The sequence below is a fragment of the Halobacillus locisalis genome, assembly GCF_013694105.1.
Classification (GTDB): Bacteria; Bacillota; Bacilli; order Bacillales; family Halobacillaceae; genus Halobacillus; species Halobacillus locisalis.
The window spans coordinates 173014-230226 of record NZ_JACEFG010000004.1 but is presented as its reverse complement, the minus strand read 5'-3'; the positions used below and the strand labels follow the sequence as shown (position 1 = coordinate 230226).

Sequence of the window (57213 nt, the reverse complement as noted above, 5' to 3'; positions counted from 1 at the left end):
TGTACGTCCGAAGACGATTGCTAGTGCAGGGTCATGAATATCAAGAAGACGAGTCAGTGTATCGAATTTATGCTTCTCCGGGATTTCCACGTAGAATTGTTCGATGTTTTCGACTGTCATTTCTTTTGCTTTCACTTTAACTTCTTCAGGACTGTTCATCAACGTTGTCGCGATGTCGCGGATCGCTTTAGGCATCGTTGCTGAGAAAAGCAATGTTTGACGCTCTTCAGGTAGAGCCTTCAGGATGTCACGAATATCTTCGATGAATCCCATATTCAGCATTTCATCAGCTTCGTCTAATACAGCTGTATGAACATGGCTTAATTTAATCGTTTTACGACGAATGTGGTCTAAAAGACGTCCTGGAGTCGCAACGACGATTTGGTTGGTTTTTAGTGAACGGATTTGACGTTCCATGTTCGAACCACCATAAATCGGAAGCGCGCGAACGCCTTTCCCTTTACCTAGACGGTTCATTTCTTCCGCTACTTGGATCGCTAGCTCACGCGTTGGAGCTACGATCAGTCCTTGAACGGATTTCGTACCTTTGTGGATTTTCTCGAGCATCGGGATACCGAATGCCGCTGTTTTCCCTGTACCTGTCTGCGCTTGGCCAATTACATCTTTACCTGCTAAACCAAGTGGAATCGTTTGTTCTTGAATCGGTGTGGTTTCTTCAAATCCCATAGTGTCTAATGATTTTAGAATTGGGTCTGATAAACCGAGTGAATTAAATGTTGTCACTAATTTCATGCTCCTTTAAATATAAGTTCTTCTACCTTTTTGTATTCCTATATACATGTAAAAAAAGCCTTCTGCCACAGGACACGGGAGAGGCTTCTCTGGTATCTTCCTGATAGATTCATTCATCATAACACATATAACATAGTTAATTCTACACAATTTCGCTATGCTTTTCAAACCGAACAATGATAAAATGATGGCAAAACTGTTGTTAACCAGAGGGAGGGCTCCCATGGATAAGCCTCCAATTCATCCATATATAATTTTGTTAGTCGGCGTATTGTCGATTTCGACAGCAGCCATATTCGTTAAGTTGGCAGGAGATGCTCCTGCATCGATCATCGCTTTTTATCGACTACTCCTTGCGGTTTTAATTATGTCTCCTTATGTATTATGGAGACATTTGGACGAAATCAAACAAGTTCCGAAAAAAGATTGGCTTCTTGCGATTTTCTCTGGAGTCTTTCTCGCGTTCCACTTTATTTTTTGGTTTCAGTCTCTACAATATACGTCGGTCGCAAGTTCTGTTGTTTTGGTCGCTTTGCAGCCTATCTTCGCTTTTATCGGGACATACTTGTTCTTTAAAGAGCGATTCACCGTCGGAGCTGTATTAAGTCTTGCGATCACCATAACCGGTAGTGCGATCATCGGATGGGGAGATTTTCAAGTCAGCGGCATGGCATTGATTGGTGACCTATTAGCGCTTCTTGGAGCTGCTATGGTGACAGGGTACTTTTTATTAGGTCAAAATTTGCGCAAACGACTTTCGTTGATGACCTACACCTTTATCGCCTACGGTATAGCTTCCATAACGTTACTTGTCTACAATTTGGCCCTCCAATACCCCTTGACCGGTTATGACGGAAACCAGTGGCTCATCTTCCTTTGTTTAGCGATCATCCCGACCTTCTTCGGTCATTCGCTGTTCAACTGGACATTGAGATGGGTGAGTACGTCGACGATTTCCATGGCTGTTCTACTTGAACCCATCGGAGCATCGCTGCTTGCCTACTGGATCTTAAGTGAAGCCATTACGTGGTCACAGTGGCTGGGAGGAGCCATTGTCCTATTTGGATTAATGATGTTCATTTTCAGTACAACGAAGAAAGTGAAGCCCAAAATTACACACGAAATACTCAAGGAGTAGCTTGTACTCTGTTATAATGATGATAAGTAAAACGACTTATATTGAGAGCAGGTGGATAAAATGACGATACATGTATTCGTTGACGGCGGTGCAGACCTTGAAGAAGGAATGATTGAACGTCATCAGCTGAAGGTTGTACCATTGAACCTCCATTTTGGAGAAGAAGAATACAAGACCGGAGAAACCATTGATTTGCCTACATTTTATCGTAAATTGAAGGAATCAGACGAACTGCCCAGGTCGTCGTCTCCGAGCCCGAATGATTTTTACGAGAAGTATAAGCAGATCAGTGCGGATGACCAAATTCTAGTACTCGCTTTAAGCGAAGGCTTGAGCAGTACATATGAAAGTGCCGTGATTGGACGGGACATGCTTCTTGAGGAAGAACCTGACCGTACCATCACTGTTTTGAACACAAAAACCGCTTCCTGTGGAGTTGCGCTTCTCGTTGATGAAGCCACCAAGAAAATTGACGAAGGCCTTCTGTTCGATGAGATTGTGACTCATATGGAGGAACGTATCGAGAAAACGACGACACTATTCGTTTTAAAGACACTCGAGAACGTCATTAAAGGCGGACGCCTGGATCGTGTGAAAGGAACGATTGCCAAGACATTGAACATTAAGTTGCTTATGCGCGCAAGTGACGATGGGATGCTTGATGTTGTAGAGAAAGTACGAGGCAACAAGAAGTCATTGCGCCGTTTCGTCGATCAAATCGGTGAATACGCGACAAACTTCGAAGACCGGGTGATTGCCCTCTCTCACAGCAATGACGAAGAACGAGGACGCACCGTCTTACAGTCCATTAGAGAACGCTATAATTTTAAAGAGAGTTTATTCATGGATACAGGACCACTTATTTCCACTTATGCCGGTGAAGGCGGCATCGTAATCGCCTTTTTCAGAGATTAAAAGAAACGTCAGAGGATACACATCCCTCTGACGTTTTTTTTGTGTGCCGTGATAGCCACTTCCGGTTCTTCCAAGATGAGCAGGGGCCGGTGGCGTCGAAACGACTCCCTTTCCGCAGGAGGCGGTGAGCTTCCTCGCTCGCTTCGCGATCTGCGGGATTTCACTCAAGCCTCAGAATCCTGCAGGAGTGTCGCCGTTTCCACGCCACCTCAACACAGGAAGGCTGAACCTTTAGAGATTCAACTACAATGAGGACCTTTACTAACGACCGCACCACTCTTGGCAAGGTTCTGTTCCTACTGTTTATCGCATAGTGGGATGGAAAACGGTGAGACTCCCGCGGGAGAAGGACCTAGGCGAGACCCCACAGAGAGTGTCAACGAACGAGGAGGCTCGGCGGCTCCACCGCAGGAAAGCGAATCGTTTTCCATCCCACGGCATTCTTATATGATCTAACAGAACCTTCTTCAACAGCCTGGAAACGTCTTCCCTCTGACGTTTTTTATGACCCATGATATTCTTCGTATTTCGGTTGTGGTGAAGATAAAGCCAAAATCGTTGCGGTAATCGGGAAAAGCATTGTCAGCAGAATCACTTCTTGATACCCCCCGAGCCAATCAAAGAAAATTCCGAACGGCAAAGGCCCAAGCGCAGATCCAATCACCATTACAGTCTGCGCCAATCCTTTGATACTGCCCAAATGCTCCCGTCCAAAGTAGTTCGGCCAAACGATGCTGAGCACAATTCGCTCAAATCCGTTTACAATCCCCCAAAAGACTCCGAATGCGATGGCTAGCCACCAAGAACTCGTAAAGAATAAAATGACGAGGGTCAGAATGTGGCCAAAGAAGGTAATCGCCAATATGTAATGAACAGAGAAACGATCGACTAAATAGCCAGATACGAAGGTGATCGGAAAACCGATGACAGCCATCAGTGTCAGCACTAGGGCAGCTACACCAGTCCCCAGCCCCTTCAAGTCCATGATCGAGACGATATGGAAGGTGATCGCTGTATTCACAAGCGCCGGCACGGTCACACAAAACAAGATGAACCAGAAAGCTCTTGTTGCCATCGCTTCCTTCAACGTCCAGCTGGTTTCATTGACGTCTGCAATGGTGGTCGGGTTTGTTTTCCCTTTAACGGGCTTCGGTGTCCCATCCGGAATTTCACCGATCGCTTCCGGTTTATTTCGTACAAATAGATAAGCGAGAGGGACAAATACAAGTAATAGTGCTCCTCCCCAAAGCCCCCAAGTCATCCTCCACCCGAACGATTCGATCAACCACGTGTTGAGTGGTGGCAAAAGGGCGGAACTGGCGAATCCTCCGATTGCCATGATACTTAGCGCCCGTCCTCGTTTTTTTACAAACCATTGAGGCACGAGTGTATTCGGAATTAAGGTCATAGACCCTTGCCCGAACAACCTGATCATGAAGAAACCGAAGAACATCATGACCGAACCTAACAAGAATGCATTCCATAACAAGGCGAAGGAAAGCAAGATCCCAACGGTAACCATCATTATCCGTTGACCGAAATGATCAATGAGCCGCCCCATCATGAATAAAGCTAACCCAGCACATAACGTTGCCCCGGAGTAAATGCCCGATACGAGCGAGCGTGAGTATCCAAAATCTTCAATATAGTAATCTATGAAAATCGAAACGGAATACGTTTGGCCAGGGCCTGAGAAAAACACACCAAGCCCGGCAATCATGACGACGACCCATCCGTAATAAAACGGTGTTTGAACCGGCGCCTTATCTGTCTGTTTGTTCATCTTCTCCCTCCCCGACTCCTACTAAAAAGCTGAGTACATGGTCAAATAGCTCGTCCCGGTCTTCCCCGTGACATACGAGATGCTTCGATTGCTTAAGGAACACGACTTCTTTTTCTTCTGCAGAGTCAAGCTCTTCGTTCAAAAACTCTGCTGCACTGCGAGGAACCATGCCGTCTAATTCCCCTTGAATAATAAGCACAGGACATGTCACCGAAGCTAAATAAGGCTTCGTGAATTGAACGCACTTCATAAATTCCAAGGTCGAAAACCAGTACGTATCCCTCATCTTCTTCTGGTACCGCTTAAATAAGTCATTGGAGTCGAGCATCCCTTTCCAAGCATCGACCGCCATCTCCACGATATCCTTATACATTTGCGGGAGACTGACATATTTTCCTGCTGCAGACAAAAGGACGAGACGAGTAATGTTATACTTAGCGGCTAAATAAGAAGCAATCATGCCGCCCATCGAGAATCCGATGATGACGATCGTATCATGTCTTTTCAGCAGATCCATCAGAGCGAGTTCTGCCGTCGCAATCCACTCTTGGTAATAGTGACCCTCTAGGTCCAAGTCCTCGCCGTGTCCAGGAAGGGTTGGGTTCACCATTTCCCAATCGGTACGTACCTTCAAATAATCCACCAGCGGCTGCACTTCTTCCGGACTTCCTGTGTACCCATGAATACATAAACATCCCACACTCATGATCGAACCTCCGACTCTATGTACTACCAAGCAACACGCGGCATGTGCGCGTTACTTGATTCCTTTCACAAACGCCCCGATTCCTTTTACAATCGGACTCACTTCTTTCACTGTCTTCATGACTTGACCTGTCGTTGACATCATTTTATCAAAATCCAATTGTCCTTGCTCATCCTGAAAATAGTTCATCATGGTTTTCGGAATCGCTCCCGCCTGGAACCCCTTTGCTTGTGGGTTCTGTTTCCCATAATCGATAGGCTCAGTATAACCCGGGTAAGCATAACTATACGGATAAGGCTGCTGTTGATAGCCGTAACCTTGTGGGGCATACCCATACATTTGCGGGTTTACTTGCGGATGGTAACCGTTATTCTGGTAACGATTCGGATAAGCACTTCTCCCTTGCACATAAGCCGCCTGATATCGTGTCCAGTCTTGCCACTGGTTATAGTAGTTCGGGTACATCGGTGGACCACCTTTTGACCATATTTACTGATAGCCTATGTAGCTTTTCTAAAAAAGTGTAAAAAAAAACAAGTGATAAAAATATCACTTGAACTCTCAAGAAAAGTTGATTTCACCTTGGTTCTCCTGAAATTCGTAAGATACACCAAGCTTTCTTCTCAATTTCCCTTCTTGGAATCCTAGAATTTTCTCACCATCTATAAAGGTTGCCGGTGTGCCATATACTTTGTTTCGTTGTAGTTCTTTAAAGTATTCGCGGTTATCAGAAATGTTACGTTCTTCGAAATCTATATTCCAATCAGAGAATTTCGAAATGAGTAAATCACATTTGTTACAATCCCGACTAGTGTACACGACAACGTTAGAATCACTCATAGCTGTCCCTCCCCTTTTTCACCATTCTCTCTTTATTTATTTTTATTATACCCACTACAAAAGTAGTAAAAACCCTTTTTTTATAATAGATTGGTCCTACTGAATTGTAAAGCGGCTTTCTCATTTTTTAATGAGAAAGCACGTCTTCTAACGACTGATCGCCACTGATCAGATCGAATCCTCTGTTCTCTGCATTGTCCCAGGACAGGAGTTGCACCAACACGTCAGCGACATCTTCTCTCGGAATTTCACCGAAATCATTGATATGGTCCTGCAGCTTCACTTTCCCCGTTCCTTTCTCATCTGTCAATCCTCCCGGGCGAAGAATGGTGTAATTCACGCCTGACGTTTTCAGATACTCATCAGCACGGTGTTTAGCGTAAAGGTAAAATTTAAAGTCGTCCGGTCCTATTTCAGGTCGATCGGCCCCCATCGTGCTTAACAGGATGAATCGCTGCACCCCAAAGTGTTTGGCTCGGTCGATGGCTTTAATCGCACCTTCTTGGTCAATCAAAATCGTCTTATCTGCTCCGGTATGCGGTCCAGATCCCGCAGCAAAAATAACAGCATCAATACCAAGATAGGCATTTTCAAAGTCCTTCTCCAGATCCCCCAGTACAGTTTTTACACCTAGGTCCTCAAATTGCGGAATTTGATCTGTTTTCCGAACCATGGCCACAGGTTCGTGTTCTGAGTCCTTCAATTTATGAATAATATGTTTCCCAACTTGTCCATTTGCTCCGATGACTAATACGTTCATATTCATCGCCTCCTTCAACTCTTATTTGTTTAGAATTTCCCCAGCAGCAGATTTTATAAACAGTTCCCAGCCGGTTTAGCAGGTATGCGAGCATCTCCTGGCGAATATTTATGTAAATAAAAGGGTTCCCAACTATTCGAAAGTGAATTGTTTCAATGACACCCCTGATCTTTAATAGGCAACGAACCAGCTCAGTTAAAGAGGAGATGAATGGATATGTCTTTTACGTATTTCTTCACAGGATTCCCCGGTTTTCTCACGACTCATTTAATTCAGGAGCTATTCAAGGAAAAACACACCATCGATCACGTCTATCTCCTTCATGAACCTTCCACAAAGAGACAGGCAGAGAGGCAATGTCTTTTATTATCACACACAACGGATGTGGAGCCCGAAAAAATCAGTCTTGTCGAAGGAGATATCACAAAGACGGACCTCGGAATAGATGAGCACATTTCAAGACAAGTCCAATCAGAAGTCACGCACTTCTTCCATCTTGCTGCTCTATATGATTTAGCGGTTCCCTTGTCACTCGCTTGGAAGGTGAATGTAGACGGGACAAGGAATGTGACAAACTGGCTGGAACGATGTGAAGGTCTGATGAGGTATATTTACTTCAGCACCGCTTACGTATCAGGAAGACGAGAAGGACGGATTCTGGAAACGGAGCTTGAACACTCGAGCGGATTCAAGAACCATTATGAGTACACGAAATATGAAGCAGAAAAAATAGTCGACCAGCATAAGGACCACCTTCCGACAACGATCATACGTCCCGGCATCGTTGTCGGACATTCGCAGTCTGGAGAGACAGCTAAATTCGATGGTCCCTACTTCATCTTGAACATGATGGACAGATTGCGTCATAGTCCTGTCCTCCCGTTTTTCGGTAAAGGGGCGGCCTATGTCAATCTTGTACCCTTGGATTTTTTGCTTAAGGCGACGATCACAGCTGCTCATTCAAATATAGCCGAAGGGAAAACCTATCACGTTACGGACCCCTCACCGCTTCGAGCAAAAGAAATATATGAGCGTTTCTCACATTATTATTTGCAGAAAAAACCGGCAGGCACGCTCCCTATCAGTATTGCCCACCAGGCCTTACGCGTACCATTCACAAGGCGGTGGTTAGGTATCCAGCGACAAGCGCTGGATTACTTCCTGTGCAACAGCCAATTCGACTCTTCTCAAGCACGCAATGACCTGCAATTGGATTGTCCTTCTTTCGATCAGTATTGTCCATCGATCGTCGATTATTATCATGACCACAAAGACGACCAAAGCAAGCATGTTTCTATGTTGTAACCACCCATTTCAGAGCCTCGCTAGAAAACTGATTTCGGTTCCTCCAAAATGAGAAGACCCGGTGGCGTGGAAACGACTCCCTTTCCGCAGGAGGCGGTGAGCTTCCTCGACCGCTTCGCGCTCTGCGGGATCTCACCCAAGCCTCAGTATCCTGCAGGAGTGTCGCCGTTGCCACGCCACCTTGCATTAGAAAGGCTGAACCTTTTGAGATTCACCTGCAAGAATGGGCGCCAACGATGACAGCTCAATGTTGGCTGGGTTCTGGGGAAAAAGAGGAGACTGCTGCCTTAAAATGTGGAAGCACCTTGCTCAGTGGCGTCTGGACTGAATCGAGCTGTAGGAGAGAAAGTGAAACTTCTCCCGTAGTTTAGTTGAACCAATCGGATCCTTACAGCCCGTTAGTCGTTTTTCTTAATCACAATAGAATGCGGCTACGGCCTGTTATTTGTGGGGAAAATACTCCATAAAAACTTCTGCAGGCAAACTAAAAGAAGGCAGCGGAAATCCGCTGCCTTCTTTTCTTAACTAAGCTCGAGCCATTGTTCGTATAAGGCTTCAAGCTGCTCATCCAGTTGTTCTTTCTCCTGCTGCAACGTAGCTAATTGATCCCAATCATTTTCATTGTCCATCTGCGCTTCTACCGCTTTCTTCTGGTCCTCAAGCGCCTCGATTTGTTCTTCAACAGAAGAATCTTTTGTATTAGAGGGTTTCGGTTCTCTTTTCTTGGATGACGGTTGTTTTTTGGGCTTGTTCGCTTCTGCTTCTGCTCTCCATTCTTCTTCAAGCGCCTTCCAGTGCTTACGTGTTTCATCATAGGTTCCAATGAAGCGGTGGAGCTTTCCATTCACCATGAAGGCTGTATCTGTGAAACATTGATTAAGGAAATAACGATCGTGCGAAACACCGATGACCGTCCCTTCAAATTGCTTCACGGCATCTTCAAGTACTTGTTGAGACTCGACATCTAAATGGTTCGTCGGTTCATCTAAGATCAACACATTGATCCCTTGATGCATGAAGACCGCCAGCTTCAACCGCATTTGCTCCCCACCACTCAGATGACGGATTTTTTGGAATACATCGTAGCCGTAGAACATGAACCCAGCAAGGATGTGACGCGCATTGCCTTCTGTTACACGGATGATACTCCTGAAGTAGTCGATCATGCGCATATCGCGGTCTGCATCTTGAAGAGGGTTTTGCGGAAGATATCCGACCTCCACGGAGGGGCCACGTTTAATAGAGCCTTGATCAGGGGTCTCTTGATCAAGAAGCAACCTCAGAAGTGTCGATTTTCCACTTCCATTCCCACCGACGATCGCGACTCGCTCCTTACTTCGCACATGCAAGTCGACACCACGCAGTATCGGGCGGCCATCATACGATTTATGGACATTCTCCGTAACTACGATATCTTTTCCGGTCCGCCCTTCTGACTCGAGAGATAGGTTCATCGTCTTCGGATCTATGACCGGACGATCGACCTTCTCCATTCGCTCTAAAGCGCGCTCCATGCTTTTTGCTTTTTTGAAAAGTTTCGGGTTGGGTGGGTTCGCCTCGTTCGCCCACTGCCGCAACCGGCGAATCGCTTCTTTCATTTTCTTGATTTTCTTCTGTTGTTCTTGATATTGATGAAATTCAGCAAGCAACTTCTCTTCTTTCTGTTTTTCAAACGACGAGTAGTTTCCTTTATACGTGTCGATTTCTCCAGATTCAAGGTCCATAATATCGGTGACAATGTTGTCTAAAAAGAATCGATCATGTGAAATCATACAAATGGCTCCGTCATAGCCTTGCAAATAAGTTTCCAGCCATTCGATTGCCGGTAAATCCAAATGGTTCGTCGGTTCATCTAAAAGCAGCACATCCGGATTTTCTAATAATAGTTTCCCTAAACCGAGCTTTGTTTTCTCGCCACCGCTCAATTTATCAAACGGTTGGTGCAACAAATGGGAAATACCCAACCCATTGGCGACTTGATCAATGGAAGACTCCATCTCATATCCGCCCGCCTGACCGAATTGTTCCGGCAGCTCGCCATAAGCTTTAAGCGCCCGCTCCATACGATCAGGGTCAACCATATCCTCTTCCAACTGCTTCATTTTCGTCATCATTTCAAGCAAGGACTGGAAGGCAGAGGTCAAATACTCTTTCCCCGTACCTTGCCATTCTTCGGGGATTTGTTTCAGATACCCGATGGTGATATCTTTCTTTATGAATAAGTCGCCACCATCAAGCGGTTCCTCTTTTGTCATGACACGGAATAACGTCGATTTTCCACTTCCATTACGACCCACGAGACCAACGCGTTGGCCTTCCTTCAATTCGAACTGAAGAGATTCAAATAACTCACGACCACCAACAATTTTATATAAATCTTTGATTGTAATTAACATGTTTGTGTTCCTCCTAAAGACTTTTGGGCACAAAAAAAGCCAGAGGTCCCGTTCCCTCTGACTTAAAAGCGTGCAACTAATCAGATATGAGACGTTACATTTTTCCACTATTCACCTGTAAAATTGGACAGACGTGTCCCGTTAACAGCTGAATCATGGATAATTGCACGGCAAAAATAATTCAGTTGAGTAAGATTTGCGTGCACCTGTAACATCACCATACCTCCTTTAGTCCTTAAGATTTGTCATTAGTATACAGCATTTTCTGAAAATAATCTAGTCCTGCTGGTCGGCATACTTCCCTAGTTTTTTCAATAACTCAATGGCTTGTTCCTTTTCTTCTTCTGACAGGCCATTCGTAATTTGTTTGATCTGTTCCCAATGGTCAGGGAAGATACCATGAAGAAGATCCTTGCCTTTTTCCGTAATGCTTGCATACGTGATCCGACGGTCTTTCGGACAAGGGACACGTTCCAAGTACTCTTTCTTCTCCAACTTATCGACCACATACGTGATGCTTCCGCTTGCTAGTAGAATTTTCTCACCGATCTTTTGGAGCGGTTGTGACCCTTGATGATAGAGTAATTCAAGCACACCGAATTCCGTTGGGTTCAATTCATATCGTTTAATGTCGTCTTTGACTAGATCCGCAATAGCCCGTTGTGCTTTGGTCAGCACAACAAAGAGCTTCAAAGAGGGGTCTTGTTTTTTCTCGTTGTATTGTTCGTGTTCACTCATAAATTTCGCCCTTTCATTAATTCTCACGTTATCGTTAGTATAAGTTCAATGAACAGAGCTGGTCAAATGTTCTCGCACAATTTTTGGATTCTACTACCATGTGTGGGATAATGAAACCATTATTTTTGAAAGCGGTGAACACATGTGGTTGAAGATACAGGAGAACGAGTGATTCCAGAATTCATGGATCCCATGAACCAATTATTGCTAGAACATGTCGCCCGTTATCAATTCGCCCTCTCCTATGTGGAAGGTAGAGTATTAGACTTATCTTGCGGAGCAGGTTACGGTACCCACATGGTTGCGAAACATAGGAAAGATCAGGTAGACGAAGTCATCGGCGCCGACCTCGACAAAGAAATCATCGATTATGCTAAAGGAGCGTATTATCACCCGAACTCTTCCTTTATAGTGGAAGATGCCACGAACCGTACGTTAAAAGATAAAATAGGTACATTCGACGTTGTGTTAAGCTTCGAAACCTATGAGCATATCGAAGACGAAGAAAAGCTGCTTGCCAATTACTATGACCTATTGAAGCCAGGCGGCTCCCTTATTGTCTCCACCCCATTCGGTAAAGGACGAGGAATCGAGTGCGGTTCACCATTTCACGTTCATCAAATCACCCCAGAGGAGTTCAAAGGGCTATTCCCTGACTATTCCAGCACTCAATTTTTCTATCAACACGGCGTGCTCATCGAGCCGCCACGTGAAAATGTATATTATCCTCTAGGCATAGCTGTCTGCAAAAAATAAAGCGCCGTTCTACGGCGCTTTTGTTATGACACAATGGTTCCACAAATCATAACGGTGTTCCCGTCAGGATCTTCAACGTTAAACCAACCGAAGTCCCCGTGCTGTTCGATTTCTCTTATCACCTTCACACCTTCAGACTGCATTCGCTCATAACTTCCCTTCAGGTCATCTGATAAAAAGTTGAATACCGGCGTTTCAACAGGACGGAACGTATGATCAGGGTCGAATGAATGATCATCTATCGTCAAATACACACCTTCGGACACGGGAAGGTTATAGACCGGAGACTCCACTTTTGAATGTTCAAAAGGCAAACCAAGCAGCCAGCTATACCATTCCGCAGAACGCTTCAAATCTTTCGTATGAACAAAAACGCCATGTACTCCTTTTTTTAACAATGTCACTCTATCCACTCCTTCATTCACCCTTGGTGGGATGGATCAAATCGCTTCGTCTTTCCATTTAAAAAAGTGAAATGGTTCGGTAAGACTTCGATATGTGCTGGGGTACTTCCTTTGATTTCCCCATCCATATCGACTTCTTGGAGTGAGTCGACTTCAATGGAAATCTTGCTCCCTTGGTGGTGATGCAATTCCTGGAAGCGACGATCATCAGCGCCTGGCTGGCTCATCGTCAACAACTCTTTGAATAACGTCAAGTTCGAGTTTTTGACCACCAATACATCAAATTTTCCGTCATTCGCATCAATAGCAGCAACAGGTAATGGACGTGTTCCGATAAAGCGCCCGTTCATCACCAAAATCATCACTGCCTCTCCTTCAATCGTTTCATCATCTACTTTGATCGTAAATTCAAACGGACTCGCTTGGTTCATCGTTTTCAAGGCACTGATAAAATAACTGAGGACCCCGAATCGTTCCTTCTGGTTTTCATCAATATTGAAAGACGTTTGCGTCACTAATCCGATGCCCCAAAAATTCAGGAAATACTCTCGCTCCGTTTGTCCAGCATCCACCATTTGCTCTTCCCCTTGAACTAAAGCATGAGCCGCCTGATTTAAGTTCTGTGGTATTTCAAGCATACGGCTGAAGTCATTACAAGTACCTCCAGGCAGTATTCCAATCACTGGACGCTGGTCAAGCTCCGCCAGACTATTGATACATTCATGAACCGTGCCATCTCCCCCCAAAATCACGAGAAGATCGACTTTCGGTCCGTACTCTTTACAAACACGATTCAACTCATCAATCGATTCGGTTTGAATGACATTCAACTCTTTCACTGATTGAGAGATAACCGGAAGTGTTTGGTTTAGTTGGGGTTCTATTTCTTCTTTTCCAGCATTGCCATTGAAAAGAAACAACCCTTTATCATAGCGCGGCATCATTCATCCCTCCTTTAAACGATTCGAGATTCTACTCCTTGAGCCTGCAGTGTGTCCAAAAACGATTCTGGATCATCAACCTTGATATAAATCGTTTTGACAGATCGCTTCAACCCAAAGATCAGATAGGCTGTTTGCGCGGTCTTCAAGGTCAATTTATAGTCAGGGGTTGATGGTTCAAACCCTGCTAACCCCAATGATAGAGACTGTTTATCTCTTACACCTTCCACTCCCTTTTCAACGGATAAAATAGATTCTAGAGGAAGGGTGAGATGGAATCGCAGTCCTTTTTGAATATGTAGCGATTTACGATCGACAATAATCGGTGATTTGCGAATGGCCTGGTAGTCACCAATCAGAAACAACAAAGCATACACGTCTAGAATGGTCGCGACCCAAGCAACAGTATGACTGTACTGAGCAAGTGCGGCGTGCACCGCGATGATTTCAATGACCATGGCGTGTACAAGCATCAAGAACACGCCGACATACTCCGTTTTCTTATGATACGAAAAAGCATTTTCCCCTGTCTGCGCCCGATCCAAATGAGGAAAACAAACATAGCGGATCGCCGCTGCATCCGTCGCAATGACCGATATCACCTTTTGAAAAGGAAAAGCCCAAGCCTGCCTAAGCAGCGTTTCACGATTTGCTTGATGCATACGGGCAAGTACGTGATGATGCGTATCCTTAGCTTGACGAAATGCTTTTTTCCAAAGCGGAAAACTCCTTAGGAACATGACAAACGCTACGACCTCTATAAGGACAATAATGGCTTCACCAATCAGTATTGTGGTAGTTAAAAAAGACACGTATTCTTTTGCATAGGTCGGTAGGATAAGATGGATGAACAGGAGCCCAAGCAGGAAAAAAGGGGCGAGAAGAGACAAAGTAGGTTTTCTTCTCAACACAAACATAAAGAAGATGAGCGGAATGACAACAAAGATATCCACCAACGTCCCGATAACTACCGGTAAAGGTATTTCGCCTAGCCACTCAGTTTGATAAAGAAGGATATTCGTAACAAGGGTCGCCACAATAAATGCTGATCCTATGTAGAACCTTTTCTTACACGGATTCCCTATTTGCACCTTCATCGCCCCACGTCTTTTGTTTTTCCTTTATTTTACTACAAAAGGGAAAGAAGAACTACACACAGGGACCAGACCGTTTCTCTTTAAGATTCCCCTCCTCCCATGTCTCATAAACGTAAGCGGCAATCAAATTCATTTACTTCTTCCTATATATCCACTATACTTACATTTGTTTAGGGGGCTAAGTAAATGAAAGAGAAAGAGTTTCATAATGCATTAGGGTACAACATTCATGTGTTATCCCACTTTCTTCAAAATATATATAATGAAAAATTAGGCGAACATGGATTGACCCATTCCCAGTCGCGTGTCATCTATTTTCTAGCTACTTGCGGCAGCCAATCACAAACAGAGTTGCAACAACGTCTTTATATCCGCCCGTCTTCGATGAACGGAATCATCGACTCTCTTTTGAAACATGGGAGAATTACAAAAGAGTCGAGCGTCCGAGATAAACGGACGAAAATGATTGCGTTAACCCCATCGGGACAGAACTTGCATGCGTCGATCATTCAAATCGTACGTGACATCGAGAATCAACTCACTACAGGAATGTCTGACGATGAAAAATCGACAGCCGTTTCATTGTTGAAAAAAATGCAGGACAATATTCGCCCTGAAGAGTTAAGGAGGGACCGCGAATGAAACAGCAAAGCCAACGGTTAGGTACACAACCTATCCCCAGACTTCTAGCTAACTTATCGATTCCTGCCATGATCGGGATGTTCGTTATGGCGTTATATAACGTCATCGACACCCTCTTTATTGCAAGAGGTGTCGGTATTCTAGGTGTTTCTGGAGTAAGTATCGGATTCCCGGTAATGATGATCATGATGGCCATCTCTGCTGCTGTCGGAATCGGTGGTGCTTCAGTCATTTCCCGTCGACTGGGCGAAAACAAAGCCGACGAAGCAGATCAAGTATTCGGAAATATCATCTTCTCCATACTGATCGTCAGTTTGTTCGGGGTGATTGGGGCTTTCACGTTTCTGGAACCTTTGTTGAGAACGTTCGGCGCGACCGACAACATCATGCCTTATGCGAAAGATTATTTGTTTCCGATCATGCTCGGATCCATCTTCTTTTCCTTCGCCTTTACAACGAATAGCATCATCCGTTCAGAAGGAAATTCGCGCTTTGCCATGATTACGATGATCATCCCCGCTGTCCTGAACATCATACTCGATCCGATTTTCATCTTCGGGCTCGACATGGGTGTGCAAGGGGCATCGGTAGCGACCGTTATTTCGCAGGCAACGGTATCGGTGGTCGTACTCTTCTATTTCTTAAATGGTAAATCGTCATTGAATTTGCAACTTGCTGCACTAAGACCACAATGGTTAGTCATCAAAGAGGTGCTGACGATCGGTATGCCAGCGTTCATCCGTCAAGTCTCAGGAAGCGCTATGATGATCGCGATCAACTTGATGTTAATCAAATTCGGAGGCGAATTCGAAGTCGGTGTATTCGGGATTGTTCAAAAGCTCGCCATGTTTACGATTATGCCGATGATTGGTGTTCTTCAGGGAATGCAACCGATTATCGGGTACAATTATGGCGCTAAAAACTACCTTCGCTTAAAAGAAACCGTAAGTTTAGGGTTGAAAGTCGTCACCTTCATTTCATTTGGAATATTCCTCTTGATGATGACTTTCCCAGAAGGGTTGATGATGATATTCTCTGGCGATACCGCCACCATCGAGACAGGCGCACAAGCCATCCGCATCATGTTCGCTCTCGCGATGTTGATTGGAGCGCAAGTCGTCAGTGGCGGCTTGTACCAAGCCTTGGGTATGGCGAGACCCGCTCTCATTTTATCTATGGCAAGGCAAGTTCTTTTCCTTATCCCATTAGTGCTTATTCTGCCTTATTTCTTCGGTGTCATAGGGGTATGGCTCGCCTTTCCGATTTCCGATTTACTTGCGTTTGTGCTATCCATGGTGTTCTTATGGAAGGATAAAGATCTATTCTTCAAATCAAAATCAGATACTAAGAAATACGAACCCGCTACAACCTCTTAACTTGCAGCACGACGTCCTTATGGCGTCGTGCTATTTTCATACTCGTCATTATAAGTCATGGTCATTGTTGAAGGTCACGTTAAAAATTCCAGCATCTTCTAAGAAAAAACGAAACATAACGCAGTCTCCATTCGTCATATAAATACAACTTTTTTCAAAAAATAAGTGATTTTTCAAGTCGTCCAGGGAATATGCAGGGAGGATGGGTAGCTTGCTGTATTAATCATACATATTTCCCTTCTTATTTCTTCCGATGAATCGAATCTCATATAGCACGAGGTGACAAATTCAGTTAAAATAGGGAGGGTATAGACAAAAATCGAAAAAGCATACGTTCATATGTAAATTGACAAAGGATGAAAGCATGATGTATTCAGTAAATTTAATTAAATTGTTTATTCGGCGCGACGATCATCTCTTCCGTTTGAATCGCGCAGAAAAGATAAAAAATGTATGGAACCTCCTTTTCGTCCTACTTGGGTTAACGCTTGCTACATACATATGGATGGCTTGGTTAGGCTTAGGTACAGACGCGATTTCGGCCAATATGTCCGACTTCAACCGCGTTGAGTATGAATTTCGGAAAGCATGGTTCCTCATTGGGAGAATCGGTTATGCGTTAGTGTTCTTCCTGTTCACTTTATTCGTCTCTTCCTTCTTTTTCTGGTTATTTAACGATGTCTCTTATAAGAAGTTGATCATCTTACAAATGAATGTCCTCCTGATTTTGCTATTGGAACGCATCACTTGGATTCCGCTCATGGTGTATGCAGGAATTGATTGGTACGTATCACCTTTCACATTAGGGGTGATTACCTCCTATTTCACGGACATTCCGTGGTTGATTTATTTCTTCGGGGCGATTTCGCTCTTTCAATTAGTGATCATGTGGTACCAAATCAAGTGGTTAACAAGCATGTCGAAAACGAAAAAGGTGTGGATCTGGATCGGTGTGATCTTTTGGCACCTATTGTTGTGGGCAGGAACCGCTGCCTTATCCTACTACGACCTGTTTCTACTTTATTTAATCAGGTAAGAAAGCAGAAGGTGTAATTATTCATGAAGACAAAAAATTATAAAGGCAGAGTCATCGGGTTGTTAGTGATTGCATTTATTGCGACCAACGCCTTCCTCATTTTCTTTGATGAAGAAGACCGCGTTGAACGCAAGTCCTATGTAGAGAAATGGTCTAAATCCACGACTTATAATTTATTCGAACGTTTGAATGTGAACGGTGTCTTTGCCTCAGAAGAAGCGAATTCCGTCTATTTTAACGATGACATCGGATCTTTCCAAGAGTTCCTAGTCGAAGAAGGTCAATCTGTCAGTGATGGAGACGACTTGTACACGTATGAGGTCGTCGATTACGAAAAGCAGGAAGCTCAACTCGAAAGTGAAATCGATCGTTTGGAAGAAGAAGAAGACGCCATCGATGATTACATAGACGAACTTGAGGATTATGATGTTCCGGAACCTGAAAGTGATGATGACGAAGATGATTCCAGCGATCCTCCATCTTATGTACAAACGGAGTATCTTGTTGAAGAACGCATTGCTGAGCAAGAAGCAGAGCTTGCTAAAGTAGAAGCTATGCTTGAGATGGTAGAAGATCAACTCGACCAACTTGAGGATGATGGTCAGGAAATCACCGTTACGAGCGCTTACGACGGAACAGTCACCCATATATCTGAGAGTTTGGAAGCTCCTATCCTTACGTTGAAATCAACCAATTTGATTGTCAAAGGTGAATTCAGCGAAGAGGAACGAAGACTTGTTGAAGAAGACATGGCAGCCCAAGTATTCATTGAGGACTTAGAAGTTCAAACTCCTGGAACATTGACCTCCGTTCATGAGTTTCCAGAAGAAGTCGAAGTGCAACGCGCGAGCCGCTACCCTTACGAAATCGAACTCGAGAATGCTGATGAGACGCTCCTTCCCGGCTACCACGCAGATGTAGACATTATTACAGACTCTGCGCTGGAAGCTGTTACCGTTTTAGATAGCGTTCTTGTAACTGAGGAAAATCTCTACGCATGGGTGATGACAGAAGAAGGCGTGCTTGAGCGAAGAACGATTGAAACCGGAATTGAAGAAAACGGATTGGTTCAAATTATCGAAGGACTAGAAGACGGTGAATGGCTTGCCGATCAACCGGAAGATGAATTCCGCCGACAAGCCACGTTCATTACCCCGATCAATATCCGGGATTTGTCTGTTCAAAAGCTGTTTGACTCGGAAATGGGCAATCAGCCGACTTATGGTCTGCTCGGACTTTTATCAAGGTAAACTCATCAAAACGTGAGGACATCGTTCCTCACGTTTTTTCTAATCAAATAGAGTCAGTGTATAAACTGAACTCGATGGTTAGTCGCCCAGGTCCTCTACGGAAGTACGAAAAGGGTGTGGTGGGAAATGACTCGCTTTTCTGCGGGGGAGCCGCCAAGCCTCCTCGGTCGTTGCACTCCCTGTGAGGTCTCGCCTGAGTCCTTCTCCCGCGGGAGTCTCGCCATTTCCCACCACACACATCTACATGTACAGAACGGACCTTTTTAATGAGAGAATTGCAGCCTGACCGCTAATGAAAAGCTTGTCAGGGAAGCTTTTCATCTGTCCGAATAGTTCGGGGAAATGTCCGATTAAGGAATGAATGTCCTGAAAACCACAACCTTTGTCCGAAATACCGCGCCTCTTGTCCGAATGGATCGAGCGGGTGTCGAGTCTAGTCCCAACAACTCTACTACATGCGGCCCTACACTGGTGCGTTTTCTGATCAAAAGCTTTGCATCTATCAATCGCACATGTAACGATAGAAATAACAAATAGTCGAAAGAAAAGAGGGTCTGTCTCATGAAACTTAGCATTTTAGATCAATCACCCATTTTAAAAGGAATGACCCCTCATGAAGCGTTACAACAAACTACCGAATTAGCCAAATTAACCGACGAACTTGGGTATCATCGTTTCTGGGTTTCCGAACACCATAGCACCTCAAGTCTGGCAGGCTCAGCACCTGAAGTATTAGTCGCCCACTTAGCTGCCAACACCCATCAGATCCGTGTGGGAACAGGAGGTGTCCTACTCCCTCACTACAGTTCCTACAAGGTAGCCGAAGCGTTTCGTGTACTTGAAACGTTACACCCCGGTCGTATCGATCTAGGGGTTGGAAGAGCTCCTGGTGGGATGCCGAATGTGAACTTGGCTTTGAACAGGGGGAAACTACCGAATATTGAGGGGTATCCTGCTCAAGTCGAAGAACTGATGGCTTACCTTCACGGTCAGGACCCTCACGGGATGAACATCTATGCGACACCGAAAGGAGAGACGTCCCCTATGGTTTGGATGCTTGGTTCTAGTGGCACAAGTGCCCGATTAGCCGCTGACTTAGGGGCATCTTATTCGTTTGCTCACTTTATCAATGGACACGGTGGAATCAGAGCCATGGATCGTTATAAGAATTATTTCTCTCCATCGATGCAACAAAGCCAACCGAACGGAAATGTATCGGTCTTCGTAGTCTGTGCCGAAACGGATGAGGAAGCAGAATATTTAGCGTCGAGCCTTGACCTCGCTTTACTCAAAATTGAACAAGGTGAAACTCGCCCTCACTTCCCTTCCCCGGATGAAGCGATTCACCACCCTTATTCGATGTATGAACTAGACCGAGTGCAGGAAAACCGCAATCGTATGATTGTCGGCACGCCAAAACACGTGAAAGAGTCAATCGAGGGGATTGCGGAGAAATACCAGGTTGATGAAGTCATCATCAATACGATCATTTCCCCTTTCGAGAAACGGTTGCAGTCTTATCGACTGATTGCCGAGGCATTTGAATTGACTCCATCTTCTGTATGACATTCATCCACAATGATCAAGGCAATACTTTGACCTTCTCATAATCCAACGCCCCATCCATCACAATTGGATGGGGTTTTTTTATGAACTGAAACAAAAGTCCTGTTTAAAACGTCCGATATAGTTCCGATAATTAGGTTGTCAGACATCATATATAAGGAGTGAATGTTGTGAAATATACATACTGGTTTTTCTTGTTGTGTCTCACCCCTTTCCTATTGATCGGGTGTGCTCAACAAGCAGAGACTTCACAAGCAGAAGACCGGATCAGTGCAGGCCTTCTCGTAACAGAAAGCGGGCTCGGTGATGACTCTTTTAGTGATTCAGCCTTTCAAGGATTAGAACTTGCACGAGATGAGTTAGGGATTACATTCGATTACCGTGAGCCTTTTGATAAAAATTACGACAAGCAACTTAAAGAACTAGTGAAGCAGGACCATGATGTCATCATCGGTCTAGGCTACAATGCTCTCCCTTCCGTTGAAAGACTAGCTTCGGAATATCCAAACCAGCCATTCGTACTGATTGACGCCGTTTCGGAAAAAGAGAATGTAACTTCCATCACCTTCAAAGAAGATGAAGGAAGCTATTTAATCGGATTGATTGCCGGTATGAAAACGACGAGCCAAACAGTAGGATTCATTGGTGGTGAACAGATCCCTGTCGTTGAACGGTTTGAGGAAGGTTTCACTCGTGGAGTTAAAGAGGCGAACCCTGAAGCAGAGGTACTCGTTTCGTATGCCAATACATTCGATGATGATAAAAAAGGCGAACAACTCACGAAAGACATGGTCGAACAAGGAGCCGATTACATATTCCCTGCGGCTGGATTTACTGGAATAGGGGCGTTGAAGGAAGCACAAAAACAAGACATTTTTGCCTTTGGAGTCGATAGTGATCAGTTTTTCGTTGCAGAGGAAGCCGTTGTCACATCGATGCTAAAAAACGTCAATGTCGCTCTCTACGATGTGATGGAGCAATTAGCGAATGGCGAATCATTAGATGGCACGCATAAAACATTAGGGATTGAAGAAAACGGAGTAGGTCTAGCTCCTATTCGCCTGATCAACCTTACATCTGAGGAAGAACAAAACCTGAATGAAGCAAGAAACTAATAGAAAGGAGTGCTAACTATGAATATAGGAAAACGTCTTTATATCATGACATTGATTCCTTTGATGTTGAGTTTAGTTTTGATCGGTTACATCGTTGTTCAAATGATTCAACTCCAGCAGTCCTCTAATCAGGACGTACAAGTTCTGTTGGAAGGAAAAGAACTGCATGGACAGCTCGTTACGGTTGAACAATCCCTGAACGGCTATGGATATAATCCGTCAGAAGCGACGAGGACCGAAGCCGTGAACCAAGTCGAACAAACGAAAAATATATTCTCAAACATCGCCCCTCTTCTCGAGACAGAAGAACAAACCCGTTGGTATAAGCAAGCGGAAGCGAAATATGAGCGTTGGAACCAAATCGTCACCGAAGCGTTGAATGATTCGGATGTCAATGAAGTCCAGCGTCAAGCTGCACGTACAGCGGGAATACTGAATGATGCCTATATGCTTCAACAAGAATCGAGAGAATGGTATGACCGGACAATAACGAACCAGAAACAACAAATTCAAACGATGATTACATTTACGATCATCGCAGCCGCTATCCTTATGATTACATCCATCATGTCAACGACTCGATTGACCAAACACATTGCCAAACCATTACGGTACTTGTCCGAGCAGGCCTCCAAAGTAGCAGACGGTCACTTGAATGCAACGATTGATGTAAAAGATCGTGAGAAGGATGAGATCGGTCAATTGAAGCGTTCCTTCCAAGTGATGATCACGAACTTACGTGAAACGGTTCAATCCGTGAATCATATCGGAGAGAATGTTGGAGACTTCAGTTCCAAACTGAAATCTGAAATGGACGGATTGACGGAGGTCACCAACCAAGTAGCCAGCTCAACAGATGAACTCGCTCAAGGCAGTCAATCCATCTCTAATGATATACAGGATGTATCGACCTTGATGGAGAATTTGCATCAATCCTTTGAATCCAACACAGAACAAAGCTTGGAATCACGTGAAATGAGTAAGCAGGCCCTCGGCTACGTCAAACAAGGACAAGAAGCGATTGGTGAACAGCGTTCGCTTATGAACCAAAGTACAACGGCCATTTCAGGTGTGAACGACTCAGTCAACGACTTTGTGCGTTACACGGATCAAATTGAACAAACGATCAATCTTGTGAATGACATTTCAGAGCAAACCAACCTCCTTGCCCTTAACGCAGCTATTGAAGCCGCCCGCGCAGGGGAACATGGTAAAGGATTCGCCGTCGTTGCTGATGAAGTCCGCAAACTAGCAGATCAATCAACCGAGGCTACTGGAAACATTTCAGAAATGGTCCAGCACATTAAATCTGGTGTTCAAGAGATTGCGAAAGAGATGGAAAATACTATGCTCCTTTCAGAAAAACAAGACACTTCTGTGGATCAATCGAAACAGGCCTTTGAGAAAATCAGTGCTCAAGTCTCCCTGATCGATGAGCGTTTAGAAACATTGGCGCAGAATATGGAACAATCGAAAGAACGCAGCTCGCAGGTTAGTACATCGATTGAAAATGTCAGTGCCATTACGGAAGAAACAGCAGCCGGTACAGAAGAAATTTCTGCCTCAACAGAAGAACAACAAAACGCCTTCGGGCAGATGATACAAGAAACGAGCAAACTGGACGGGATGATTGGAGATATGAACGAACAGCTTCAACAGTTCACATGGGACGAAGAGGTGACAACAGGTTTTTCTGATGTTGAATCTACACCAACCATGGATGCAGACGGTGATGATCAAACTGATCAGATGAAATCAGCCTAAATTTAAAAACTCCGCTTCTGGCAAACTTGCCGGGAGCGGAGTTTTTTCAGAAATTCCGATTGAACAGTGTAACATTATGCTCCCTTTTCTGGTACCATAAAAAGGAAGACTTTGAGAGAACTGCAGATTTTTTCTAAGTATTTTACCGGGACGGCCTTCCCGCAGGACGCTCAAGCGATAACAAATCTTCATCGATGTTCATCACTTTTTGCTCCAGCATTTGGCGCGCATCATAGATGCCTTTATTGTAGAGAAAAGGGCCAATTTCTTTCACCATATAGTCGAGCATTTGATCCGCCGCCAGCTCTCCGATCGATTCATCGCGTTCTAACTCAAAATACTCTTGAATTCTTGCAATCATGTACTCTTTTTCTTCCTTTTTTAAAGACTTCACATCTCTTACCCCCTTTTATTATTATCCTAGCATACAAACAAGGAGTGTACCGACATGGTTAGAACGTACTCAACGATTACGACCTTTGAAGCCTTAGAAGACATACAAGGAACCCCGGGAAGACTTGCATCGAATAAAGTGATTCATCATCTAGATGAGCATTGCCGACAGTTCATCAACCATTCTCCTTTTGCGACGATCAGTACATCCAACAAGTATGGACATTGTGACTCCTCCCCACGCGGCGACGGTCCTGGGTTTGCCATGGTTCTCGACTCCCATACGCTCGTCTTACCCGAGAGAATCGGAAACCGCAGAATGGACTCCATGCGGAACTTATTAGAAAATCCTCACATCGGATTACTCTTTATGATCCCTGGTCTTAACGAAACGTTACGCATCAATGGCACAGCTTCTATTTCTGACGACCCTGGATTATTGGAACCCTTGGAAGCGAATGGTCACATTCCGAACGTTGCAATTGTGATAAAAGTCGAAGAATGCTTTATACATTGCGCTAAAGCGTTGATCCGTTCCAAGCTGTGGAAGCCTGAAACGTGGCCGCACCCAGACGAACTGACGAAACCAGCCAAGATGCTCGCAGCTCATGTAAAGCTTGATGATGTGAGCGAATCCGATGTGGAATCGTCCCTTAACGAAAGCTATTCCCGACGCCTTTACTGATTTGTGGCCACAGCACAGACAGCATTGTTCGGGTGCGCCGACTTGATAAATACCTCGATTTGCTTGAACCCCGCATTCGCTAGGAGGGCTCGGAGCTGATCTCCAAGGACTTCTGTCGTCTGATCTCCTGCTCCATCCTCATGAGGTCTGATCGTCAAAGCTATTTTGCCACCTTTTCTTAACAACGACCTAAGGTGAGTCAAGGTGGCAACGGGCTGATCCCAGTACGTCACATTATTGATCGCATACACCTTATCAAGCGGCTCTCGGAACCCTTCCAGTACGCTCGCTTCACCTTGTATCATACATATATCACAATCACTGTTTCGCTTCTGAAGTCGTTTGATCGATGTATCCACCATCACTTCTGAAGGATCGACCCCGAAAACTTTTCCTTCTTGTCGATTGGCGATCGTGCATAGCGTTTGGCCTGCTCCGAACCCAACCTCCAATACACTATCCCCTTCTTCAACTCCCAAAAAAGATACAGTCCACTGATTCAGTTCTTCATTTTCTTTATTCATAAACCATCCCACAGCTTTCCCGACTAACCCTGCAGGCTTTGCAAATTGTTCATACAGCATATTTGTCCCTCCTCTGCCACCGTTATTCCCGAATCGATGTGTAACCAATCGGCATATCAGTTCCTATTTATCCAAAACATTTGTATGATAGATTACAGTTACATGTGTAAAAAAACGGGTACACTTGAAGGAAAGAAGCGTTCTGTAGGGGGAAAAATATGAGAACTCACGGCCTGATCGGTCTATTAATCATTTTGCTATTATCCGCATGTTCAGGAGGCGAAAGCACGCCTGGTTTGTCAGAAGTGACGAGTAAGGAATGGACAGATATTGAAGCTTCTGCTGAAGATACAACCGTCCGGCTATTTATGTGGGGTGGAGATGAGGGAATCAATCAATACATTGATGACTGGGTATCCCCGCGTCTAGCTGAGAACCATAACGTCACACTTGAACGCGTACCGATGAATACAGGAGAAATCTTGCAAAAGCTGCAAACGGAGAAGCAAGCCGGTAAAACAGAAGGAACAATCGATATAGTCTGGATCAATGCTGAGAATTTTAAAAATGCGAAGGAAAATGAATTGTTAGCTGGTTCATTCGTAGATAGTCTGCCAAACTTCAATGATTATTACCAGACGGATGACCCCGCTTTCCAAACAGATTTCGGAACAGATGTGGACGGCATGGAAGCGCCTTGGGGGAAAGTTCAATTTGTCTTTCACTATGACGCTGCTAAGGTCGACAATCCACCTTCCTCTTTTGAAGAATTGAAAGCATGGACAGCTGAAAATCCTGGTAAATTCACCTATCCGAATGCCGATGATTTCACAGGCAACGCCTTTTTACGTCACATTTTGTATGCGCAGGCGGAAAGTCCATCCGCCATTTATGATCAACCACTTGATGAAGAGGCCATTTCGGAGACAGCAGATGACACGTGGAAGTACTTAAACGAAATGGAACCGAGTCTATGGAGATCGGGCGACCATTATCCGAACACATTAACAGAACTCGATCGCCTTTATAGCCAGGGGGAAGTGTGGATGACGATGGGCTATAACGAAGCAAGAGCGGAATCGCTCATAGACGAAGGCGTTTTCCCCGAAACGACACGATCATTTGTCATGGATCCAGGATCGATCGGAAACACGCACTTCCTCTCTATACCGTTCAACAGTACCAATCAAGCCGGCGCTTTGACAGCCATCAATTTCATGCTATCTCCAGAGGCACAACTGGCGAAGCTGAAACCGAATTACTGGGGAGAGAACACACCTATCAGTATTGAAAAGTTACCCGAAGACATGAAAGAAAAATTCCAATCTGTCGAAAGAGGTGAGAGTGTTCTCTCTCAGCAGGAACTAGAAGAAAGCTTTCTTCCTGAGTCCGAAGCCGCTTACGTAGATTGGATGAAAGAGCAGTGGTTCAATGAAGTGGTACAAAACTAAAGCATTCTATTTATTCATTCCAAGCTTTTTATTCCTACTGATTCCAATGTATGGACTTGTTCAAGCCTTCATACAGAGCTTGAGCACTGACGGGGCGTTGACGTTCGAATTCTATCAACGCCTATTCGAGTCTGACCGATTCCTTGCTTCTCTAGGATTCAGCCTACAAACAGCTTTTACCTCGTCACTCCTCTCTTTAGTGATTGGTGTGCTACTCACGAGATCCTGTTATCAACTATTAGAAAGCTACGCCCCTCGTCTCATTGTCTGGTTACCGATGCTATTCCCGCACTTTGTATGGGGATACATGGTAATCCTGCTCTTGTCTGAAAGCGGTGTTCTTTCACAACTTTTACAAGTGACTGGAGTTTTGTCAGATAGTGGCGGTCTTCCAACGTTGACAAGGGACGCAAGCGGACTCGGTATCATAATCACGTACGTCTGGAAAGAAGTCCCCTTTGTCATCCTGATGCTCTTACCTGTGTATGCATCCATCAAACCGGAGTATTATGACTTAGTGAAAAACCTGGGAGGCAATTCTTTCAGACAATTCACGAGTGTGGAGTGGCCTCATATTCTTCCAGTTATGATAGAGACATTTTTAATCATTTTCTCGTTCACCCTTTCAGCTTATGAGGTGCCTGCTCTGTTAGGGACGACTTTCCCCGAAATGGTCTCTGTTTTAAGCTATGATTGGTTCTACGGGAGCTCTTGGGATGATCGACCTTTAGCATTTGCTGCTATGATCTCTATCAGTCTAATCATTTTAGTGCTCACCCTCCTATCTTACTTGTTATTAAGTAAAAGGCAGTGGAAAGCGATGAGGGGGCGGTTGAAATGATACGGAATAAACGACTTTTTTATGTATTGGCAACACTATTATTTTTACTGCCGACGCTGATCCTCCTGCTTCAAAGTTTGTCAGAGACGTGGAGGTTCCAAACCGGTGAAGGACTCAGATTCCAACTGGACAGTTATTCTGTTTTACTGTCCGATCCTAAACTATGGTCAGCAACGGGATGGTCTATTGGAATCGGAGCCGGCGTCCTATTCATTAATTTAGTAATCGGAATCATGACGGGAAAAGCGCTGGCGACCCTTTCATTTAAAGGAAAGCCTTTCGTCGAAGCGATTATTCTTGCCCCCATCTTAATCCCTGTACTCGCTATTGCCATGGGGCTGCACTTGTTCATGATTCGTATCGGACTCGCCGATACGGTGCTTGGTGTCATCATCATCCACCTTGTCCCTACAGTTCCTTATAGTATAAAAATTTTCCAGAATGCGTATCGACAACTGGGAAGCCCAATGCTTGAACAACCCCTTATTCTTGGTTCGAATCCTTTACACCAACTGTTCACCATCGAATTACCATTAATGAAGCCAGCTATTCGAAGCGTTACATTTTTAACAATCGTAATCAGTCTCAGCCAGTATGCCATAACAGCAATCATTGGCGGAGGGCGGATCATCACCTTACCTATGGTGTTCTTTCCGTTTCTCGACACAGCCAACTCTTCTATCATGGCCGCCTTCTCCATTTGGTTCTCTATGATCCCGCTTGCCTTATATGTATTGGTTGAGATCCTGTTGCTTCTTCTACCCTATACGATCATGCCTTGGAGGAAATAACAATGAATAGCTCACTAGAAATAAAAGACATGACGAAACAATTCCAACAACAAATGATATTGAAAGACGTCAGTTTCACATTGAATAAAGGGGAAATCCTGAGTATCGTAGGGCCATCAGGTAGCGGGAAAACAACTCTTCTACGTATTCTAGCTGGTTTAGAGACCCCAACATCCGGTACGGTTTCCATATCCGGTAAAGACGTAACGAGGAAGAAAGCGAATAAACGAAACTTAAGTCTCGTATTTCAACAACCACTCCTCTTCCCCCATATGACGGTAAAAGAGAATATCCGCTACGGCGCGAAACTGGCTAAAAAAAATGATGAAGATAAAATCATCAGTTTGCTAGATGCCATTGGGCTTTCTTCGTACGCGGACCATTACCCAAGCGAAATTTCAGGTGGTCAACAACAACGTGTTGCCCTCGCTCGCGCCATGGCGACGGAACCAGAAGTGATCCTATTTGATGAACCCTTCAGCAGTCTGGACCCACAACTCCGACAAGGGTTGAGGTTATGGGTACGCGACTTTTTGGCCGAACGGGCGATTACTTCGATCTTCGTTACGCACGATACGGAAGAAGCGATGCTGATGGGAGATCGCGTCGCTTTATTCAACGAAGGGGTATTCCAACAGATAGACGAACCCAAAGTCCTTCATCAGTCCCCAGCAAACCCTTTCGTCGCCAACTTCTTAGGAGGCCATCTCGTCTTGAACGATGAACGGTATATCCCATTACCTTCTTGCCTGCTTCATCCACCAGAATCGAATGAAGCCCATGAAACGTATCAAGGGATTGTTGAACATGTGACTTATCAGCACGGACAGACTATTGGACATGTGTATATAGATACTCTCAATAAAAAGATTTCCTTACCAATCGGCGATCTATCAACTAAAGAAGAGCTTCACCTTTATCTACCATCTTCGCAAATCAAGCCGTTCAGGGGGAATCATACATGAAGAAGAAAAGCATCGTTCGTGCCCTTGTCTTTTTAGCTGTCTTCATCGCTATTGTCTGGTTTGTACGACGTCATATCGACGTGTCGACTGAGGGCATTCGAGATTATATTCTATCTTTTGGCATTTATGGCCCTCTCCTGTTTATGGGCATCTACGCCATTGGTCCGATTATCGCTTTCCCAACATCTGTTCTGTCCCTTGCAGCCGCCTTCGCTTATGGATTTTGGCCCGGCATACTCTACATCGTCATCGGGGCCACAGCGGCTTCTGTTACAGGTTATATCATGGGACGTTTCTTCGGAGATTCTGTACTGAAATTCCAGGAATCCGAATGGGCTCAAAAGATCTACCCACGAATGAAAGAACAAGGATTCCTTTATGTTTTCGTTTTGCGATTAATTCCTATCGTAGGATTTGATATTTTAAGTTACTTAGCAGGCATGACCAGAGTGAAACTGAAATCTTTCGTTCCCGCAACTGTAATCGGCATGCTTCCGGGATCGATTGCCTATAGTCTTGTGGGATCAAGTCTCGCAAGTGGTGACCGCACGCTTATCTTCGTAGCTCTCGCTGTTTTAGCACTTTTACTCGTCACCACTTTCTTATTGAAAGACAAAGTAAGAAGCTGGCTGAACATATAATTGAAATTAGACATGATTGTGGTTGTTTTCGTTAAGTGGTGTAGAGGTTCGAAGGGCCAGGAAATGACTCGCTTTCCACGGGCATGTGCTGAGCTTCCTCAGGCTTCGCCTTGCGGGATCTCACCAATCACGTCCATCCCGCGGGAGAAGGACTCAGGCGAGACCCCAAAGGGAGTGTCAACGACCGAGGAGGTTCGGCGGCTCCTCCGCAGGAAAGCGAGTTGTTTCAAAACGAACCCTTATCCCCTCTTATCTGTGTCTTCTAAAACCTGTCTTTTTATAAACGTCACATACCAATATAAATAAGCGACCGAGGAGAGTCTCATCGGTCGCTTATTTATATTTATTCATGAACTGCGTATCTATTTTGTTTTTCAATTTCCACGCCCGATGACTATGATTGGTAACTAGTCCATACGTAAAGAACCCTTTTTTGTGCCCTGTGGACAGGATATATAAGGCTTGACTTTGCGGTTGATAGGCTTTCAATTCCCCTTCACTTAAATAATTCTTTAAGTTCTCCCACAGTACTGGTCCTTGTCGCACAGCATATACACCGCTCTTTGCCAAATCCGGGTACGAAGACATTGTCACACAGTCCCCAGCTCCGAATATGTGCGTGTAGTCTTCAAATTGAAGCGTATCTTTCACATAAGCGAAACCGCGTTCGTCGTGGCCAATCCCAGATGATTTAAAGATGGGATCAGCAATCGCCCCGCCTAACCATAAGACCCCTGTGTGCCTGATCCGGTTTCCTTGCTCCGTTTTTATATGGTGCTCATGTATCTCCACGACTCGTTCATTCTCCCAAACTTGAATACCTTTTTTTGTTATCAGTGATTCCAACTTCTTAGAAACGCGCTTTGGTGCTTCAGCTAGTAATCGGTTGGCACTGACTAAGCGGACTTGTCCCGGTATTTGCTTTCTTTCTTTATAAGCTTGAATCGACATGGCGAGTTCTGAGCCTGCTGCGCCTCCGCCCACTAAAAGCGGGTTGTGCGTTTCACGAAGGTGATTGATTTGATCGACAAATTCATAGTTGGGTTTGATCGTTCGAGCAACCGTATCTTCCATGTCATGCGGGAGGCTACGGGACCCTATATCGAAACTGATTACATCGAAAGGGTAAACAGAGCGATCCTTGCATACTATTTTCTTTCGTTCTGGCAAGACTCGGTCTACCATTTTCTTTACGAAATGAACACCAGCCGCGTCGGTCAATTCCTTCAGGTTAACACGTGTGTCGTCAAGTCCATAGAGTCCTTCCGTGTAGCCGGAGAACATACCTGAATAGTATTGATAAGTGGAAGGAGAGAGAAGACATACCTCTACATTCGGAAAAGGCTCTTCTTTCAACTTTCTAATCACCTCAAGATGAGAATGACCCGCGCCCACTAGCAACAGTCGTTTCAACATTATTGACACCTCCAGATACAAAACGTCCACATGGCAGAACCATGTGGACGTAATTCTTACAGGCTTGCTTGTAAAAACTCTTGAACTTCTTCCGGAGTTTTAGCGTTGGCACTATGCAAGTGAGCGATTTTCTTACCTTCTTTGAAAATCAACAGACTTGGAATGCCCATCACTTCATACTTCTCCGCTACTTCGGGAAGCTCATCACGGTTTACGTCATACCAATTGTATTGGTTATATTCCTCTAAAATATCCCCGATAAACATGTCCATGCGTCTGCAATCCGGGCACCAATCGGCTTGAAACTTTACAATCACCGGGTTCTCACTTGTAATAATGTCGTTAAACGTGTCTAGCTTATGAATGGATTCCATTTTTTATTCTCCTTTACTAAGTTACTCTGTGTTCTATGATAAGGGATTATTGTGGTTATTGTCTTATCATGTGCTTATTTATACTCTACACGCCCAAGCAGCCAAGCCGCTAGTAGTCCGCCTAAGAATGTAAGGAAGCTTACAATCCACATTGCACCCGTTCCGGGAACGCCCGGAAAAACGACGAAGACAGAACCAATAACCAGACCTATGATTAAAGCAAAGGTCGCGGACGTATGATTTTCAAGAAAATACTTCACAATCTTACTCATCGATACGATTCCGAGTAAGATCCCTAATCCAACGATGCCAATGATCGTGAAATCAAAATTCTCAATACCTAACGTGATTGTTGAATAAACACCAATCACATATAACATGAACGATCCGCTGATACCCGGCAGAATCATAGCGCTACTAGCTATGAATCCTGAAAAGAAGAGAAGCACGTAGGTGGATAACGTGAAATTCTTAATAGGGTCCGTTTCACTCGTTTGGAAAAACCCCATGGATGCTACGATGACTAACCCGATAACCAGGATTACATAATGCTTAGATCCAAAAGTTCTCTTCATTTCTGCCTTATGGGTCAAATAAGGGAGAACACCAATGATCAGTCCTAAGAAGAAAAACTGTGTTGGTATAGGGTAGTTTTCAAATAGAAAGTTGATTAGATTGACCAATAAAACAATAGCGGTCCCGACTCCTAACCCTAATGGGATTAAGAACTTCAGGTGTTTTTTCCATTCTTTACTGAAAACTCCATTGATCGCTTCGATCAGCCGATCATAGATACCTAGAACGACCGCGATGGTACCTCCACTGACACCAGGGACGACATCACTGGCCCCCATCAGCATTCCTCTGTAAATGTTCTTCCACTCCCACATATATCCATAACTCCTTTATTTCATATGCTTGCCTTATCTATTCTATCAAAGTTTTGTAAGATTTTATGAACCATTTCTCAAATTTTCTTCATTCGGTAATAGAAAACGGCTAATACATGACTTCGGGATTTACATACTCTATTACAAAACAAGAGGGCGAAACCAGTTATGATTTCGCCCCATTTGTTATAGATTTAAGCTGAAGACTTAGCTTTATCTTTTTCTTTTTGGCGGTCAATCTCTGCTTTATCTGCTCTTAAGGCTTTATAAAGCGAAATGACCATGAGTATCATGAGTAGCGAGAACGGAAAAGCTGACGATATAAGCGCATTCTGTAAGGCTTGTAGACCTCCGGAATACAACAATACAGCAGCCATTGACGATTGGATGATTCCCCAAACGAATTTCACCGCAGTAGGTGGAGTCAATGAACCGTTTGTCGTTTGCATACCCAATACGAAGGTAGCTGAGTCAGCTGATGTAATGAAGAATGTCCCGATCAACACCATAGCAACGATTGACATTAGTAATCCTAACGGGTATTGATCAAAGGTACCGAACATAGCCTGTTCTGTAGCTAGATCCGCAATATTCGCTTCTCCATCCTGCTGAACTTGAATAGCAGACGAACCGAATGTTGCAAACCATAAGAACCCGAGAACCGATGGAACGAGAAGTACTCCAGATAAGAATTCACGTATCGTACGACCTTTGGAGACACGAGCAATGAAGATCCCTACGAAAGGTGACCAAGAGATCCACCACGCCCAGTAGAAGACAGTCCAACTATTGATCCACTGACGATTCTCCTCGCTTGTCGGAGCCAACCTGAAACTCATTGAAGGCAAGTTCTGCAAGTACGCTCCGAATGTATCTGTGAACATGTTTAAAATAAACAGTGTTGGACCTACGATGAACATAATAGTAATAAGTGAAATGGCCAAAAACATGTTGGCGTTACTCAAATATTTGATCCCTTTACTTAAGCCTGTATAAGCTGAAATCATAAATAAAACAGTAACGACAGCAATGATGATCACCTGTACCCCAAAGGATTCCGTGATTGGTGTCAGGTATGTCAATCCACCATTGATTTGCGAAGCCCCGAAGCCTAGCGTTGTAGCAACACCTACAATCGTCGCAAAGACAGCGATGACATCGATTAATCTCCCCCATGGCCCGTCCATTTTATCGCCGAAGATGGGTTTTAAGGTAGAACTGATGAGAGCGGGCGCACCATGTCTGAACTTAAAGTAAGCCAAGACAAGAGCGACGGTCGCATAAATGGCCCATGCATGTATTCCCCAATGTAAATAAGCAAACTGCATCGCTTCTTTTATAGCGGCAGGTGTACCTGTTTCTGTTGTTGGTGCATTGGTAGCATAGAAGTAGATAGGTTCTGCTGCTCCCCAGAATACAAGACCGATTCCCATACCAGCACTAAAAAGCATAGCAAACCAAGTAAGATAGTTATACTCTGGTTTATCCGTAGGTTTCCCCAGTCTAATTTTTCCGTAAGGACTAACAATCATATAAAGACAGAAAATCACGAAACCAGAAACGATAAGTAAGTAATACCAACCGAAATGGACAGAAATGAATGATTGAATTGCACCTGTTATTGTTTGCAAGTTCTCTGGAGCGATGGAACCCCAAGCAACTGCGAATAATGCTATCCCTAAGGTTATCCAAAATACCGAAGTGACTTTATTCATAGCTTTCCCCTTTCAAAAATCTTTATTTTTCATACAAAAGACATACCGAGTCTTTCAAAGGTGAGATATGATTATTAAGTACCCACTGGCACAAAAGATAAACAAAACTCCCATCTAAATGTTAGCACATATCGACATACTTCTGCACAACGGAAAATAACAAAACCTCTTTAGAAATCACTCTAAAGAGGCGTACGTGATAAAGGTAAAGACTCATTGCATGCGTCTGCTAATTTCTGGGCTTGCTTATAAAAGCGCTCATAGTCCAAATCATTCAACTCGCTCGTTTCGACAGATTCTATAACGTACTCGCCGAATCTCCACGTATCATCCCGAATGTCGCCGCCTTGAGCAACGGATATTTTGTATAACGCTTCGAGGACTCCATTCATTACAGACAAGTCATGTTTTCCATAAATCCGGATTTGGTAGAAACTTTTATATACATAATCACGGAAATAACGGGGCTCCATTAACAACCTAATATCCTCATTAGAATCTGAATAATATTGGATAGGTTTATAAACAGCTGCCAAATCTGACAATAATGAGCCGACCCGATTAATGCAGTTGACCGCTGTATGAGGGTCATTGATACTTGGTGAGATGGCTTTTACCGCAATCTCCACCAGCTTCTGAATAGAGAACTCGATATCCTGAATATCTGTCCGCTCATTTCCGATAAGTAAATACTGCATACTGGGGCTTGCATCCAGTTCTTCTCCAGCGTCTTCCTTCTGCCAATAGTAAAATGCAGGCACGCCTTTCTGAATGTAATGTCCGATTTGAAAATCAGCTTCTAGGAGTACATCATTTTGTTTCGCCCATTCGATCAGTCCCTGAATTTGAATACCCTGAAGATATCCTGATTCATTCGCTAATACGGTAGACTTCCTTCCCTTTTTCCACTCGTCTATATCATCTTGGTCCCACTCGACGTGTTCATTGTAACTCTTTTCTGAGAATGTCTTCCTAATGACCGCCGACGTATGAGTGCGGATTTGCCCTATGAGATTATTCACCTGTACGAAGCGTGAAGAATGATGAATGAAAATAATAAAGAACGCTAGGCAGACCATGGATACAAGGACGGTAATGAACGGGCTCAGTAATCCTTGACTGTCCCCGCTTCCTAACAGCAATAAATTAATCAGAGCGAACACAAACCCAAAGGAGTACACCCCTAGGACATGTTGAGTGACACGACTTTTCATGAAGTCTTGTAACGTTCGTGGCGAAAATTGAGTCGTGTATGTCGTTAAGACTACCATGATTGTCGAAAAGCTGATGGTCGTCATCGTTAAAATAGATGTGATCAAAGACCCGTATAACGTCTGGGCCACGCTTTTTTCTGTGAAAAACAACTTCGGCAAACTATCCTTGATTTGGGGAACGGCCCAAACGTCGAGCGCACTAACAAAAGCCACCATCACCACTGAAATAAAGCTGTATAACGCTGGAAGGAACCAGAAACTATCCCTCACATTCACCCACGCTTTTTCTTTGTTCATTCCTTACACCTTCCTTCCTTTTCATACAACTTATTATTATGTATGCCACTCTTTTATAGTTCCCCTCTTTCTCCAATTCTACCCTTCTATTTTTCTGGTAAAATCAGTATGAAAACCGCGCTTCAACACTGGAAAGGAAGCAGGCCATTGCGTCTCGCTACTAAAGAAGGATTTCAACGATAACCTTTACAAACGTTCTGTTTTTTTACAGATAATGTTTTTAACAAGAAATGGAAGGGAATAAATGAATGAATTCATTTCGATCTATTTGAAAGGAGATCCCATGAAAAAACAATTAGGTAACCCTGTCTTTCTCATTTCCTCTTTAGTCGTACTACTCTTAGTGGTGCTCGGAGCCGTTAACCCTGAGGGGTTCGGCGAGGTAGCCGGCACACTCTTCAACTTCACCACCGTAAACTTCGGGTGGTTCTACTTGTTATCTGTATTCGGATTCGTCCTATTTCTAGTGGGTTTAGCCTTGAGTAAGTATGGAAAAATCAAATTAGGACCTCAAGACTCTAAGCCTGAATATCCTTTCTTCACTTGGATCGGTATGCTGTTTTCAGCAGGATTCGGTGCCGGATTAGTTTTCTGGGGTGTAGCAGAGCCGATGAGCCATTTCTTCGAGACTCCATTTACCGGCTTAGAAGCTCAAACCGAAGAGGCTGCTAGAATCGCCATGGGCTACGCATTCTTCCATTGGGGTGTGAACCAGTGGTCTGTTTTTGCCATTGTCGGCCTTCTCATCGCTTATTTACAATTCAGAAAAAACAAGAATGGCCTTATCTCAACAGCTCTAGAACCTGTTTTGGGTAAACGGAAAAGCGTCAAACACACGATCGACTCCTTAGCTGTCATTGCGACAGTCATGGGAATTGCTACGTCACTTGGTTTAGGCATATTGCAGATGAACGGGGGGTTGAAAGCCGTTTTCAATGTTCCCAATGCGACATGGGTACAACTTCTGATCACGGCTGCTTTACTTGCTCTCTACCTTATTTCCTCTTCAACAGGGTTGAATAAGGGAATTAAATGGTTGAGTAACCTGAATCTAAGCTTATGCTTGATTCTTCTAGCCTTCGTGTTTATTGCTGGTCCTACTATTTTCATATTAAATACGTTCACACTCGGCTTAGGTGATTACATTGCCAACTTCGTTAATTACAGCTTACGCCTGACTCCTTATGAAGGTGGGTCTTGGTTGCGTGAATGGACGATTTTTTACTGGGCATGGGTTATTGCGTGGTCTCCATTTGTCGGGGCGTTTGTCGCTCGTGTTTCGAGGGGCCGGTCCATTCGAGAGTTTATTTTTGGCGTGCTAGTCGTACCGCCACTCATTGCGTGCTTGTGGATTGCTACGTTTGGCGGAACCGCCCTGAATAGTGATTTGAATAATGGCACGAACATTGCGCAAGCGGTCAACAATGATATTACAGTCGCTTTGTTCGAAACCTACCAATACTTACCTATGACGAGTATCCTTTCACTGCTATCGATTCTGCTGATTGCTACTTTCTTGATCACATCAGCCGATTCTGCCACATATATCTTGGCAAGTATGACGTCCAACGGTGACTTGCAACCCTCTTTGATGATCAAAATAACGTGGGGAGTGCTGATGGCAGCGATCGCCGGCGTCCTACTTGTTGCTGGAGGGTTGAATGCCCTGCAGACCGCTTCCTTAGTTTCTGCATTGCCGTTCACAGTCGTCATCATTCTGTTCGTGTATGCCTTCATCAAAATGATAAGGTCAGAAGAAATCCCACAAAGGAAGCCTAAAGCGGAACAATTAAGAAACAAGAAATCTTCATAAAAAGATTTTGTTTAAAGAGGCGCCTTTTGAGAGAACAGGGCCAACAAGTCCTACACATATATCCTGATAAAATAAACCCAGTCTACCATTTTGTCATGGTAGACTGGGTTTTCATGATCAACCGACACCAGAGTCTCCAGGATCGGTGTTATCCATAGGCTTCGGTGCGCCAACTCCAGAATCTCCCGGGTCTTCACTACTAGCGACCTCCACGGCGTGTACACGTGAAGAACCCAGTTCATCTAATGACAAAGGACTAAAAAAGATGGAGCCAATCAAAAGAATAACCGTAAAACTGATGCCAACTAAAAACTTCTTCATAAAACGCCTTCCTCCTTAGCCTTTTCTATACTCTTTATTCCTTCACAACCCCTGACAGCTCTGGACACCTATCCTTACCTTTCTAAATACAGTTCAGGTAACTGAGCAAAAAATAAGTCCCCACTCTCCTTAAGGAATCGTTGGTGCGCATTCTTTAGCATCCCTTTATCTTTCAAAGCGAAACCGAGGTAGCTTTCTTGAAACGGAGTGAGGGTATCTAAACTTTTCAACATTCTTATCGCGGGAACGTATTGCTCTCTGGCAATTTCTAAGTGTGCTGTTTCCACAAAATCAGGCGTCGTCACATCATCTGTCACTCTATGAAAGGCAGATATAAAAGGGATAGTGCGGTCTTTAATCGATATGATATGTTTGGTAAGGTTATACTCTTCCGCGATATGCAAAGCTTTTACAGCGTGATCCATGGATGTCTCATAGCTTTCGAACACGTATGTTAAAGCCAGGTGGTGCTGAACCATGGTCGTTTTTCTAGGAGACAGTTCTTTATTGATGATCTTATAAGCATACCTTCGCGCCAACAGAGAATTGTTCGTTTTCCAGTAGTGATTAAATAGCAGCTCATGATAACGAAGTTCAAAGTAGTATAAAGCTAAAGGTTCGTTGACTTTCTGGAGTGCCTCATCACATTTCTCTAGATAGGCATCTAAACCGCTATATTTCTTAAGGTCAAAATATCGGTACACAATGATCAATTGATGAAGACAATGCAATGAGGGATGAGAGAATTGGAGAGATTTCAACCACATCAGAGGGGGATTGAACTGACCATCGCCAAAACGATTAAGAAGAATTCCATAAATCAAATGAACTTCATGGTCAAGTGAGTGATGGCCAATCAGATGGGACAGTTCGTCCATATAATCATTCATATAAAGAAACTCCAATGTAGCAATCTGTTCCTCTTTGTCCATCGATTGTTGATCCATACAAAAATCTTTCGTTCGCATGATCGCCATTTTCCTATCGTAGCTTTTTAACTGCTCTAGATAGTATTGATACACAAAAGATGTGTGATTCACTTGTAATGTCTGTATGGGCTTTGGTTCTAGTGCATGATAATCAACCATGGGTCGTCACCCTTTCTACTATGTACCTAAATTCTATGGGCAAAAAGACGGAATGTCTAGTTTAAATATAGAATTATTTGAAAATTTACGCAAAGATTCAAATTCCGACAATTTAATTGTCATTCAATTAAGATCGCCCCCTCTATTTCAAGAAATAGAGGGGGCGATCCGTGTCAGAAAATGATATTCGTTAAAAACCAAACATTCCAAACGACCAAGCTATATACGACTAAACGCTCCACATTAGAGCCAGTACGAAAAGCTATAATGAATTGGCGGTGCTTACTAGAAAGAGGATAAACAAGAGGGATTCCCTTTTTCGTGATGTAGTCTCCAAACAAATGAGATAGAACACCAATGATCAATCCACTCAAATAAAACCATGGAACACCCAACCACTTCTCTATTAAATAGCTGTAAAAAACAAGAAGCGTGACAAATACGAAAGAATGCGTCATCTTTCTGTGGCTACGAATCATGATCAGTACTGGAAGTAGCATCATGACAAATACCTTCAACTCATCACGGTATCGATCTAAATATTCAGGCGCAAATAGATAAATCAAAAAAGCGAGTGTAAATAAGGTCATCAATCCCCGCCAGAATTTATGGCCTAGCTTTGATTTCGGAGTATCGATGTCGGGCAGCAGTGCACCGAATAAAACAAATACAAAATATAATATAGTGTGAAAGGGATTTCCTACTGGAGCTTCCGTATAAGGAAAGTAGGCCAGTGCCCCTACACCAAAGGTAAAGCCGACAACTTGGTGTCCTGGTGCCATCATGATGAATGTTCATTTCCTTTCTTCTATGTATCTTGACCAGTTGATAAAACCTTTGAACGAATCGATTTTGTGAAAAATAAAATAAACCTACACGATGTGCAGGTTTTACGCGTCACAATCCTTTTCAGGAAGACCGAGGATTTGAAATTTAGGCCCTTCCATCGTTTGTTTTCCTTCTATTACTAAGGGTTCTGTCAAGTGGGCTATTCTTTGATCGATCGCCACCGGGATAGAGTTGACTTGATGCAGCTCATCATCAGCTTCTGGCTCTCCAATCGTCATACCTATATCTGGTTCTCCGCAGCCGAATCCTGCAAAAAACAAACGTAAGCTTCCTGCCTGCTCATCTTCAAGGATCTGATGTAATAAGTCACGTGCTTCATCGGTTATTTTCATAACTGGTCCTCTCCTTCGACTATAAAATACCATACAATCGAATGCTCTCAAAACCATAACACTTATATGTTCCACGTGAAACCGTTATCGATAAAGAGCGTAAAATAAATCAAACCTCCCAAGGAAGAACCTTGGGAGGCTTGTCTGTATCTATTGCTTATACAGCTTTAGCATTAATTTCTACATCAATGTTTCCGCTAGTTGCCTTAGAGTAAGGGCACACTTTATGCGCTTCTTCAGCTAGGCTCTCTGCTTCTTCTTGAGAAACCCCTTTGATGTGTACATTCAGTACGACACCTACTTTAAAGCCATTATCAGCTTCATCTTTCATCAAGCTTACATCTGCCGTAATTTCAGAGTCGATATCTTTCTTCTGTTTACTTGCGACTAGGTTAAGAGCACCGTCATAACAAGCAGAGTAACCTGCGGCAAATAATTGTTCTGGGTTAGAACCTTTTTCAGATCCTTCACCAGGCATAGCCAAGTTCAAATCAATTAAACCATCATCAGATTTTACATGGCCATTACGACCGCCTTTAGCTGTTGCGTGTGCTGTAAACATTACATTACTCAATATCATCACTCCTTGATTGGTATTATCATCAACAACTATAATTTACCTCATCCGTGCCTATCCTAAACATCGATTTATTGGTCTTTAAGCTCGTATTGTTCTTTCAAAGATTCAGGCGCCATCTTTACCATGAGCTGTAAAACGAAGGTAAAGACTGCTAAATCATCGATGATCCCAAAGAAAACAAGCACATCCGGAATCAAATCCCAGGGGAAGATCAAATAAAGAACGAGCAACAAAACAGAGGTCCATTTCTTTTCTCTGCTCACTTCTTTCGAACGAAAGAACTGATTAAGGAAGGGAATGGATTTCCTAACATTGAACACAAACTTGATTCTTTTCCATAACTTGATCATCGCTTCCACTCCTCCTCTCTCTTATTCTTTTACCCACACCATAAGGGTTTTACCCATCCGATCTGTCACAATTGCGAAATACGAACGTATGCTTTAACATAAGAAGAAAAGCGCCAGAAAGCCTTGTTACAAGTGAAGAAAACGCACAAAATCCACCGAATCATTCATGTGTATATGAACCCAAGAATGAATGGGTCATATCCTAATTATACATACCAAAGAGTCGCCCTTAAGTTTGTAGGAATGAAGGAGAGAAACGATCATGAACATATTGTTATTGAATGGGACGATTGTAGGAACAAAAACCGGTGTTTTACTTAATGAAATCAATCAATATATCGAAGAGCTCCCGGAATCTCACGAAACGAGAATCGTAAATCTTGAGGATTATGACCTTCAATTTGTGGATGGGCGTCCGACCGATCAATATAATGACGACATGCAACAATTGATCAAAGAGGTCGAAGATGCCGATGCGTATGTTATCGCTACGCCTATTTTTCAAGGGTCTATTCCAGGAACACTTAAAAATGTCTTTGATGCTGTATCACCGTTAGCTATGCGCTATAAACCCGTTTCCATTGTCGCAAATGGCGGCACATTGCAGCATCACCTTGTGATCGAGAACCAATTGAAGCCGATTTTGAATTACTTCCGTTGCATGGTAACTCCTAATTATGTGTACACTCACACCAACCATTTTTCAACTCAAGGTGATTTGATAGACGAAGACGTCCGAAACCGATTAAAAGAAATGACGCGCATATTCAATCAGTACATGCAAATGAGCCGGGAGATAGAACCCGATAAGAACTAACACAATCTTAGGTGTTCATTTCTATTAAAGAAACCTTGCCAACGCGGCAAGGTTTCTTTAATAGACTCTGTCTTGTGCTCTGTCGATCTTTCACAACGTTCAGCGTTCGCGAAGGGGTGGTTTTGAAACGACGAGACTTCCGCGGAAAAAGGCTCAAGCGAGACCCAGCAGGAAAGCGAGTTGTTTCAAAACCATCCCCTACTTCTAATAAGGTGACGAATCCTGAACATATACTTAGGCAAGACCTAACACTTTACTTACGTAGCGTTGTGTTTCTTGGAATGGAGGAATCCCACCATATTTATCTACGTTCCCTGGCCCAGCATTGTAAGCAGCGAGTGCTAGACGAGAATCTCCATCGTATCGATCAAGCATCTGTTTCAGATACTTCGTGCCCCCCATCACATTCTCTTCAGGATCAAAGGGATTATTCACACCTAGACCGCGTGCGGTTTCAGGCATCAATTGCATCAGCCCTTGGGCGCCGGAGTGGCTGACAACATCGGAATCGAAATTCGATTCAGCCTTCACAACGGACCGAATCAAATTACTATCTACACCATAACGTTCTGCAGCACTTTGAATGATCGCATCGACATTTCGATCTTGAACTTCTACCTTCGGTGCCTGCACTTGTTCGCTCAGCCTTGTATGTATGGGTTGCGATTGAAAGGCTTGTACGCTTGTCAGACCCGGTGAATTTGGTGACTTCGATTGTTGAGTTTGCTGTGTCATCGCCGCTTCTAACATACTCTGAAAGGCTAAATCACGGACGCCACTAGAAAAGCCCTTATCCGTCGATCCGCCGAAAATTGACATTGTCTGCATTTGAATCAAGTGCTGTAACTTATTCAAATCCATTCCATCCACCCCGTTTAAGCTTTAATAACACAATTTTACACCATCTCTTTAATTACGACAATCCACCCTTATTTTTTCCAACAAACAACAAAACTTGAGAAAACTTTTCTCAAAAACCCTCATTCATTTGCCCTTTCGGTCACTAATTTTCCCAAAGCGAGAAAAGGATCACGATGATATAATTGATAACAGCAAAAGAGGTTACGTCATATTGATTTTAACCTGATCCGGTCTAGTCAACCGTTTTTTAACGCAAAGTGGTCAATGTCTCTTTTGTCTCTATGTCAAATCACCCTTATTTTTCCTCGCCGGAGAAATAAACCCTGTAGATTTTATCTTCCTGTCTTCCCCCAATGGAAAGATTTAGGACGATAAGCCTTTTTGGACAAGGTTCCAAAGAGGTTTTTTTATTTCACCCTCTTCTTTTCGAGGTATGTTATTCATACCTTAAAGTAAAGGAGGTGAAATCATGGTGAACTTCAAGTATGACAAAAACGCATTTCTATACTTGGCCGCAATCATAGCCGGATACGCACTCATCTTTTTATCTGAACAAGGATTAGGGGACTTTCTTGGATCGTTATTCTTTTATGTCGGGGTCGTCGCAATGGCGTTCTTCTCATTAGTCCTGATCATCTTCGGTTTCCTAAGTATATTTAATAAACATTAGCATTCCATCTCAAACGTCCAGCACCCTGGACGTTTTTTATATTCTCCCCTTAATCCAGACAGAAAGAAGGGAAAGACCATAGGTGTCTTCCCCTCCTTTTTCGTTGACTTATTAAACGATTACTTGAATATGTGAAGGCATGACTTCAACGGAGATCGGTAGTTCATCTCCCTCTTCCCCATCTACATTGGAGATCAGCGATTCAGATGACGTTACGCGAAGGCGTGAAGTTGTAAAGTATTCGACGTCTTCTTCATTCTTCAATTGTCCTCGCAGGATCGAGGTGAGAATGGATGCTAACCGTACCATGTTTACATTCTTGATAATGTATCCGTGTACGACACCATCGTTCACTTCCGCTTCGGGTGATAACTTTTCAAAACCGGCAGTAGAGTTCGTCAATGCGGCGAGGAATAGAAAAGACTCCCCCTCCCAGACGCCATCATCATGTTCAATCTTAAGAGGATAACTCCTTTTGGACGTGAGGGTTTTGAACCCCTCCATCACATAAGCTAGAGGTCCGAATTTTGTCTTCTGTTCTGGTGAAACCTCGTAAGTCGCCTCTGCAACGGCTCCCACCGCGACTATATTGATGAAATAACGATTATTGAAGCGGCCGATATCCACATGGTTCCTCTTATCCGAACGAAGAACATTGATGGCCTCTGATGGATCGAGGGGAATATTCAAAGCCCTCGCAAAATCGTTGACCGTCCCTAATGGAACGATTCCAAGCAATGGTCGGTGCTCCTGGTCGACCATTCCGTTGATCGTCTCATTCAACGTGCCGTCCCCACCTAAGGATACGACGAGGTCAAACTCATTTTTACAAGCGTCCTGACAATATTTTGTCGCATCCAGTTCCTTTTCTGTTTGGGCAACGTCTACGTCATAATTCTTTTCTTGTAGAATCGATTCGATTTCTTCTACATAATCTAAAGCTTCTTCTTTACCAGAAGAAGGGTTTACAATGAGCATCGCTTTCTTCACGAATAGATCCCCCTTCATTTAAACGACTATCTTTACATTTATTCATAAGAAACCAATCCATGTATCAATCTTGAGGACTCCATTTATATAAGGTCTTCATCGGAATAAAACCGATTTGTTGGAAGAATTCTTCAGCTCGTGGATACCCTGAAAGCAAGTTCAACCTGATTCCGGAGACGTCCTGTTGTTGCATCCACTCCATCAAACCTTGACACATTAAGGTGCCAATACCTTCTCTACGATAAAATTCATCGACAAAGATTTCTTGGACACAGCCGAGTCGCGGACCCTCTTCTTTGTTTTCGATCGTACCTAAAATATACCCGATCACTTCTCCTTCGCGCTCCGCAATGAGAAGTCTTTGATAGTCATCGTTTGCGAACAACTGATCAGCAGCCCAGAACTTCCTTTCCCGCAATAAGTCGTTCAAAGGTTGTTCTGATGACCGATCGTTATATACTAAACGAAAATACTCGATGGCATACCGTGTAAAGTGCATGAGATCCTTTTCTATTGGTTCACGAATCGTGATCATGAGAACGTCGCCTCCCTACTTCTGTTTCCAAACGACATGATACTCTGGTGTTTCCTTTATCACTTCATGGGCGAATGAGCATACCGGGTCGATCTCCAATTTATGTTTTCTTGCATAGTTCACAGCATGGTCGATCAATTCTGTACCTAGTCCTTGCTCTCGTTCTTCAGGTGCGACGACCGTGCTCATGATTTGCATCACGTCATTCTCCTCTTCGAACGCTAAATGAGCACTTGGATCATTCTTATCACCAATATAGAAAAGTCCTTCTGAATACTGAATATCACTCATCAGATCACTCCTTCCCTTTTGTCCTCATACCCGTTCTTGGATGAAGCTATGCTTCATCTTTCAGAATATGGGGGTACACGATGTGACCGTTCGCCTCATTCCTTATATTCAAGTATGTCACCAGGCTGGCAATCAAGCGCCTGACAGATTGCCTCTAAGGTCGAAAAGCGGACAGCTTTTGCTTTTCCATTTTTCAAAATCGACAAATTCGACATCGTAATGCCTACTTTCTCTGAAAGCTCGGTGACACTCATCTGCCTTTCTGCCAACATCACATCTATATTCACTACGATTGCCATAGTTTCACCTCAAACTGTAAGTTCATTCTCTTCTTTGATTTCCATTGCATTGTTTAGTAAACCTTGTAGTAGTTGAACAAAAACAGCAATGACCACAGAAGCAAACATGATCGCTCCACCTATAACCCATAATGAAGGATGAAAGGCACTATGACTCATGAGAAAGGTACTTCCAACTATATATAGACTGAGAATCGCGTATGCACACCACTTGATTTTCTTCAATGCCAGCACGGTTACACTCGAGAATGCTTGTTTTTGTTCAATGTATCGTAGAAGTTGAAAAGCCTGGAACAACGCGTAGAAAAATGGAATGTTCGTGATATAAATGCCGAGAAACACGGGGGCCTTGAGGTACGAGAATTCCGGTCCCACTTGGACAACGGAGTCAGCCAATGAAGGTAACACAAAAATCGAAAGAATCATAATGACTAAACCGATTAGAACCAGCGAGATTTTTAAAGACAAAATCGTTGTTTTTCTCATTATATAACCTCCTTTTATCATTCCATTATATTCCTTTATTTATCGATTATCAATAAAAAACGCCTCCCTCCAAAGATAGAGGGTAGACGCTTCGATTACCAAATTTGAAAGCTGATCGCCGTAATGACAAGTGTGGCACTGACAATCTTCACCCAAACAGGTACGGTAGGTTTATCGTTCTCATTCACTTTCTCTTCTTGTTCCTTGACCTGTTCGTGGCTATTCGGGCTGCAGCATCCCATTACGCTGTCGTTTTCAGTTCTTCTTGAAGTGGAATGTCTTTATTCAAGCCTCGGCGAGCAGCAATAAAGAAGGCTGTGACCACAATGACTGTACCTATGGCTGCAATAACGTAAGAGACATTCAGAGGCAACGCAAACCCGATTGGTGCATTCACGATATACGTGAACGTTGCCATTGTCATAAAGGTTGCCGGAATTGCAGCAATCCAGTAATTTTTCCTAGATAAGAACAAGTACATCGCTCCGACCCAAAGCGCGATGACAGCTGTCGATTGGTTTGCCCAAGAGAAGTATCTCCAAAGCAAAGTGAAGTCGATGCGCGTCAAAGCGAAGGAAATCGCGAACATCGGAAGAGCAATCCAGATTCGACTTGATACTTTACGCTGCGAGATTTTCAAGTAATCCGCAATAATCATACGTGCACTACGGAATGCTGTGTCCCCAGAAGTGATCGGCAAAATGATGACTCCGATGACAGCAAGCGTTCCTCCGACAGCACCCAGCATGCTTACAGATACTTCACTAACAACGGCAGCTGGTCCACCATTAGCTAGGATTTCATTCAATCCTCCGGAACCGTTGAACAAACTCATGGCAGCGGCCGCCCAGATCATGGCGATGACACCTTCTGCAATCATCATACCGTAGAAGATGCGACGACCCTGTTTTTCCTGTTGAGTCGTACGTGAGATGATCGGTGACTGTGTTGCATGGAATCCAGACAAGGCACCACAAGAGATCGTCAAGAACAAGAGTGGGAAGATCGGTGCGTTATCTGGATGCATGTTCGTCAAAGATAACTCTGGAATCGGTGCTCCTGTGACGATTAAGGATACGCCCACACCAATGGCACTGATCAATAGAAGAGCGCCGAAGATCGGATAGAAACGTCCGATGATCTTGTCGATCGGTAGCATCGTTGCCAGTAAATAATAAGCAAAAATAGCAGTTAAGATAAGCGGAAGCGCGAGCCAGCTGTTCGTCAAGTTGTGGATCAAGTCCGCTGGTGCCGTTACGAATACCGTACCTACAAGAACAAGTAGTAAAATAGCAAATGCATTGACGACGTGCTTCATCACTTTACCTAAGAATTTTCCGGCCAGTTCAGGTAAGTGCGCCCCGCGATTTCGAATCGAAATCATACCCGTCAAGTAATCGTGAACCGCTCCTGCAAAAATGGAACCGAGAACAATCCATAGAAATGCGACAGGACCGTATAAGGCTCCTAAGATCGGGCCGAAAATCGGGCCAACCCCTGCAATATTCAACAATTGAATAAGAGAGTTCCGCTTTTGTCCCATCGGAAGGTAATCTACACCATCGCTATGAGAGTAAGCGGGTGTCGGGCGCTCTGTATTGACGCCGAACACTTTTTCTACGTATTTACCATAAGTGAAATAACCTACAATTAAGATTGCAATACTAACTAGAAACGTAATCATGATAATTTCCTCCTTCGTTCTTCTGTAATCGCTTACAAAAAGAATAACAAGAGAACGTTTTTATGTGACGGTTGTGTGTCTAAGATGTTGTTATATACGATTAACATGTAAGCGAGAAGGATTGAAATTCAATCCTACTTCCGCTGCGATCAGCCATTTTCACAAAATTAAAAAGCCATCACAAAACGTAACGTGATGGCTTAGGGTCTCACCATTCAATTAAATTAAAGTTCCAGTTGCTTTCTTAAATCTTTCACATAATTTCGACTGACCGACAGTTTTTCGTCTTTGCCTCGCAACTCTAATTGATAAGCTCCGTTAAACCACGGAGTCAGCCGTTCAATGTAACGTAAGTTGACGAGATAACTTTTGTGGATGCGGAAAAAGGAATAGCCTTTCAGTCGCTGTTCCACCTCTTTCAGTGGCCACTTCGTTTCATGCACCTTGGATTTCTCAACGATTTTCGTAACACGATCTTCCCGGTACACATACATGACATTGACCGGATCCAGGTAGTAGATATCTTCCTCCCCTTCGACCGCTAACTTGGATGGTTTCACTTCTTCTGTATGCACTTCGGGATCCGCACCGAATTTCTTTTCCAGCCGAGCAATAGCATCGGCCAGCTGTTCCTCTTCAAATGGCTTCAGAAGATAATCGACCGCCTCATGCCGAAAAGCCTCCACGGCAAAATCAGGATAGGCCGTCGCAAAGACGATACTCGGTACGTTTTTCAACTCCTGGACAGCCTTCGCGACTTCCATTCCGTCCATCTTCGGCATCTCGACATCCAGAAACAACACATCCGGCTGTAGCTGAATGGTCTTCATAATCGCCGCATCACCGGAATCAGCTTCTCCGATGACCTCAATGGATTCGTGCTTTTGCAACAAATAGGTCAGCTCTTCACGGCTGAACCGCTCATCATCCACAACCACCACTTTAATCATGCGGACACCCCCTTCGTACGGGACGGAATGACAAATGAAATATTCGTCCCGTGTCCCTTCGTGCTTTCAATTTGCATTTTCGCACTTGATCCGTGCATATGTTCTAATCGTTTATTCACATTGAATAAGCCGAGTCCCGTGCCTTCTTTGGAATCAACTTCTTGGTCACCTAACGACGCAATTCGTTCAGGATCGATGCCGCTCCCATTATCGATGACGGAAATCCGGACCCTATTCCCTTCAGTTTTGATCCGAATGGTAATTTCGCAATCACCGTCCTGATCCTTAATGCCGTGTTTGATACAATTTTCAACGAGCGGCTGTAAGGTAAGCGGAGCAATACGAGCAGCGAGTGCGTCCTCATCTATATCGTACGTAACATGCAGCTTGTCGACAAAACGCGTCTCTTCTATTAATAAATAGGCTTTCACATGCTTCAATTCCTCATCCAACGAAGTCCACGTTTTTGTCGTGGCCCCTAAATTCTGACGGAAGAATTTGGACAGCGCGATCAACAAGGAACGCGCACGATCCGGCTCAGTTCGAATGAGCGACACCATCACATTCAACGAGTTGAACAAAAAGTGTGGATTCACTTGGGCTTGCAACGCTTTGACCTCCGCCTCGCGCGCGAGTTCTTGGGCTTTCTCCGCCTCTGCAATTTCCAGCTGCTGACCGAGCAATGCACTCAACCCTTGAATCAGTTCGAGTAAAACATTCGATACTTCTTTCTCCGATCGCACATAGAACTTGAGCGTACCGACCACTTCTTTCCGCCGCTTCAAAGGCGCAATCACAGCAGCCCCCAGCGGACAGTCCGGGTGCTTACAATCAATATCATCATGACCAGCGACCACCATTTCACCCTTTTCGATCACGGTTCTCGTAGCAGACGTCTGTATGTGTTCTCCAACCTGATGATGATCATAAGCGAGTCCGACATGAGCGAGAATTTTTTGATCATTCGTCATCGAAATCGCACTGACCTGAACCTCATCATAAATGATCTGACACACATTTTTGGCGGACCTTTCCGTCAATCCCTTTCGCAAATAAGAAATCGTAGACTCCGCAAGCTTAAGCGCCTTCTGTGCTTGAATCGCGCCCGCTTTCTCCTCCTCATTCAACACATTCCGGATAATCAATAAGAATAAAGCTGATCCAAGCCCGTTGGCCAAAATCATCGGCACCCCGATTTCCTGCACAAGCCCCCAAGCCTGACTGAACGGAGAAGCAACACCAAGAATGATCGCCATTTGAACCATCTCGGCCAATCCCCCAACAAGCAGGGCCGTCTTCAACTTCAAAGGCTGGTCTTTTTTATGAAAAAAACCGGCAATGACGCCGGCAACGACAGCTGAGATTCCACACGCGAATCCAGTGAATCCTCCGAGTGAGAAGCGGTGCAATCCAGCAATAAGGCCAGCTCCGATTCCAATTCGATAGCCACCAAATAACCCGGCAGCCACAATCCCGATCACGCGTGAGTTGGCGATCGCCTCCGATTCTCCCAGTTCATACGCCCAACTTCCGAACTCAAGAGTGGAGATATTGTACGTGATGCCCGTATACGTCCCGATAATCCCAAACAAACCGAAGAAGCCGATCGCCATATACTTTTGCGGACGATTCAAGGTCTTACGATCAATCAGCTCACGAAAGAAACGGAACCTGGTGATGATGAACGCTACCGTCACAATGATGCCTAATCTCTCGAGCATAGGTAGAAACAATTCGAACATCCGACCCTCGTCCTCTCTTTTTTTCTACATTGTATCACGTATGTAAACGTTTTATGTAGGCGATACGTCTGGTACACTTAGGAAAATGAGGTGATCTTTATGAAGAAGAACATTGCGATAATCCAAATGGACATCGCGTTTGGAGAACCAGAAGAAAACCGGAGAAACGCACGAAAGCAGATTGAAACCGCAGCCGCAAACGGAAGTGACGTCATCGTACTGCCTGAATTATGGACGACCGGCTACGATTTGTCCCGCTTCGATGAGATTGCAGAAGATTTGAACGGACCGACACACAACATGCTCCGTGACTTAGCCTTGTACCATCAAGTCACGCTTATGGGCTCCGTTGCAGAGCGGGACGGAAATCACTTCTACAACACGTTCGTCACCTATGACCCGACGGGCGCCCGTGTGGCTTCATACCGGAAAGCCCACTTATTCCGTCTGATGAACGAAGAAAAATACTTGCATCCCGGTCATGAGAAAGGCAACTTCCCATTAGAAGACGTGCCTGTCGCCGGCGTCATTTGTTATGATATCCGCTTCCCGGAATGGATGCGCACCCATATGCTCGACGGGTCACGTGCCTTATTCGTCGTGGCAGAGTGGCCGAAACCGCGTGTCGACCATTGGCGTCACCTGCTCATCAGCCGCGCTATTGAAAATCAGTGTTTTGTCATTGCTTGCAACCGTGTCGGTGATGATCCGAATAACGTATTTGGTGGTCACTCACTCGTCATCGATCCTTGGGGGACGGTAGTGGCGGAAGCAGGAGAAGAGGAAGATATCTTATATACTTCTGTTGATTTTTCTGATGTCGAGGCGATCCGCGAACAGATTCCGATTTTCCAAGATCGCCGACCAGAGCTGTATGAGTGATGGATTCTGAAATAACGATGTCGAATTCTTAAACTGCGATGTCGAATTGCTTATTTACGGTGTCGAATACTTAAGTAACGATATCGAATTCTTCATTTTCAGTGTCGAATACTCAAATAACCCCATCAAATGCTGTAATAAAAAAATCCTTCTGAATTCAATCAGAAGGATTTTTTGCGTAAGCCGCATCCTGATAGAAGTAGTTCGGTGTATCCATACGGTCTTCATAAGACGAATGGAAAATGTTCGTCGCGGCAGGAGATACTGGTGGAATGAGCCACGTCCAATCACCTGTGGCCTGACGATCCGCTTTCTTCTCTTTTTTCTCAAACAGATGGAACTGCTGGGCTGCCGTATGATGATCGACGATGCTTACTTGATCGGTTTTATAGGAATGAAGAACGGCTTGATTCAATTCGATCAGGGCTCGGTCCTTCCATAAAGAAGCGTTCCGTTTCGTATCAAGTCCCATCGCTTCAGCGACCGTCGGCAGTAAGTTGTAGCGAAATTCGTCCGCTAAGTTCCGCGCTCCGATCTCCGTTCCCATGTACCAGCCATTGAATGGAGCAGCGGTATAATCAATGCCCCCGATTTCCAAGCGCATATCCGATATGAAAGGAACCGCATACCACTTCAGTTCTAGGTCCTTGAACCAGTCGTATTCCGAGTGACGGAGAGATACTTCTAATACGTGATCAGACGGAATCTCGAACCATCTCGGTTCCCTGTCATCAACCTGAATGACAAGAGGCAATACATCAAAGGCGGTCCCTTTTCCTTGCCAGCCAAGCTGTTGACAAATCTTCGTGAATTCAACGGATGCGGGATCACCAACTATGCCATAATCCTTTTCATAACCCGCATAGCGTATGAGCTGATGATTCCAAAGGCGGATTTCCTTATCATTCTCTTTCGGACGAAAAATCGAAATCGTCGACTTGATTCGACCTTTGTTGGTGGCATAGTCGATATGTTCGATTAGAGCGTTGAATAAATCCTCTTCTTCCTCCAGGTGACGCCTGTCAAAAACCTTCAAGCTTTCCCAGAACAGACGGCCGATACAACGGTTGCTGTTGCGCCAGGCAACTTTTGCACCAAACTCTAGCTCTGCGTACGTATGTTGATAGGTTCCTGTTTCGGCAATCTCTGCATGCACAGCGATTACACGATTCTCTACATCAGGCAACCCTTTTTCATGATAATAGTGGCGGATAAACGATTCAGCTTTATGACTCAGTTCTTTATTCAAAGCATTAATCCTCCTGTAGCTTCTTGCCACTTCATCCTATCATAAATTAAGCTTTTATACCTATGGAACTTACTTCACTCGTCTCGCCGCCTGCTGGATCGGGTCCCACACACTGTTATAGGGCGGGGAGTACGCGAGATCCAAGTCCTCCAATTGCTCGATATCCATTTCGTGATAGAGCGCTGTCGCAAGCACATCGATCCGTTTATCCACACCTGCACGACCAATGATTTGAGCACCTAGCAACTGTTCTGTCTTTTCGTGATAGATCAACTTCAATGTCATCGGGTCATCTTTCGAGTAATACCCTGCAGAGTGTGTCGATTCGATCGCGATTGTCTTATAAGGAATATATTCATTCGCCGCTTCTTTCTCTGAAAGACCGGTGCGCGCTAACGTTAAGTCGAAAAATTTGATGATGGAGGTTCCGACAATTCCGTTGAATACTTTCCGGTTGTTGACGATATTCAACCCCGCTACGCGCCCCTGTTTATTCGCGTGTGTTCCAAGTGGAATAAAGTCCGCTCGTTTCTTGATTCGATGATATTGCGTTGCACAGTCCCCGGCAGCATAAATATCAAGGATGCTCGTTTCCATGAATGCATTCACTTGAATCGCATCCGCCACACCCTTCGCAATCCCTGTTCCGTTCAAGAAGAACGTATTAGGACTGACACCGACAGCGGCTAGAACAAGATCCGTGGAATGTTCCGCCTTATCCGTTACAACTTTTTCGACTTTCGACGACCCGTAAAACTGCTCTACCGATTCATTCAGACATAGCTCAATACCATGCTTGCTCGCTTCTTCATGTATGTGTTCACTCATATCTTCATCGAAAATCTTAGCCAGGCGTGCACCACGGTCAATGATTCGGACCTTTTTCCCAATGGTGACCAGACTCTCTGCCACTTCCAGTCCGATATAGCCTCCACCTATAATGGTGACATGCTCCACGTCTTCGTTCAGCCCATCCATAATCTCTTTTACATCTGGAATCGTTTTTAACGTGTAAATGCCGTCGAGGTCACGCCCTTCCCAAGGTGGAAGCACTGGCGATGCACCTGTTGCAATGAGTAAACGGTCGTACGGTTGTTCAAATGACCTTCCGCCATGTTTTCCATATACGATTTTTTGTTCGCAATCCACCTTGCTCACTTCATGGTTGATCCGCACGTCGATTCCGTATTTTTCCCGAAACGTCTCCGGGTGGCGCGCGATCAAATCGTCTGTCGAGTCTACATCACCGCTGATGACATAAGGAAGTCCGCACTGACCGTAGGAAGTCACCTCTCCTTTTTCAAAAACGGTAATGTCATGTCCTTCACTGTTCCGTACTACTTGCATCGCCGCACTCATGCCGGCTGCGTCTCCTCCAATAATGACTATTCTCATCCCGTTGCACCCCTTTTTTCTAATCTAGTTATGCATACCCGTTTAGGTTTGTTCCCTAACTATCCCCCTTCGTCCTCCAGAACGATCTGTTCCCTAATCTACAACGACCGTGTTACACTACCTGTAACTATTCAGAAAATTTCGTATAAAGGTGGAATCCCATTGAAATCCTATACGCCGTCTAATGCCGTTCAACAGTTACCAGAACAATTCTTTGCCAAGCTTGTGAATAAGCTGCGAACTCATCAAGATAAAGGGCACGATGTACTCAACCTGGGGCAGGGAAATCCTGATCAACCGACACCAGACCATATCGTCAAATCCTTGCAGGAAGCTGCCGAGAAACCTCTCTATCACAAGTATCCACCATTTCATGGGTTTGAATTCTTAAAGGAAGCTGTGGCGACGTTTTATAAAAGAGAGTATGACGTCGATCTCGATCCTGAAACCGAAGTCGCCATTTTGCCAGGGAGCAAAACAGGTCTCGTCGAGTTAAGCCAGTGCTTTCTCAATCCTGGCGACGTCGCACTCATGCCCGATCCCGGATACCCCGATTATTGGTCGGGCGTTGCCATGATGGGGGCCACCATGGAGCCGATGCCACTTAAGCGGGAACACGATTTCCTTCCAGACTACGATTCCATAAGTCAAAAAACGTGGGAAAAATCGAAACTGATGTTTTTAAACTACCCGAACAACCCGACCGGTGCTGTGGCAGACCGTGCTTTTTTTGAAAAAACCATTCAAGAGGCTGATCGTCATGATGTATGCGTCATCCATGATTTCGCCTACGGTGCGATCGGGTTTGACGGTGTAAAACCAATCAGTTTCTTGCAAGTACCAGGTGCGAAAGACGTCGGTGTGGAAATCTACACGATGTCGAAATCCTACAACATGGCAGGTTGGCGGATTGCCTTCGCCGTTGGAAACCGTAGTGTCATCGAAACATTAGAAAAAATCCAGGACCATTATTTCTGCAGCATTTTCGGAGCTGAACAGGAAGCGGCCGCAACCGCACTCCTCGCGTCACAGGAATGTGTGGACGATTTAAGACAAACGTATGAGTCCCGACGTGACCTGCTTGTGGGAGGATTGAAAGATTTACAGTACGAGGTCCAACCCTGTCACGGCTCATTCTTCGTGTGGCTCAAAGTACCCGGATCCTATACATCTGAATCATTTGCCGATGATTTATTGGAAAAGGTCGGGTTGTTCGTCGCACCCGGAATCGGGTTCGGCAGCCACGGGGAAGGTTATGTACGGATTGGGCTCAATAATTCTGAGGAGACATTGAAAGATGCTTTGAGGCGTTTTGAAGATTTTAAGAACGGAAGTTAATCAAGTGTAATTTCGACGGTTTTCGCGATTAAGAGTACCCAAAAAGGTTAAGAGAACTCCTATCTCCACACTTTTGTAGGTCAATGATCATCAAAAGTGCTGTGAACTTCTACTTCTCAGCACTTATCAAGGACTTAATCACTTGGGGACACAAAACCGCTGAGAAGAAGCCTCTCTCAACCTTTTCACAACAGCAGGGTCAGAAAAAAGGTAGAGACACAACATCCCTTTAAAATCCCTAACATGAAAAAGAGACATCCTCGTCAGGAAGTCTCTTTTTCTTACCTAATATTAAAACGGGAACTCGCGGTAACCGGTCATGACGCCGATCCACTTCACCGTCGTGAATTTATCAAGCGCCCATTCTCCACCGAAACGGCCGATACCGGACTCTTTTTCACCACCAAACGCAACATGCGCTTCATCGTTGACAGACTGATCATTAATATGAATCATGCCTGTTTCCACGCGCTTCGCGAGTTCTACTCCGCGATGGATGTCTGAAGTGAATAATGAACCACTCAAGCCGTACGGAGAACCGTTGGCGACTTCAACCGCGGCATCTTCATCGGCTACTTTAATAATCGATGCAACAGGACCGAACATTTCGTGATTGGCTGTCGGCATATCGTTCGTGACATTGATCAGAATCGTCGGCTGCATGACATTCCCTTCTGATTCACCACCTGCGACGAGTTCAGCTCCCTGTTCAATCGTTTGTCGCACATCTTCCTGAATACGTTCCACGGCTTCACTATTGATAACAGGACCGACCACAGTGGATTTATCAGACGGATCTCCTGCTTGAAGCGTGGCCACTTTCTGTTTGAACTTCTCTACGAATTCGTCGTGCACTTTCTCATGAACGACAATTCGGTTCAGCGACATACAAATTTGACCTTGGTGCAAGTACTTACCAAAGGCGGCTGCTTCCACCGCTTTGTCGATATCCGCATCGTCGAGCACGATCATTGCGTTGTTTCCACCAAGCTCAAGGGCGGTGTCTTTAATATGTTTTCCCGCTAGTTCACCGATGTGGCTCCCGACTTCTGTCGATCCTGTGAAAGAAATCAGTTTTGCTGCCTTGTGCGTCACAAACGCGTCACCGATTTCTGAACCACGGCCCACAACGACGTTGATGACGCCTTTCGGGAATCCAGCTTCCTCGAAAATATCCGCAATGAGTAATCCGGATGTTACAGGAGCATCAGATGCCGGTTTTACGACAACGGTATTACCTGTCGCAATCGCAGGTGCAATCGACCTCATCGCTAAATGAAACGGGAAATTCCAAGGTCCGATGACACCGATCACCCCTTTAGGTGAGCGATAGACACGGTTCTCTTTCCCAGGCGTATTGGATGGCAGGATTTCACCTTTCATACGAGTCGGGAAACTGGAGGATTCACGAATAATCGCAACTGCTGCAGCGTATTCGACTTCTGCTTTCACTAATGTACTTCCAGATTCTTTGACTAACCAATCCACGATTTCATCTTTTCGTTCCGTGACGACGTTAAGTAGCTCATCAAAGTAGCCTTGCTTTTGTCTTGGCGTCAATTGCATCCAATCCGTTTGCGCCGCCTCAGCTGCCTGATATGCTTCGTTCAGGTCGTCTTCATTTGCTGAAGGGATGGTTGCGATTGTTTCGTTCGTATATGGGTTTACATTCTCGACGTTTTTTTCACTTGATCCATTTTTCCATTGACCGTTGATGTATTGTTGTGTGAAGTTATTTGAATTCAATGTTGTACCTCCCGTAGGTTTTGTTGTACACACACTTATTTTCCACTGAATTCAAAATCATAAACCTTTAGAGAACATTAACGGACCTTCATCACCATATCGACATGCGGAATGCCATCTTCTAAGTAAACATCCGATACTTCGTCAAAACCAAACGATCCATAAAAATGACGCAAGTGTTCCTGCCCATGGAGCGCGATTGTATCCACTTTGAAGTCATCGACTAATACAGCGATGGCATAGTCCATCAATTGACGGGCATAGCCTTGAAGTCGGTACGGTTCTGTAATCAACACACGCCCGATCGAATAGTGAGGAACGTCCTCAGAAGGTGGTACCAGGCGGCAGTAAGCCATCATTTCCCCCTCTTTTTCCAGCCATATATGTAGACAATCCGGATCTCGACCATCGACTTCAGGATATGGACAATCTTGTTCGACAACAAAGATTTCCACACGCTTTTGCAA

General features: G+C 44.4%; 61 protein-coding genes (2 of these 61 cut by a window edge). 22 read left to right on the top strand and 39 right to left on the bottom strand.

Translation table 11 applies throughout. The features are described 5' to 3' along the window. Positions 1-744: the 5' portion of a degradosome RNA helicase CshA gene (gene cshA / locus H0266_RS18010; protein WP_181473840.1), read on the bottom strand. It extends 738 nt beyond the left edge of the window; only the first 744 of its 1482 coding nucleotides appear in the window; it begins with the start codon at positions 742-744; its stop codon lies beyond the left edge, outside the window. 232 nt (positions 745-976) lie between these two features. On the opposite strand from cshA, the gene H0266_RS18005 reads away from it, so the two are divergent. Both H0266_RS18005 and H0266_RS18000 read left to right on the top strand, forming a co-directional pair. Further along, positions 977-1891 carry a DMT family transporter gene (locus H0266_RS18005; protein WP_181473839.1) on the top strand — a complete coding sequence of 305 codons (915 nt, stop codon included), beginning with the start codon at positions 977-979 and terminating at the stop codon, positions 1889-1891. Positions 1892-1951: 60 nt separating this feature from the next. After that, on the top strand, positions 1952-2806 hold the full coding sequence (locus tag H0266_RS18000) for a DegV family protein (protein ID WP_181473838.1): 855 nt from the start codon (positions 1952-1954) through the stop codon (positions 2804-2806). Positions 2807-3308: 502 nt separating this feature from the next. On the opposite strand, the gene H0266_RS17995 is transcribed toward H0266_RS18000, so the two are convergent. The 5 genes from H0266_RS17995 to H0266_RS17975 form a co-directional block, all read right to left on the bottom strand. Beyond that, positions 3309-4589 (bottom strand): MFS transporter, encoded by a 1281-nt coding sequence (locus H0266_RS17995; RefSeq protein ID WP_181473837.1) that lies wholly within the window; start codon positions 4587-4589, stop codon positions 3309-3311. After that, on the bottom strand, positions 4570-5295 hold the full coding sequence (locus H0266_RS17990; RefSeq protein WP_181473836.1) for an alpha/beta hydrolase: 726 nt from the start codon (positions 5293-5295) through the stop codon (positions 4570-4572). Before H0266_RS17990 ends, H0266_RS17995 begins: the two co-directional genes overlap by 20 nt. 51 nt (positions 5296-5346) lie before the next feature. Further along, the gene (locus H0266_RS17985; protein ID WP_181473835.1) at positions 5347-5760 is read right to left on the bottom strand and encodes a YppG family protein; all 414 of its coding nucleotides are present in this window, start codon (positions 5758-5760) and stop codon (positions 5347-5349) included. A gap of 96 nt (positions 5761-5856) precedes the next feature. Next, entirely contained in the window at positions 5857-6135 is a 279-nt protein-coding gene (locus tag H0266_RS17980; protein ID WP_181473834.1) for a glutaredoxin family protein, read from the bottom strand. A gap of 127 nt (positions 6136-6262) precedes the next feature. Then, positions 6263-6895 carry an SDR family oxidoreductase gene (locus H0266_RS17975; protein WP_181473833.1) on the bottom strand — a complete coding sequence of 211 codons (633 nt, stop codon included), beginning with the start codon at positions 6893-6895 and terminating at the stop codon, positions 6263-6265. Between the two features lie 216 nt (positions 6896-7111). Between H0266_RS17975 and H0266_RS17970 the strand changes: the two genes are divergently transcribed. Continuing rightward, entirely contained in the window at positions 7112-8200 is a 1089-nt protein-coding gene (locus tag H0266_RS17970) for an SDR family oxidoreductase (RefSeq protein WP_181473832.1), read from the top strand. Between the two features lie 521 nt (positions 8201-8721). Here H0266_RS17970 and abc-f read toward each other — a convergent pair. The 3 genes from abc-f to H0266_RS17960 form a co-directional block, all read right to left on the bottom strand. Further along, the gene (gene abc-f, locus H0266_RS17965; protein WP_181473831.1) at positions 8722-10596 is read right to left on the bottom strand and encodes a ribosomal protection-like ABC-F family protein; all 1875 of its coding nucleotides are present in this window, start codon (positions 10594-10596) and stop codon (positions 8722-8724) included. Positions 10597-10703: 107 nt separating this feature from the next. After that, positions 10704-10811, bottom strand: coding sequence for an RAxF-45 family protein (locus H0266_RS19755; protein WP_425484325.1), 108 nt, complete (start codon positions 10809-10811; stop codon positions 10704-10706). 61 nt (positions 10812-10872) lie between these two features. After that, positions 10873-11334, bottom strand: coding sequence for a MarR family winged helix-turn-helix transcriptional regulator (locus H0266_RS17960; RefSeq protein ID WP_181473830.1), 462 nt, complete (start codon positions 11332-11334; stop codon positions 10873-10875). Positions 11335-11478: 144 nt separating this feature from the next. On the opposite strand from H0266_RS17960, the gene H0266_RS17955 reads away from it, so the two are divergent. Further along, the gene (locus H0266_RS17955) at positions 11479-12090 is read left to right on the top strand and encodes a methyltransferase domain-containing protein (RefSeq protein WP_181473829.1); all 612 of its coding nucleotides are present in this window, start codon (positions 11479-11481) and stop codon (positions 12088-12090) included. Between the two features lie 23 nt (positions 12091-12113). Here H0266_RS17955 and H0266_RS17950 read toward each other — a convergent pair whose 3' ends face one another. From H0266_RS17950 to H0266_RS17940, 3 genes are read right to left on the bottom strand one after another with little or no spacing between them, the layout of a single operon-like run. Continuing rightward, on the bottom strand, positions 12114-12494 hold the full coding sequence (locus H0266_RS17950) for a VOC family protein (RefSeq protein ID WP_343063338.1): 381 nt from the start codon (positions 12492-12494) through the stop codon (positions 12114-12116). Between the two features lie 17 nt (positions 12495-12511). Further along, entirely contained in the window at positions 12512-13435 is a 924-nt protein-coding gene (locus H0266_RS17945) for a YegS/Rv2252/BmrU family lipid kinase (protein ID WP_181473827.1), read from the bottom strand. A gap of 14 nt (positions 13436-13449) precedes the next feature. Continuing rightward, positions 13450-14532, bottom strand: coding sequence for a hypothetical protein (locus H0266_RS17940; protein ID WP_181473826.1), 1083 nt, complete (start codon positions 14530-14532; stop codon positions 13450-13452). Between the two features lie 186 nt (positions 14533-14718). Here H0266_RS17940 and H0266_RS17935 point away from each other — a divergent pair, with 186 nt between their 5' ends. The 7 genes from H0266_RS17935 (at position 14719) to H0266_RS17905 (ending at position 23281) form a co-directional block, all read left to right on the top strand. Next, the gene (locus H0266_RS17935) at positions 14719-15174 is read left to right on the top strand and encodes a MarR family winged helix-turn-helix transcriptional regulator (protein WP_181473825.1); all 456 of its coding nucleotides are present in this window, start codon (positions 14719-14721) and stop codon (positions 15172-15174) included. Beyond that, positions 15171-16550, top strand: coding sequence for an MATE family efflux transporter (locus H0266_RS17930; protein ID WP_181473824.1), 1380 nt, complete (start codon positions 15171-15173; stop codon positions 16548-16550). The genes H0266_RS17935 and H0266_RS17930 overlap by 4 nt, the downstream gene beginning before the upstream one ends. Positions 16551-16917: 367 nt before the next feature. Continuing rightward, positions 16918-17586, top strand: a complete 669-nt coding sequence (locus H0266_RS17925) for a hypothetical protein (protein ID WP_246364201.1) — start codon at positions 16918-16920, stop codon at positions 17584-17586. A gap of 23 nt (positions 17587-17609) precedes the next feature. After that, a complete protein-coding gene (locus tag H0266_RS17920) occupies positions 17610-18836 on the top strand; it encodes an efflux RND transporter periplasmic adaptor subunit (protein ID WP_181473822.1) in 1227 nt (408 codons plus the stop codon). A gap of 561 nt (positions 18837-19397) precedes the next feature. Next, complete coding sequence (locus H0266_RS17915) at positions 19398-20402, top strand: LLM class flavin-dependent oxidoreductase (protein WP_181473821.1); 1005 nt, start codon at positions 19398-19400, stop codon at positions 20400-20402. Between the two features lie 170 nt (positions 20403-20572). Then, positions 20573-21517, top strand: coding sequence for a BMP family lipoprotein (locus H0266_RS17910; RefSeq protein ID WP_343063336.1), 945 nt, complete (start codon positions 20573-20575; stop codon positions 21515-21517). An 18-nt stretch (positions 21518-21535) separates the two neighbouring features. Next, positions 21536-23281, top strand: a complete 1746-nt coding sequence (locus H0266_RS17905) for a methyl-accepting chemotaxis protein (RefSeq protein WP_181473820.1) — start codon at positions 21536-21538, stop codon at positions 23279-23281. A 142-nt stretch (positions 23282-23423) separates the two neighbouring features. Here the strand turns inward: H0266_RS17905 and H0266_RS17900 are convergent, their stop codons facing one another. Further along, positions 23424-23675, bottom strand: a complete 252-nt coding sequence (locus tag H0266_RS17900) for a DUF2164 family protein (RefSeq protein WP_181473819.1) — start codon at positions 23673-23675, stop codon at positions 23424-23426. Positions 23676-23729: 54 nt separating this feature from the next. On the opposite strand from H0266_RS17900, the gene H0266_RS17895 reads away from it, so the two are divergent. Then, on the top strand, positions 23730-24359 hold the full coding sequence (locus tag H0266_RS17895; RefSeq protein ID WP_181473818.1) for a pyridoxamine 5'-phosphate oxidase family protein: 630 nt from the start codon (positions 23730-23732) through the stop codon (positions 24357-24359). Here the strand turns inward: H0266_RS17895 and H0266_RS17890 are convergent. Next, on the bottom strand, positions 24353-24943 hold the full coding sequence (locus tag H0266_RS17890) for a class I SAM-dependent methyltransferase (protein WP_181473817.1): 591 nt from the start codon (positions 24941-24943) through the stop codon (positions 24353-24355). The genes H0266_RS17895 and H0266_RS17890 overlap by 7 nt on opposite strands. Positions 24944-25101: 158 nt before the next feature. Between H0266_RS17890 and H0266_RS17885 the strand changes: the two genes are divergently transcribed. From H0266_RS17885 to H0266_RS17865, 5 genes are read left to right on the top strand one after another with little or no spacing between them, the layout of a single operon-like run. Beyond that, positions 25102-26334, top strand: coding sequence for an ABC transporter substrate-binding protein (locus H0266_RS17885; protein WP_181473816.1), 1233 nt, complete (start codon positions 25102-25104; stop codon positions 26332-26334). After that, positions 26315-27175, top strand: coding sequence for an ABC transporter permease (locus H0266_RS17880; protein WP_181473815.1), 861 nt, complete (start codon positions 26315-26317; stop codon positions 27173-27175). Before H0266_RS17885 ends, H0266_RS17880 begins: the two co-directional genes overlap by 20 nt. Then, a complete protein-coding gene (locus H0266_RS17875; protein ID WP_181473814.1) occupies positions 27172-27966 on the top strand; it encodes an ABC transporter permease in 795 nt (264 codons plus the stop codon). The genes H0266_RS17880 and H0266_RS17875 overlap by 4 nt, the downstream gene beginning before the upstream one ends. Positions 27967-27968: 2 nt before the next feature. Beyond that, on the top strand, positions 27969-28931 hold the full coding sequence (ccmA, locus tag H0266_RS17870) for a heme ABC exporter ATP-binding protein CcmA (RefSeq protein ID WP_181473813.1): 963 nt from the start codon (positions 27969-27971) through the stop codon (positions 28929-28931). Continuing rightward, the gene (locus tag H0266_RS17865) at positions 28928-29572 is read left to right on the top strand and encodes a TVP38/TMEM64 family protein (RefSeq protein ID WP_181473812.1); all 645 of its coding nucleotides are present in this window, start codon (positions 28928-28930) and stop codon (positions 29570-29572) included. Before ccmA ends, H0266_RS17865 begins: the two co-directional genes overlap by 4 nt. Positions 29573-29905: 333 nt before the next feature. Here the strand turns inward: H0266_RS17865 and H0266_RS17860 are convergent, their stop codons facing one another. The 5 genes from H0266_RS17860 to H0266_RS17840 form a co-directional block, all read right to left on the bottom strand. Then, positions 29906-30988 (bottom strand): FAD-dependent oxidoreductase, encoded by a 1083-nt coding sequence (locus H0266_RS17860; RefSeq protein ID WP_181473811.1) that lies wholly within the window; start codon positions 30986-30988, stop codon positions 29906-29908. Positions 30989-31044: 56 nt separating this feature from the next. After that, the gene (locus tag H0266_RS17855; protein WP_181473810.1) at positions 31045-31362 is read right to left on the bottom strand and encodes a thioredoxin family protein; all 318 of its coding nucleotides are present in this window, start codon (positions 31360-31362) and stop codon (positions 31045-31047) included. 74 nt (positions 31363-31436) lie between these two features. Then, positions 31437-32252: a DUF368 domain-containing protein gene (locus H0266_RS17850; protein ID WP_181473809.1), complete on the bottom strand. Its 816-nt coding sequence runs from the start codon at positions 32250-32252 to the stop codon at positions 31437-31439. A gap of 194 nt (positions 32253-32446) precedes the next feature. Then, complete coding sequence (locus H0266_RS17845; protein WP_181473808.1) at positions 32447-33967, bottom strand: glycine betaine uptake BCCT transporter; 1521 nt, start codon at positions 33965-33967, stop codon at positions 32447-32449. Between the two features lie 182 nt (positions 33968-34149). Continuing rightward, the gene (locus H0266_RS17840; protein WP_181473807.1) at positions 34150-35478 is read right to left on the bottom strand and encodes a DUF2254 domain-containing protein; all 1329 of its coding nucleotides are present in this window, start codon (positions 35476-35478) and stop codon (positions 34150-34152) included. A gap of 244 nt (positions 35479-35722) precedes the next feature. Between H0266_RS17840 and H0266_RS17835 the strand changes: the two genes are divergently transcribed. Beyond that, positions 35723-37291 carry a BCCT family transporter gene (locus tag H0266_RS17835; RefSeq protein ID WP_425484324.1) on the top strand — a complete coding sequence of 523 codons (1569 nt, stop codon included), beginning with the start codon at positions 35723-35725 and terminating at the stop codon, positions 37289-37291. 117 nt (positions 37292-37408) lie between these two features. On the opposite strand, the gene H0266_RS17830 is transcribed toward H0266_RS17835, so the two are convergent. The 6 genes from H0266_RS17830 to H0266_RS17805 form a co-directional block, all read right to left on the bottom strand. Then, positions 37409-37612, bottom strand: coding sequence for a hypothetical protein (locus H0266_RS17830; protein WP_181473806.1), 204 nt, complete (start codon positions 37610-37612; stop codon positions 37409-37411). Positions 37613-37686: 74 nt separating this feature from the next. Continuing rightward, entirely contained in the window at positions 37687-38700 is a 1014-nt protein-coding gene (locus tag H0266_RS17825) for an AimR family lysis-lysogeny pheromone receptor (protein ID WP_181473805.1), read from the bottom strand. A gap of 173 nt (positions 38701-38873) precedes the next feature. Further along, positions 38874-39482, bottom strand: coding sequence for a metal-dependent hydrolase (locus H0266_RS17820; protein WP_246364199.1), 609 nt, complete (start codon positions 39480-39482; stop codon positions 38874-38876). Between the two features lie 108 nt (positions 39483-39590). Then, the gene (locus H0266_RS17815; RefSeq protein ID WP_181473803.1) at positions 39591-39881 is read right to left on the bottom strand and encodes an iron-sulfur cluster assembly accessory protein; all 291 of its coding nucleotides are present in this window, start codon (positions 39879-39881) and stop codon (positions 39591-39593) included. Positions 39882-40038: 157 nt separating this feature from the next. Beyond that, positions 40039-40455, bottom strand: coding sequence for an organic hydroperoxide resistance protein (locus H0266_RS17810; protein ID WP_181473802.1), 417 nt, complete (start codon positions 40453-40455; stop codon positions 40039-40041). A gap of 74 nt (positions 40456-40529) precedes the next feature. Then, entirely contained in the window at positions 40530-40811 is a 282-nt protein-coding gene (locus tag H0266_RS17805; protein ID WP_181473801.1) for a YkvA family protein, read from the bottom strand. A 262-nt stretch (positions 40812-41073) separates the two neighbouring features. Between H0266_RS17805 and H0266_RS17800 the strand changes: the two genes are divergently transcribed. Next, positions 41074-41628, top strand: coding sequence for an NADPH-dependent FMN reductase (locus H0266_RS17800; RefSeq protein ID WP_181473800.1), 555 nt, complete (start codon positions 41074-41076; stop codon positions 41626-41628). 234 nt (positions 41629-41862) lie between these two features. Here H0266_RS17800 and H0266_RS17795 read toward each other — a convergent pair whose 3' ends face one another. After that, entirely contained in the window at positions 41863-42456 is a 594-nt protein-coding gene (locus tag H0266_RS17795) for a lytic transglycosylase domain-containing protein (RefSeq protein WP_281374387.1), read from the bottom strand. Positions 42457-42958: 502 nt separating this feature from the next. On the opposite strand from H0266_RS17795, the gene H0266_RS17790 reads away from it, so the two are divergent. Then, complete coding sequence (locus tag H0266_RS17790) at positions 42959-43159, top strand: hypothetical protein (RefSeq protein ID WP_181473798.1); 201 nt, start codon at positions 42959-42961, stop codon at positions 43157-43159. Between the two features lie 111 nt (positions 43160-43270). On the opposite strand, the gene H0266_RS17785 is transcribed toward H0266_RS17790, so the two are convergent. From H0266_RS17785 to H0266_RS17745, 9 genes are all read right to left on the bottom strand, one after another. Then, on the bottom strand, positions 43271-44149 hold the full coding sequence (locus H0266_RS17785) for a YegS/Rv2252/BmrU family lipid kinase (protein ID WP_181473797.1): 879 nt from the start codon (positions 44147-44149) through the stop codon (positions 43271-43273). 64 nt (positions 44150-44213) lie between these two features. Then, complete coding sequence (locus H0266_RS17780) at positions 44214-44684, bottom strand: GNAT family N-acetyltransferase (protein WP_181473796.1); 471 nt, start codon at positions 44682-44684, stop codon at positions 44214-44216. 15 nt (positions 44685-44699) lie between these two features. After that, positions 44700-44975, bottom strand: coding sequence for a GNAT family N-acetyltransferase (locus H0266_RS17775; RefSeq protein WP_246364196.1), 276 nt, complete (start codon positions 44973-44975; stop codon positions 44700-44702). A gap of 95 nt (positions 44976-45070) precedes the next feature. Then, entirely contained in the window at positions 45071-45274 is a 204-nt protein-coding gene (locus tag H0266_RS17770) for a helix-turn-helix domain-containing protein (RefSeq protein ID WP_181473795.1), read from the bottom strand. Positions 45275-45283: 9 nt separating this feature from the next. Then, a complete protein-coding gene (locus H0266_RS17765; RefSeq protein ID WP_181473794.1) occupies positions 45284-45760 on the bottom strand; it encodes a DUF2975 domain-containing protein in 477 nt (158 codons plus the stop codon). A gap of 95 nt (positions 45761-45855) precedes the next feature. Beyond that, positions 45856-46002, bottom strand: a complete 147-nt coding sequence (locus tag H0266_RS17760; RefSeq protein WP_181473793.1) for a hypothetical protein — start codon at positions 46000-46002, stop codon at positions 45856-45858. After that, entirely contained in the window at positions 46002-47444 is a 1443-nt protein-coding gene (locus H0266_RS17755) for a carbon starvation CstA family protein (RefSeq protein ID WP_181473792.1), read from the bottom strand. The genes H0266_RS17760 and H0266_RS17755 overlap by 1 nt, the downstream gene beginning before the upstream one ends. Before the next feature lie 224 nt (positions 47445-47668). Further along, a complete protein-coding gene (locus H0266_RS17750) occupies positions 47669-48394 on the bottom strand; it encodes a LytR/AlgR family response regulator transcription factor (RefSeq protein ID WP_181473791.1) in 726 nt (241 codons plus the stop codon). Beyond that, a complete protein-coding gene (locus H0266_RS17745) occupies positions 48391-50136 on the bottom strand; it encodes a sensor histidine kinase (protein WP_181473790.1) in 1746 nt (581 codons plus the stop codon). Before H0266_RS17745 ends, H0266_RS17750 begins: the two co-directional genes overlap by 4 nt. A gap of 99 nt (positions 50137-50235) precedes the next feature. Between H0266_RS17745 and H0266_RS17740 the strand changes: the two genes are divergently transcribed. Further along, positions 50236-51018 carry a carbon-nitrogen family hydrolase gene (locus tag H0266_RS17740; RefSeq protein ID WP_181473789.1) on the top strand — a complete coding sequence of 261 codons (783 nt, stop codon included), beginning with the start codon at positions 50236-50238 and terminating at the stop codon, positions 51016-51018. A gap of 157 nt (positions 51019-51175) precedes the next feature. Here the strand turns inward: H0266_RS17740 and H0266_RS17735 are convergent, their stop codons facing one another. Beyond that, positions 51176-52267: a nitric oxide synthase oxygenase gene (locus H0266_RS17735; protein WP_181473788.1), complete on the bottom strand. Its 1092-nt coding sequence runs from the start codon at positions 52265-52267 to the stop codon at positions 51176-51178. A gap of 69 nt (positions 52268-52336) precedes the next feature. Beyond that, complete coding sequence (locus H0266_RS17730) at positions 52337-53662, bottom strand: FAD-dependent oxidoreductase (RefSeq protein ID WP_181473787.1); 1326 nt, start codon at positions 53660-53662, stop codon at positions 52337-52339. 162 nt (positions 53663-53824) lie between these two features. Here H0266_RS17730 and H0266_RS17725 point away from each other — a divergent pair, with 162 nt between their 5' ends. Then, positions 53825-55000, top strand: coding sequence for a pyridoxal phosphate-dependent aminotransferase (locus H0266_RS17725; RefSeq protein WP_246364193.1), 1176 nt, complete (start codon positions 53825-53827; stop codon positions 54998-55000). 291 nt (positions 55001-55291) lie between these two features. Here H0266_RS17725 and H0266_RS17720 read toward each other — a convergent pair whose 3' ends face one another. Together H0266_RS17720 and H0266_RS17715 are read right to left on the bottom strand one after the other, a co-directional pair. Next, positions 55292-56746 (bottom strand): aldehyde dehydrogenase family protein, encoded by a 1455-nt coding sequence (locus H0266_RS17720; RefSeq protein WP_181473785.1) that lies wholly within the window; start codon positions 56744-56746, stop codon positions 55292-55294. Positions 56747-56823: 77 nt separating this feature from the next. Beyond that, positions 56824-57213 carry the 3' portion of a GNAT family N-acetyltransferase gene (locus H0266_RS17715; protein WP_181473784.1) on the bottom strand. 57 nt of this gene lie beyond the right edge of the window, so 390 of the gene's 447 nt are visible here — the last part of the coding sequence; its start codon lies off the right edge, out of view — the gene reads right to left on this strand; its stop codon occupies positions 56824-56826.

What these genes read in the sequence shown, in the direction of transcription:
- H0266_RS18005 (WP_181473839.1), top strand. Translation starts at nt 977, where the DNA reads ATGGATAAGCCTCCAATTCATCCATATATAATTTTGTTAGTCGGCGTA.
- H0266_RS18000 (WP_181473838.1), top strand. Translation starts at nt 1,952, where the DNA reads ATGACGATACATGTATTCGTTGACGGCGGTGCAGACCTTGAAGAAGGA.
- H0266_RS17995 (WP_181473837.1), bottom strand. Translation starts at nt 4,589, where the DNA reads ATGAACAAACAGACAGATAAGGCGCCGGTTCAAACACCGTTTTATTAC.
- H0266_RS17990 (WP_181473836.1), bottom strand. Translation starts at nt 5,295, where the DNA reads ATGAGTGTGGGATGTTTATGTATTCATGGGTACACAGGAAGTCCGGAA.
- H0266_RS17985 (WP_181473835.1), bottom strand. Translation starts at nt 5,760, where the DNA reads ATGTACCCGAACTACTATAACCAGTGGCAAGACTGGACACGATATCAG.
- H0266_RS17980 (WP_181473834.1), bottom strand. Translation starts at nt 6,135, where the DNA reads ATGAGTGATTCTAACGTTGTCGTGTACACTAGTCGGGATTGTAACAAA.
- H0266_RS17975 (WP_181473833.1), bottom strand. Translation starts at nt 6,895, where the DNA reads ATGAACGTATTAGTCATCGGAGCAAATGGACAAGTTGGGAAACATATT.
- H0266_RS17970 (WP_181473832.1), top strand. Translation starts at nt 7,112, where the DNA reads ATGTCTTTTACGTATTTCTTCACAGGATTCCCCGGTTTTCTCACGACT.
- abc-f (WP_181473831.1), bottom strand. Translation starts at nt 10,596, where the DNA reads ATGTTAATTACAATCAAAGATTTATATAAAATTGTTGGTGGTCGTGAG.
- H0266_RS19755 (WP_425484325.1), bottom strand. Translation starts at nt 10,811, where the DNA reads ATGTTACAGGTGCACGCAAATCTTACTCAACTGAATTATTTTTGCCGT.
- H0266_RS17960 (WP_181473830.1), bottom strand. Translation starts at nt 11,334, where the DNA reads ATGAGTGAACACGAACAATACAACGAGAAAAAACAAGACCCCTCTTTG.
- H0266_RS17945 (WP_181473827.1), bottom strand. Translation starts at nt 13,435, where the DNA reads ATGCCGCGCTATGATAAAGGGTTGTTTCTTTTCAATGGCAATGCTGGA.
- H0266_RS17940 (WP_181473826.1), bottom strand. Translation starts at nt 14,532, where the DNA reads ATGAAGGTGCAAATAGGGAATCCGTGTAAGAAAAGGTTCTACATAGGA.
- H0266_RS17935 (WP_181473825.1), top strand. Translation starts at nt 14,719, where the DNA reads ATGAAAGAGAAAGAGTTTCATAATGCATTAGGGTACAACATTCATGTG.
- H0266_RS17930 (WP_181473824.1), top strand. Translation starts at nt 15,171, where the DNA reads ATGAAACAGCAAAGCCAACGGTTAGGTACACAACCTATCCCCAGACTT.
- H0266_RS17925 (WP_246364201.1), top strand. Translation starts at nt 16,918, where the DNA reads ATGTATTCAGTAAATTTAATTAAATTGTTTATTCGGCGCGACGATCAT.
- H0266_RS17920 (WP_181473822.1), top strand. Translation starts at nt 17,610, where the DNA reads ATGAAGACAAAAAATTATAAAGGCAGAGTCATCGGGTTGTTAGTGATT.
- H0266_RS17915 (WP_181473821.1), top strand. Translation starts at nt 19,398, where the DNA reads ATGAAACTTAGCATTTTAGATCAATCACCCATTTTAAAAGGAATGACC.
- H0266_RS17905 (WP_181473820.1), top strand. Translation starts at nt 21,536, where the DNA reads ATGAATATAGGAAAACGTCTTTATATCATGACATTGATTCCTTTGATG.
- H0266_RS17895 (WP_181473818.1), top strand. Translation starts at nt 23,730, where the DNA reads ATGGTTAGAACGTACTCAACGATTACGACCTTTGAAGCCTTAGAAGAC.
- H0266_RS17890 (WP_181473817.1), bottom strand. Translation starts at nt 24,943, where the DNA reads ATGCTGTATGAACAATTTGCAAAGCCTGCAGGGTTAGTCGGGAAAGCT.
- H0266_RS17885 (WP_181473816.1), top strand. Translation starts at nt 25,102, where the DNA reads ATGAGAACTCACGGCCTGATCGGTCTATTAATCATTTTGCTATTATCC.
- H0266_RS17880 (WP_181473815.1), top strand. Translation starts at nt 26,315, where the DNA reads ATGAAGTGGTACAAAACTAAAGCATTCTATTTATTCATTCCAAGCTTT.
- H0266_RS17875 (WP_181473814.1), top strand. Translation starts at nt 27,172, where the DNA reads ATGATACGGAATAAACGACTTTTTTATGTATTGGCAACACTATTATTT.
- ccmA (WP_181473813.1), top strand. Translation starts at nt 27,969, where the DNA reads ATGAATAGCTCACTAGAAATAAAAGACATGACGAAACAATTCCAACAA.
- H0266_RS17865 (WP_181473812.1), top strand. Translation starts at nt 28,928, where the DNA reads ATGAAGAAGAAAAGCATCGTTCGTGCCCTTGTCTTTTTAGCTGTCTTC.
- H0266_RS17860 (WP_181473811.1), bottom strand. Translation starts at nt 30,988, where the DNA reads ATGTTGAAACGACTGTTGCTAGTGGGCGCGGGTCATTCTCATCTTGAG.
- H0266_RS17855 (WP_181473810.1), bottom strand. Translation starts at nt 31,362, where the DNA reads ATGGAATCCATTCATAAGCTAGACACGTTTAACGACATTATTACAAGT.
- H0266_RS17850 (WP_181473809.1), bottom strand. Translation starts at nt 32,252, where the DNA reads ATGTGGGAGTGGAAGAACATTTACAGAGGAATGCTGATGGGGGCCAGT.
- H0266_RS17845 (WP_181473808.1), bottom strand. Translation starts at nt 33,967, where the DNA reads ATGAATAAAGTCACTTCGGTATTTTGGATAACCTTAGGGATAGCATTA.
- H0266_RS17840 (WP_181473807.1), bottom strand. Translation starts at nt 35,478, where the DNA reads ATGAACAAAGAAAAAGCGTGGGTGAATGTGAGGGATAGTTTCTGGTTC.
- H0266_RS17835 (WP_425484324.1), top strand. Translation starts at nt 35,723, where the DNA reads ATGAATGAATTCATTTCGATCTATTTGAAAGGAGATCCCATGAAAAAA.
- H0266_RS17830 (WP_181473806.1), bottom strand. Translation starts at nt 37,612, where the DNA reads ATGAAGAAGTTTTTAGTTGGCATCAGTTTTACGGTTATTCTTTTGATT.
- H0266_RS17825 (WP_181473805.1), bottom strand. Translation starts at nt 38,700, where the DNA reads ATGGTTGATTATCATGCACTAGAACCAAAGCCCATACAGACATTACAA.
- H0266_RS17820 (WP_246364199.1), bottom strand. Translation starts at nt 39,482, where the DNA reads ATGGCACCAGGACACCAAGTTGTCGGCTTTACCTTTGGTGTAGGGGCA.
- H0266_RS17815 (WP_181473803.1), bottom strand. Translation starts at nt 39,881, where the DNA reads ATGAAAATAACCGATGAAGCACGTGACTTATTACATCAGATCCTTGAA.
- H0266_RS17805 (WP_181473801.1), bottom strand. Translation starts at nt 40,811, where the DNA reads ATGATCAAGTTATGGAAAAGAATCAAGTTTGTGTTCAATGTTAGGAAA.
- H0266_RS17800 (WP_181473800.1), top strand. Translation starts at nt 41,074, where the DNA reads ATGAACATATTGTTATTGAATGGGACGATTGTAGGAACAAAAACCGGT.
- H0266_RS17795 (WP_281374387.1), bottom strand. Translation starts at nt 42,456, where the DNA reads ATGCAGACAATGTCAATTTTCGGCGGATCGACGGATAAGGGCTTTTCT.
- H0266_RS17790 (WP_181473798.1), top strand. Translation starts at nt 42,959, where the DNA reads ATGGTGAACTTCAAGTATGACAAAAACGCATTTCTATACTTGGCCGCA.
- H0266_RS17780 (WP_181473796.1), bottom strand. Translation starts at nt 44,684, where the DNA reads ATGATCACGATTCGTGAACCAATAGAAAAGGATCTCATGCACTTTACA.
- H0266_RS17775 (WP_246364196.1), bottom strand. Translation starts at nt 44,975, where the DNA reads ATGAGTGATATTCAGTATTCAGAAGGACTTTTCTATATTGGTGATAAG.
- H0266_RS17770 (WP_181473795.1), bottom strand. Translation starts at nt 45,274, where the DNA reads ATGGCAATCGTAGTGAATATAGATGTGATGTTGGCAGAAAGGCAGATG.
- H0266_RS17765 (WP_181473794.1), bottom strand. Translation starts at nt 45,760, where the DNA reads ATGAGAAAAACAACGATTTTGTCTTTAAAAATCTCGCTGGTTCTAATC.
- H0266_RS17760 (WP_181473793.1), bottom strand. Translation starts at nt 46,002, where the DNA reads ATGGGATGCTGCAGCCCGAATAGCCACGAACAGGTCAAGGAACAAGAA.
- H0266_RS17755 (WP_181473792.1), bottom strand. Translation starts at nt 47,444, where the DNA reads ATGATTACGTTTCTAGTTAGTATTGCAATCTTAATTGTAGGTTATTTC.
- H0266_RS17750 (WP_181473791.1), bottom strand. Translation starts at nt 48,394, where the DNA reads ATGATTAAAGTGGTGGTTGTGGATGATGAGCGGTTCAGCCGTGAAGAG.
- H0266_RS17745 (WP_181473790.1), bottom strand. Translation starts at nt 50,136, where the DNA reads ATGTTCGAATTGTTTCTACCTATGCTCGAGAGATTAGGCATCATTGTG.
- H0266_RS17740 (WP_181473789.1), top strand. Translation starts at nt 50,236, where the DNA reads ATGAAGAAGAACATTGCGATAATCCAAATGGACATCGCGTTTGGAGAA.
- H0266_RS17730 (WP_181473787.1), bottom strand. Translation starts at nt 53,662, where the DNA reads ATGAGAATAGTCATTATTGGAGGAGACGCAGCCGGCATGAGTGCGGCG.